Annotated in this window: 37 protein-coding genes and 2 pseudogenes; 10 read left to right on the plus strand and 29 right to left on the minus strand. The window is 70.9% G+C overall.

The annotated features are described in order from the left end of the window. Positions 1-237, minus strand: a 237-nt coding sequence (locus AADR41_RS23340; RefSeq protein WP_342283337.1) for a hypothetical protein, incomplete at its 3' end; no start/stop codon positions are given. Positions 238-288: 51 nt separating this feature from the next. On the opposite strand from AADR41_RS23340, the pseudogene AADR41_RS23345 reads away from it, so the two are divergent. Together AADR41_RS23345 and AADR41_RS23350 are read left to right on the plus strand one after the other, a co-directional pair. Continuing rightward, a pseudogene (locus AADR41_RS23345) lies at positions 289-411 on the plus strand (IS5/IS1182 family transposase); the annotation flags it as partial. 393 nt (positions 412-804) lie between these two features. Beyond that, entirely contained in the window at positions 805-1,092 is a 288-nt protein-coding gene (locus tag AADR41_RS23350; protein WP_342283338.1) for a DUF1905 domain-containing protein, read from the plus strand. A gap of 26 nt (positions 1,093-1,118) precedes the next feature. On the opposite strand, the gene AADR41_RS23355 is transcribed toward AADR41_RS23350, so the two are convergent. The 6 genes from AADR41_RS23355 to AADR41_RS23380 all read right to left on the minus strand — a co-directional run bounded on the left by AADR41_RS23355 (position 1,119) and on the right by AADR41_RS23380 (position 5,618). Next, positions 1,119-1,901: an alpha-ketoglutarate-dependent dioxygenase AlkB gene (locus AADR41_RS23355; protein ID WP_342283339.1), complete on the minus strand. Its 783-nt coding sequence runs from the start codon at positions 1,899-1,901 to the stop codon at positions 1,119-1,121. Continuing rightward, complete coding sequence (locus AADR41_RS23360; RefSeq protein ID WP_342283340.1) at positions 1,885-3,120, minus strand: hypothetical protein; 1,236 nt, start codon at positions 3,118-3,120, stop codon at positions 1,885-1,887. The genes AADR41_RS23355 and AADR41_RS23360 overlap by 17 nt, the downstream gene beginning before the upstream one ends. A gap of 65 nt (positions 3,121-3,185) precedes the next feature. Beyond that, complete coding sequence (locus tag AADR41_RS23365) at positions 3,186-3,431, minus strand: hypothetical protein (protein WP_342283341.1); 246 nt, start codon at positions 3,429-3,431, stop codon at positions 3,186-3,188. Beyond that, positions 3,428-4,381, minus strand: a complete 954-nt coding sequence (locus AADR41_RS23370; RefSeq protein ID WP_342283342.1) for a hypothetical protein — start codon at positions 4,379-4,381, stop codon at positions 3,428-3,430. The genes AADR41_RS23365 and AADR41_RS23370 overlap by 4 nt, the downstream gene beginning before the upstream one ends. 61 nt (positions 4,382-4,442) lie before the next feature. Then, entirely contained in the window at positions 4,443-4,919 is a 477-nt protein-coding gene (locus tag AADR41_RS23375) for a hypothetical protein (protein WP_342283343.1), read from the minus strand. 174 nt (positions 4,920-5,093) lie between these two features. Continuing rightward, on the minus strand, positions 5,094-5,618 hold the full coding sequence (locus AADR41_RS23380) for a hypothetical protein (protein WP_342283344.1): 525 nt from the start codon (positions 5,616-5,618) through the stop codon (positions 5,094-5,096). 331 nt (positions 5,619-5,949) lie between these two features. Here AADR41_RS23380 and AADR41_RS23385 point away from each other — a divergent pair, with 331 nt between their 5' ends. Beyond that, positions 5,950-6,579 carry a YceI family protein gene (locus AADR41_RS23385; RefSeq protein WP_342283345.1) on the plus strand — a complete coding sequence of 210 codons (630 nt, stop codon included), beginning with the start codon at positions 5,950-5,952 and terminating at the stop codon, positions 6,577-6,579. Between the two features lie 103 nt (positions 6,580-6,682). On the opposite strand, the gene AADR41_RS23390 is transcribed toward AADR41_RS23385, so the two are convergent. From AADR41_RS23390 to AADR41_RS23435, 10 genes are all read right to left on the minus strand, one after another. After that, on the minus strand, positions 6,683-7,693 hold the full coding sequence (locus tag AADR41_RS23390; RefSeq protein ID WP_446751104.1) for an NAD(P)/FAD-dependent oxidoreductase: 1,011 nt from the start codon (positions 7,691-7,693) through the stop codon (positions 6,683-6,685). A 112-nt stretch (positions 7,694-7,805) separates the two neighbouring features. Then, positions 7,806-10,439, minus strand: a complete 2,634-nt coding sequence (locus tag AADR41_RS23395) for a SpoIIE family protein phosphatase (protein ID WP_446751102.1) — start codon at positions 10,437-10,439, stop codon at positions 7,806-7,808. Between the two features lie 225 nt (positions 10,440-10,664). Then, a complete protein-coding gene (locus AADR41_RS23400; RefSeq protein WP_342283347.1) occupies positions 10,665-12,032 on the minus strand; it encodes a hypothetical protein in 1,368 nt (455 codons plus the stop codon). 53 nt (positions 12,033-12,085) lie between these two features. Then, the gene (locus AADR41_RS23405) at positions 12,086-13,510 is read right to left on the minus strand and encodes a GH1 family beta-glucosidase (RefSeq protein ID WP_342283348.1); all 1,425 of its coding nucleotides are present in this window, start codon (positions 13,508-13,510) and stop codon (positions 12,086-12,088) included. A 27-nt stretch (positions 13,511-13,537) separates the two neighbouring features. Continuing rightward, entirely contained in the window at positions 13,538-14,551 is a 1,014-nt protein-coding gene (locus AADR41_RS23410; RefSeq protein ID WP_342283349.1) for an ABC transporter ATP-binding protein, read from the minus strand. After that, positions 14,548-15,528: an ABC transporter permease gene (locus AADR41_RS23415; RefSeq protein WP_342283350.1), complete on the minus strand. Its 981-nt coding sequence runs from the start codon at positions 15,526-15,528 to the stop codon at positions 14,548-14,550. Before AADR41_RS23415 ends, AADR41_RS23410 begins: the two co-directional genes overlap by 4 nt. Before the next feature lie 3 nt (positions 15,529-15,531). After that, positions 15,532-16,512, minus strand: a complete 981-nt coding sequence (locus AADR41_RS23420) for an ABC transporter permease (protein WP_342283351.1) — start codon at positions 16,510-16,512, stop codon at positions 15,532-15,534. Next, positions 16,509-17,594, minus strand: coding sequence for an ABC transporter ATP-binding protein (locus AADR41_RS23425; protein ID WP_342283352.1), 1,086 nt, complete (start codon positions 17,592-17,594; stop codon positions 16,509-16,511). The genes AADR41_RS23420 and AADR41_RS23425 overlap by 4 nt, the downstream gene beginning before the upstream one ends. 31 nt (positions 17,595-17,625) lie before the next feature. Then, positions 17,626-19,299: an ABC transporter substrate-binding protein gene (locus AADR41_RS23430; protein WP_342283353.1), complete on the minus strand. Its 1,674-nt coding sequence runs from the start codon at positions 19,297-19,299 to the stop codon at positions 17,626-17,628. A 79-nt stretch (positions 19,300-19,378) separates the two neighbouring features. Next, positions 19,379-20,353 (minus strand): LacI family DNA-binding transcriptional regulator, encoded by a 975-nt coding sequence (locus tag AADR41_RS23435; protein WP_342283354.1) that lies wholly within the window; start codon positions 20,351-20,353, stop codon positions 19,379-19,381. A gap of 338 nt (positions 20,354-20,691) precedes the next feature. Here AADR41_RS23435 and AADR41_RS23440 point away from each other — a divergent pair, with 338 nt between their 5' ends. Continuing rightward, positions 20,692-21,270: a hypothetical protein gene (locus tag AADR41_RS23440; protein ID WP_342283355.1), complete on the plus strand. Its 579-nt coding sequence runs from the start codon at positions 20,692-20,694 to the stop codon at positions 21,268-21,270. Positions 21,271-21,317: 47 nt separating this feature from the next. Here AADR41_RS23440 and cimA read toward each other — a convergent pair whose 3' ends face one another. The 8 genes from cimA to AADR41_RS23480 all read right to left on the minus strand — a co-directional run bounded on the left by cimA (position 21,318) and on the right by AADR41_RS23480 (position 31,264). Next, complete coding sequence (gene cimA / locus AADR41_RS23445; RefSeq protein WP_342283356.1) at positions 21,318-22,925, minus strand: citramalate synthase; 1,608 nt, start codon at positions 22,923-22,925, stop codon at positions 21,318-21,320. A gap of 280 nt (positions 22,926-23,205) precedes the next feature. Then, positions 23,206-24,540, minus strand: coding sequence for an MFS transporter (locus tag AADR41_RS23450; RefSeq protein ID WP_342283357.1), 1,335 nt, complete (start codon positions 24,538-24,540; stop codon positions 23,206-23,208). A 98-nt stretch (positions 24,541-24,638) separates the two neighbouring features. Next, the gene (locus AADR41_RS23455; protein ID WP_342283358.1) at positions 24,639-25,244 is read right to left on the minus strand and encodes a TetR/AcrR family transcriptional regulator; all 606 of its coding nucleotides are present in this window, start codon (positions 25,242-25,244) and stop codon (positions 24,639-24,641) included. Between the two features lie 3 nt (positions 25,245-25,247). Then, a complete protein-coding gene (locus AADR41_RS23460) occupies positions 25,248-26,261 on the minus strand; it encodes an agmatine deiminase family protein (protein ID WP_342283359.1) in 1,014 nt (337 codons plus the stop codon). Positions 26,262-26,271: 10 nt separating this feature from the next. Then, positions 26,272-27,960: an urease subunit alpha gene (locus AADR41_RS23465; RefSeq protein ID WP_342283360.1), complete on the minus strand. Its 1,689-nt coding sequence runs from the start codon at positions 27,958-27,960 to the stop codon at positions 26,272-26,274. Then, positions 27,957-28,637 (minus strand): urease subunit gamma, encoded by a 681-nt coding sequence (ureA, locus tag AADR41_RS23470; RefSeq protein WP_342283361.1) that lies wholly within the window; start codon positions 28,635-28,637, stop codon positions 27,957-27,959. The genes AADR41_RS23465 and ureA overlap by 4 nt, the downstream gene beginning before the upstream one ends. Before the next feature lie 255 nt (positions 28,638-28,892). After that, on the minus strand, positions 28,893-29,981 hold the full coding sequence (locus AADR41_RS23475; protein WP_342283362.1) for a branched-chain amino acid aminotransferase: 1,089 nt from the start codon (positions 29,979-29,981) through the stop codon (positions 28,893-28,895). A gap of 239 nt (positions 29,982-30,220) precedes the next feature. Beyond that, on the minus strand, positions 30,221-31,264 hold the full coding sequence (locus tag AADR41_RS23480; protein WP_342283363.1) for a 3-isopropylmalate dehydrogenase: 1,044 nt from the start codon (positions 31,262-31,264) through the stop codon (positions 30,221-30,223). A 126-nt stretch (positions 31,265-31,390) separates the two neighbouring features. Here AADR41_RS23480 and AADR41_RS23485 point away from each other — a divergent pair. From AADR41_RS23485 to AADR41_RS23505, 5 genes and pseudogenes are all read left to right on the plus strand, one after another. Then, a pseudogene (locus tag AADR41_RS23485) lies at positions 31,391-32,267 on the plus strand (metallophosphoesterase); the annotation flags it as partial. A 1,010-nt stretch (positions 32,268-33,277) separates the two neighbouring features. Continuing rightward, positions 33,278-33,850 carry a CDP-alcohol phosphatidyltransferase family protein gene (locus AADR41_RS23490; protein ID WP_342283364.1) on the plus strand — a complete coding sequence of 191 codons (573 nt, stop codon included), beginning with the start codon at positions 33,278-33,280 and terminating at the stop codon, positions 33,848-33,850. Beyond that, complete coding sequence (locus AADR41_RS23495) at positions 33,847-34,707, plus strand: phosphatidate cytidylyltransferase (RefSeq protein ID WP_342283365.1); 861 nt, start codon at positions 33,847-33,849, stop codon at positions 34,705-34,707. Before AADR41_RS23490 ends, AADR41_RS23495 begins: the two co-directional genes overlap by 4 nt. After that, on the plus strand, positions 34,704-35,912 hold the full coding sequence (locus AADR41_RS23500; RefSeq protein ID WP_446751103.1) for a lysophospholipid acyltransferase family protein: 1,209 nt from the start codon (positions 34,704-34,706) through the stop codon (positions 35,910-35,912). Before AADR41_RS23495 ends, AADR41_RS23500 begins: the two co-directional genes overlap by 4 nt. Before the next feature lie 81 nt (positions 35,913-35,993). Beyond that, on the plus strand, positions 35,994-36,704 hold the full coding sequence (locus AADR41_RS23505) for a nitroreductase family protein (protein ID WP_342283366.1): 711 nt from the start codon (positions 35,994-35,996) through the stop codon (positions 36,702-36,704). Positions 36,705-36,816: 112 nt separating this feature from the next. Here the strand turns inward: AADR41_RS23505 and pruA are convergent, their stop codons facing one another. Together pruA and AADR41_RS23515 are read right to left on the minus strand one after the other, a co-directional pair. Further along, a complete protein-coding gene (gene pruA, locus AADR41_RS23510; protein WP_342283367.1) occupies positions 36,817-38,448 on the minus strand; it encodes an L-glutamate gamma-semialdehyde dehydrogenase in 1,632 nt (543 codons plus the stop codon). Positions 38,449-38,486: 38 nt separating this feature from the next. Next, positions 38,487-39,413 carry a proline dehydrogenase family protein gene (locus AADR41_RS23515; RefSeq protein ID WP_342283368.1) on the minus strand — a complete coding sequence of 309 codons (927 nt, stop codon included), beginning with the start codon at positions 39,411-39,413 and terminating at the stop codon, positions 38,487-38,489. Between the two features lie 179 nt (positions 39,414-39,592). Between AADR41_RS23515 and AADR41_RS23520 the strand changes: the two genes are divergently transcribed. After that, positions 39,593-40,735: a helix-turn-helix domain-containing protein gene (locus AADR41_RS23520; protein WP_342283369.1), complete on the plus strand. Its 1,143-nt coding sequence runs from the start codon at positions 39,593-39,595 to the stop codon at positions 40,733-40,735. A 15-nt stretch (positions 40,736-40,750) separates the two neighbouring features. Here AADR41_RS23520 and AADR41_RS23525 read toward each other — a convergent pair whose 3' ends face one another. Further along, positions 40,751-41,341 carry a TetR/AcrR family transcriptional regulator gene (locus AADR41_RS23525; protein WP_342283370.1) on the minus strand — a complete coding sequence of 197 codons (591 nt, stop codon included), beginning with the start codon at positions 41,339-41,341 and terminating at the stop codon, positions 40,751-40,753. Between the two features lie 80 nt (positions 41,342-41,421). Continuing rightward, positions 41,422-43,014 (minus strand): phosphoglycerate dehydrogenase, encoded by a 1,593-nt coding sequence (gene serA / locus AADR41_RS23530; protein ID WP_342283371.1) that lies wholly within the window; start codon positions 43,012-43,014, stop codon positions 41,422-41,424. Positions 43,015-43,296: the final 282 nt, after the last annotated feature.

Below are 43,296 nucleotides of genomic sequence, written 5' to 3' on the forward strand. Positions count from 1 at the left end.
CTCCCCGCCCACCAGCGGACCGTCGGGCACCCCTGCCGCCTTACCCCCCACGACCCACGCACGTACGGGCAGACTCGCCCCGTCGATCACGCCCGCAGCGACGCGCTCCAACGCGGCCAGATCCTCCGCGTCACTGGGCACACAGACATGCCCTGCCCCATGGGTGGGCAGCGGGCAGTGCAATTCGGGCGCGCGCCAGGCGTCGTTCAGACGGGCGCGCAGAGCGGAGGCGTCCATGCGGCCAAGTGAACAGCACGGCAGTGACATTGAGCCTCTTCAACCCACGTGCTACCCGGAGCCGTGCACGATCTGACCGCGGCCCGGACCCACGGCATTCCCGCCGCTCTCGCTGCTCATGACGTCAAGTGCTGGGCCGACAAGGCGTATCAGGGCGCAGGCCCTGCTGTCCGGGACGGTCGGGTCGTATTCGCGGGCGCCGATGTGGGTAAGGCCGGTAGACGCGTCGGCGGGCTTGCCCAGGAAGGCACGGGCCGTCTCGCCCGCAGCCACGGCACGGACCAAACCCACCCGTACAGATGGGCAGGCCGACGGAGTTGTAGTCGACTCCGACGATCTCCTTGCTGCGTGACGAATCCGCAACCACGACGGTCCGGGCGGGGCTCAGCCAGGTCGCCGGCACACGAGCTGCCGAACCTGAGCCACGGGGACCGGCAGCGGGCCTTCAACGAGCCGCGGAGTCCAGGAGCCGCCTCCCACGGGCAGGCGACCGCCACCTCCGGTGCCGAGTAGGCCCGCGTGTACGCTGCCCGGAATCCGGCGCCCCTCGATGAACGGATCGACCTCGTGCACGTTGAATTCACCGGCCGCGTCATCGAGTGGCGGGGGCCTTCGCCGTTCTACTTCGCCGCCGTTCCCGCCGAACAGGCCGCCGACATCCGCGAGGTGGCCGCGCTGGCCACGTACGGCTGGGGCGCGGTACCCGTGGACGCGCGCATCGGCGAGACCATCTTCACCACGTCGCTCTTTCCCAAGGACGGCGGTTATCTGCTGCCGCTGAAGAACGCGGTCCGCAAGCCGCAGGGGATCTCGGCCGGTGACGAGGTGACCGTGGCCATCACCGTTCAGCTGTAGCCGTCGCACGGCCCGCTCCCCCGAGGTCAGACGGGCGGCATCAGATCGCTCTCGCTGACGGTGTATGCCACCGGGGGGTAGACGAAGTCCGTTTCATGGTTCTCGCGGCGCCGCAGCCGGTAGAACTCGCGCCTTTGCTCATCGTCGGCCGACATGAGGCGCGCGCCCTGCGGGAGGTATGCGTGTCCGTCGCGGAACCGGAGGAAGGTCTTCGACGTCCGGAACGTCACGCCCAACCACTGGTTGTCCGGTGTCCCGACGGGCGCGTCCATCACGATCCTGTGCCGGAGTCGGCGATTCGATTCGACGGAGAACGCGACGATGCTGTTGTGGGCGAGGGGGATCTCGGACTTCTCCCCTTCGTGCTCCTTCGATTCGAAGATCAGTTTTCTCGGCGGGCCCGATTCGGGGTGCTGGTAGCAGGAGAAGACGGCGATGAACGACGGTTCGGCCAGATCGAGGGCCTGGTCCGAATGGCCGCCCATGGTTCTGTAGGCGTTTGTGTAGCTCTCGATGAGAGCGTTGTTGAAGCCGGCCGGAAGCGCCGCCCGTTCCTGGATCCGTTCCTGGATCCGTTGCGCCAACTGTTCGTGCACCGCCCGGAAACGCTGCGCCGGACTGCTGTACCGGCTGGTGGTACGTACGAGCGGCACACCGTCCGTCTCGTCGGCCCTGGTCAGTACGGCGCCTCGTCGGCCTTTTCCCATGTCTTCCAGACGGGCCGACGCGGACAGCTCCGCAAAGAAATTCTCCTCGGGCGGCAGGGCGTACGAGAGGATCTCGTCCGAGAGCCTAGACACGGGGGGCAACGTAGTCCCCCGAGTTCATGCTGAAGAGGAATTCGTCGCCGTAGTCGATGAAGGACGAGGTCCTGTTCTCCTCGGCGTACCGCCTGCGCAGCTCGTCCATGCCCTCAGGTGTGGGCGGCCCCAGCTTCACCGGATCTCCGTCCCCGGCCGCTTTGAGGTATGTCTGGCCGTCCTTGTGAACGGCTTCGGCGCTCGAACAGCGCACCACGTATCCCAGGCGGGTCGGAAGCAGTTCGGCGTCCAGCGACGAGGGCCGGATCTCGTGCGTGTACAGGCGGTTGGTGGACAGCGGCATGAAGAACACGGAGCCGGGGTGGAGAGTCAGGGTGAACTGCGCGGGCAGCGCGACCCCGTCGTGTTGCGCGGTCGCGTCCTTGAGACGGAAGTGGAGTCTGGTCAGCCCGCTGGCGCCCTTCACGCCGTAGTCGAAGGCGTCTTCGGCCAGGGGCCGCAGCCTGTCGAGCCGGTCGTAGAAGGTGCAGAAGGCCATGATGCCGTTGGCGGGCATGTCCTTGGTCTTGTCGGCATGGGCCGAGATCCTGGCCTTGGACTGCTTGCGCCCGGCCGTGGCGAGGGTGTTGTGGTAGATCTGCGCGAGAACGTGATTCAGCGGCGCCTGGTCCCGGAAGACGGCGGCGGCCTCGCGGTTCAGCTCCTCGACGATGCCCGTGTCGGTCGGGCCGAAGCTCTCGGTCGGCCCCGAGAGATTCGTGGAGCACCGGAGCAGGCGGAAATGCAGTTCGTCGCCGTTCTGTGTGACGGGCGTCAGATAGATCCCGCTGCGACGGGCCGTTCCGGGCTTGGTGGACTCCGTCAGGGACTGGAACTCGTGCTCCGCGCTGATCCGTCCGAAGTGATCGGCGCCGGGGCCGAAGAAACGGGGGTAGTACACGCCGACGCCGTGTACGCGGCGGGGAACCCGGCCGAGGTCCACGAGGGTCCAGGGGCTGCCGTCGTCCTCGTCGTAGCCGCGTGACAGCTCCCGGACCACGAACACCCGGTCCGCCGACCGCAGTTGACCGGCGCTGATCCCGGACGCGTCGCCGCACAGGTAGACGGTCCGCTGTGCGAGGTCGGTCGAACCTGAGGCAAGGTCCTCCGGCGTGATCGTGGACCCGAAGAAGTCCCTGACCGCCTCATGGTCCCGCAACGCCGAAGGCGCGACCAGGAGGTTGCCCGCATCCTCGATGCGGGCCTCCGCCGACTCCGTCGTGTACATCAACCCGCACCTTCCATTCGCACCGTTCGTATTCCGGGGCACGGACCCGCGGAGCAGCCCTCTCCTCAGCGCTCCCGCGTGTACGTCACGATCCACGCGACGGTGAGAACGACTCCGAGCACCCCCACGCCGAAGATGCCGGCGGACTTCCAGATCCCCTCCCCGGCCATCGCGGCGCGCACCCCGCCGGCGAGCCCGCCGACGGCCATGGCGACGCCGAGGACGAACGCCCGTGATCCCCGGGGGGTCAGCCAGTGCCACAGGCTGGGACGGCGGCGGCCGGGCGGCGGCGGGCCTGCGGAGTGCGTCACCGATACCTCACCTTTCCGGGTGCTGCCGGGGCTTCCACGTGGGTGTCACCGGGTTCCTTCTTCGACGGGGTGTAGTAGAAGTCGATTCCCGTCGCCACCACGGCGACGGGTGCACCGAATATCTTGCCGCCGAACTTGCCGATCGAGTTCATGAACGTGGGGCGGTGGTGCTTCCCCTTCACGTCGCTCAGGATCGACCCCTTCTCCAGATGCTTGCTGGCCTCGCCGGCGGCGTAGGCGGGTGTGCCGCCGATGAATCCCTGTATCGCGCCATTGACGTCGCCGTGCAGGAGCGCCTCGCCGCCGCCCATCCAGGACCGGTAACTGAGGAACTCGGCAATGGGCTTGATGGTGCCGCTGCCCCACTTCTTGGGGGGCTCGTACTCCGTCTTGTCCAGCTTCGTCCGCTGTTCCTGGACCATGCCCGTCTTCGCGTCCTTCAGCGAGCCGTAGTGCATGCTGCTGAACTCGTGCGGGTCCTTGGTGAGATCCCTCAGTCCCCAGGCGCAGAGCGCGTCGGCGTCGACCGCGCGCTGGAGAATGGCCTCCAGCCGATCGACGAGTGCGTCGACGTCACCCTGGGCCGCGCTGGAGCCCTCCGGGTGCGTGATGACGCCGTCCGGGTCGATCTTGAGGCCGTGCGGCGGGTTCTCGTAGATCGTTTCGAGATCGGCCTTGGCCCGCGTCAACTCACCGTAGGCGTCCTTGAGGATGTTGACGATGCTCTCGGCCTGGATCACCGCGTCGGTGAACTCGGCCGCCGTCCTCGTGACGAACGGCTTGGTGACGGAGGCGTTCTCGCCCTTCCAGGCCGTCCCTTGCGCATAGGTGCTCATGTCCCCCGCGTCCTTGGCGAGTTCCTTGAGTTTTTTGACCATGGCGACCCAGTCGTCGATCGCCGAATCGAGCGGCTTGGTCTTCAGGTTGAGAAGCTGCTGGAAAACCAGCACCGTGCACCTCGCCTGGGTGGGGAATGAAGGGCAGTGAGCAGGAGGGGAAGGAGGGGTGGGATCAGATGATGGGGCCCTCGGGCTTCGGGATCGAGGGCTTGGTGTCCTCTTCGGGGACGTCGTAGTAGTCGGCGATCCTGGACGCGCTCACCTGGGCGGCGACCCACTCGTCGTCCTTCTTCTTCGACGCCTTCGAGAAGTCGAGGTGGTTGGAGATGTGCGCGCAGGCGTCGGCCAGCGTCCCGACCTGCTTGTCCCAGGCCTTGGATGCGGCGGTCAGTGCCTTGCCCATCTCGAACCCGTCCGATGCCAGGCTCGTACCGGCGGCCTCGGTGGTGGTCCGGGCGTGCTTGCCGTCGGCCTTCAGGTTGTTGTGCAGGCGGTAGGCGAAATGGCCGATCTTGCCGAGCTCGTCGTCGTGGACGACGAGGTCCCCGCCGGACGGCCCCGCGCCCGGGCCCTCGTCCGGCACGCTGTTCAGCTGCATGCGGGCGGCCGCGTCCGCCTTGAGACCGGCCCACTCCTCTTCGAAGGACATGCACCCTCCTGGTGATCGCGACGGCTGGTCAGCCCGGTTCGTGGCCTCGGCAGTTGACCATGCTAATCCGTCACGCGTTCGGGTCGACGGGGTGCCCCCGTCCGCCGGAAAGCAGAGCGGGGTGCCCCGGTCCGGCGGACCGGGGCACCCCGTGCGGGCCGACGTGCGCGGAGGTCAGCAGCCGCCGCAGTTGTAGAACGTCACGTCCCAGTGGTTGCCCTCGTCGGCGTAGACATTGCCGGAGCCCGCCTGGTACTGGGGAGCGCCGTCACCGCGTACGCCGATGTAGGTGAAGACGTTGTGGACGTAGTTGGTGAGGCAGGTCGACTTGGCGAAGTCGAGCTTGTAGCCGTTCCAGTGCGAGTAGGTGCCGCTGGCGTGGCCGGTCTCGGTGCCGCCGGTGATGTTCAGTGCGCAGCCCGTGGCGCCCTTGAGGGTCTGGGCGCCCTGGGCGGTGGCCAGGTTGAGCTGGTCGAACGAGGTGCAGGTGGCGACGTTGCGGTTGGAGCAGCCGCCGGAGGACGACCAGGTGACTCCGGAGGAGCTGAACCGGGCGGTGGCCTCGGCGTGCGTGAGCTTGGTGGCGGCGTGGGCCTGGGGGGCGCCACCGCCGAGGACACCGACGCCCGGGGCGAAGAGAACACCCAGGACGAGGGCGAATGCGGTCAGGACGGGGCGCAGTCTCATTTGGGACAGCATGGGGGGACTCCTCCTGCTCATGACAAGTAAGGGTATGCAGATACTGCCCGAGTTCTACGCGCGTCCGCCAGAGGGGGACGGCAACGGTCGGCAGTAATTGAGCCGACGTTCGGTCTGCGTTCACGGCGCCCCTCGATGGACGCTCCCCCACCGACCCCTTCGACCGACGCCCCTGATCGGCACCGCCCATCGACGCCCCTCATCGGCGCCCTTCGAGCGACACCCTTCCAGTCAAATGTTGAATGTTGAACTAGATCGCGCTACAGTCATTCTCGTTGAAGGTTAAACAATCACTTCGACCCCGCTCGATCACGTCCCCCGAGGAGGAGCCATGGCTCTGTTCAACCGCAAGAACAACAACGCCCCGTCCGCCGCCACCGCGACCATCGCCCCCGCCGTGGACCCGGCCCTGGCCGCCCTCACCGGCGAGTACGCGATCGACCCGGCGCACAGCAGCATCGGCTTCACCGTGCGGCACGCGATGGTCACCAATGTGCGCGGCTCCTTCGGTGAGCACGAGGGCACACTGAAGCTGGACGGCGCCGACCCGGCGAACTCCACCGCGTCCATCGACGTCAGGATCGGCAGCATCGACACCGGCATCGCCGACCGCGACGGTCACCTGGTCAGCGGCGACTTCTTCGACGCCGAGAAGTTCCCGCTCATGACCTTCCGCTCCACGCACGCCGAGCAGCTCGGCGGCGACACGTACCGCGTCACCGGTGACCTCACCATCAAGGACGTCACGCGTCCGCTCTCCATCGACCTGGAGTTCAACGGCTCCGCCACCGACGTCTACGGCAACGAGCGGGTCGGTTTCGAGGGCAGCGCCGACATCCTGCGCTCCGACTGGGGCCTGACCTGGAACGCGGCGCTGGAGACCGGCGGCGTGATGGTCAGCGACAAGGTCAAGCTCAACTTCGACATCTCCGCGATCAAGTCCGCCGTGACCCAGGCCTGACGCCCTGCGCCGCCCCACGCCCGAACCCGAGCGCGCCCGCCCTCTCCTCCCCCGCCGGGGAGGGAGGCGGGCGCTCGGCGTTCCGGGGCGGGCCCGGCCGGCGTCAGGCGCGGCGGGCGGCGACCGCGCGGTTCACGTCGTCGGTGATCAGGTCCGCGTTGATCGCGGCGGCGGCCTGCACCCCGGCTGCGGCGGCGACCACGACCTTGCCCTTCGGATCGGCGACATTGCCGGCCACCCAGATGCCGGGCACCTCCGTCTCCCCGGCCGGATCGGCGGCGACGTACGTACCGATCACCTCGCCGCCCATCTTCAGTTCGGCCGCCCCCAGCCCCAGACCCGCCAGCACGTCCGCGCGGCAGATGAGGCCGGTCTGCACCACCACGGCCTCGCGCGGGACCACCCGGCCGTCGGCCAGCCGCACCCCGGTAAGCCGGTCGTCCGTCACTTCGAGGCCGGCCACCTCGCCGTCGACCACGGCGATGCCGCGGGCGGCCAGCTGCTCGTACTCTTCGTCCGTGGGCTCGGGCCCGGTGTGGCGGAAGAGAGTGATGTCCTCGCTCCACTGGCGCCACATCAGTGCCTGGTGCACGGCCAGCGGGCCGGTGGACAGGACGCCGATCGGGCGGGAGGCCACCTCCCAGCCGTGGCAGTACGGGCAGTGCAGGACCTCGCGCCCCCACCGTTCGGCCAGGCCCGGCACCTCGGGCAGTTCGTCGACCAGGCCGGTGGCCACCAGGAGCCTGCGCGCCACGACCGGGTCCCCGTCCTTCCGTTCGACCCGGAATCCCGCGCCGTCGGGCAGCCGCTCGGCGGCCACCACGGCATCCTGGACGACCTCTCCCCCGTAGCGGGTCACCTCGTCCCGGCCGATGGCCAGCAGCTCCGAGGGCGGGGTGCCGTCGTGCCCGAGGTAGCCGTGCATGTGCGAGGCGGGGGCGTTGCGCGGCTGTCCGGCGTCGATCACCAGCACCGAACGGCGCGCCCTGGCCAGGGTCACGGCTCCGCTCAGTCCGGCGGCGCCGCCGCCGATCACCACCACGTCGTAGGGGCGGTCCGTACCGCCGTTCACGCCCCGGCCACCTGCCGCCTTGCCGGTCGCATCGCTGGTCATGTCGCTCATGAGGAGTACCTCCCTTTCGCCTTCTTCCGAGAAGGGTCCGCAACCCGGCGCCATATCGGCAAATATCATTGCCGGAACGGCAAACAACGGAGGAGGGGCGACGTCAGAGGGCGTTCGGCTGCGGCTCGTCCGCCTCGGGCTCGCCGACCGTCTGCTCCGACCAGATGACCTTGCCCGTCTCGGTGTAACGGGTCCCCCAGCGTTCGGCGAACTGGGCGACGAGGAACAGGCCCCGGCCGCCCTCGTCGGTCGTCGCCGCGTAGCGCAGATGCGGGGAGGTGCTGCTGCTGTCGGAGACCTCGCAGATCAGGTTGCGGTCGTACAGCAGGCGGACCTCGATGGGCGCCGTGCCGTAGCGCACCGCGTTGGTGACCAGTTCGCTCAGGATCAGCTCGGTGGCGAACGCCTCCTCCTCCAGGCCCCGGTCGGTGAGCCACTGGGCGACGTTCTTGCGGACCCCGGCGACGGCCGCCGGGTCGGTGGCCACCGCCCACTGTGCGACCTGGTCGGGATCGAGCGTGCGGGTGCGGGCCACGAGCAGCGCGACATCGTCGTTCGGCCGGTCGTGCAGCAGCGCGTCGAGCACGTCGTCGCAGGTCTCCTCCGGTGTCCGGTCGCGGCCGGCGAGGGAGGCGCGCAGCAGGGCGAGGCCGGTGTCGATGTCCCGGTCCCGGCGCTCCACGAGCCCGTCCGTGTACAGGACCAGCCGGCTCCCCTCGGGTACGTGGAACTCGGCCGCTTCGAAGGGCATGCCGCCGATGCCGAGCGGGAGTCCGGTCGGCACCTCGGGGAACTCGACCGTGCCGTCGGGCAGGACCAGCACGGGCCCGGGGTGGCCGGCCCGGGCCACCGCGCAGTTCCCGGAGACCGCGTCGTAGATCGCGTACAGGCAGGTGGCTCCGGCGATCTCCGCGTCGGCGGCGGCCTCGTCCCGGTCGATCCGGCTGACCAGTTCGTCGAGATGCCCGAGGAGCTCGTCGGGGGCGGGATCCAGCGAGGAGAAGTTGTGGACGCTGGTGCGCAGCCGCCCCATGGTGGCCGCGGCGTGCAGCCCGTGCCCGACCACGTCACCGACGACCAGCGCCACCCGGGCGCCGGACAGCGGGATCACGTCGAACCAGTCGCCGCCCACCCCCTCGTACGCGGGCAGATAGCGGTAGGCGACATCGAGGGCGCTCTGCTCGGGCAGGCCGCGCGGCAGCAGACTGCGCTGCAGGGTCACGGCCATCGCGTGCTCCCGTGTGTAGCGGCGGGCGTTGTCCACGCCGACCGCGCCCCGGGCCACCAGCTCCTCCGCGAAGGACAGGTCGTCCTCGTCGAACGGCTCCGAATCGCCCGAGCGCCAGAAGTTGGCCATGCCCAGAACCGTGCCGCGGGCGTGCAGCGGCACCGACGCCAGCGAGTGGAAGCCCCGCTCCTTGATCCGCGCGGCCACGTCCGGATCCCAGTTCCGCCAGCCCAGCCGCACGAAATCGCTCTCCAGATCGGCATCGTCGCTGTGCACCCGCATCGCCCGGGTCCTGGTGGGGACGAAGCCCACCACATGGCCGACCGGGTACAGCGGATGGTCCGCGTCGACCGACGCGACGGCGGTGCGGCGCATCTCCAGCGTGCCGCCGTCCGGTGTCGTCGGTTCGTTCCCGCGCAGTACGGGGTCGGCGAGGTCGACCGACGCGGCGTCGGCGAACCCGGGGACCGCCACTTCCGCCAGTTCCTGGGCCGTGCGGGTCACATCGAGGGTGGTGCCGATCCGGGCGCCCGCCTCGTACAGGAGCAGCAGCCGTTCGGTGGCGTACTCCGCCTGTCCCGTGACCGCGCGGAGTTCGGTGGTGTCCCGCAGGGTCACCACCATGCCGGGCGGCCCGCCGTGCGTGTCGGTCGGGCGGAGGTTGACGGCCAGCAGCCGGTTGCCGGCCCGCAGCACCTCGTCCGTGACGGTCCGGCCGGAGACCAGCAGTTCCGCGGTGTCCGGGTCCAGCCCGAGGTCCGCCACCGCCCGGCCCTCGGCGTCCGGGGGCAGGTCGAGAAGCCTGCGGGCCTCGTCGTTGGCGAGGGTCAGCCGCCGGTCGGCCTCGACTATGAGGACGCCCTCGCGGACCGCGTGCAGCACCGCGTCGTGGTGCTCGTACATCCGGGTCATCTCGGCGGCCCCGAGGCCGTGGGTCTGGCGGTGCAGCCGCCTGCTCAGGAGCGCCGCGCCGCCCGCGGTGAGCGCCAGGGCGACCGCCGCGGCGGCCGTGGCGAGCGGGACGGAGCGGTCCGCCACGCTGTTCACGGACTCGACGGTGATCCCCACCGAGACAAGTCCGGCGATCGAGCCGTCCGCCCGGGGCACGGGCACGACCGAGTTGACCGAGGGCCCCAGGCTTCCGGTGAAGGTCTCGGTGAACCCGTGCCCGGCCAGTGCCTGTTTGTACGGGCCGATGAGGTGTTTGCCGATCAGCGCGGGGTCGGGGTGGGTGTACCGGATGCCCTGTCGGCCCGCCAGGACGATGTACTCGACATGGGTCAGCTTGCGGACCTCCTCGGCACGCGGCTGGAGGATCGCGGTGGGGTTCCTGCTGTCCAGTGCGGCGGCGGTTCCGGGCGCGTGGGCGAAGGTCTCGGCGACGCTCAGGGTGCGGGCGCGGGCGTCGGCCATGCTGTCGCGGCGGCCCTGCACCACCAGCGCGACGGCCCCCGCCGCGACGAGCAGCAGCACGAGACCGAGGACGAAGACGAAGACCTGGCCGGCCACGGTGTGCAGGTTGAACAGGGAGCGCAGTTCGCGACCGGGTGACCAGGGCGCCAGGCCCCGGCCCGACGACGCGGGCGCCTGTGGGCCCGGGCGTCCTCCATCGTGCCGATGTGATCGCCGGACGGAGCGTCGCAGCCGCGCCCGGAATCGGCCGATACCAGACATAACTTCAGGTCTAGCATGAATCGCACCTGCCCGAGCGGTCACCGGTCGCCGGTCGGCGGCTCAGAACCCGCCCCCGTCGAATCCGCCGCCGCCCCCGAAGTCGCCTCCCCCGCCGAAGCCTCCGCCGTCGAAGCCCGAGGAGTCGAAGTCGGCTCCGGAGAAGTCGCCGCCGCTCCAGTCCCCGCCGGAGCCGAAGTCGCCGCCGCCGTACTCCGCCGCGTACGCGGGGCTCGACAGCATGGAGCCGAGCAGCGTGCCGGCGAGCAGGCCGGGGAGCAGGCCGCCGCCGAAGTAGCCGCCCGCCCACGGACCGTAGGCCGGGCCCGCCTCCCAGTACGGGCGGCGGCCGTCGGGGGTGTCGACGGTGCGGCCCAGCGGTTCCTCGCCCGCGCGCAGCCGGACCTCGTCGGCCGCGCAGACCGGGACCTCGCGTGCCGTGCCGCCGGACGGGGACCAGCGGGCGTCGGCGACCGAGGGGCCGTGGCGCGGGTCGAAGAAGCAGGGCGGGCGGCGGGCCGGCAGTTCGCCGCCGGTCCGGCGGGCGTCGAGGACCGCGAGGGAGAAGCGGCCGTCCTCCAGGGCCTGGGTGACCCCGCGCACGTCGGACGGATGGCGGGCGGCCGCCATGCGGGACTTCGCGGTCTCGTACGAGTCGAGCGCCCGCTCGTAGTCCGCGCGCATGACGTCGTCGGCGCCCGCCTCGGCGGGATGGAAGTCGAGCCGGTCCAGGGTTTCGCCGTACGCGGTGATGTCCTCGTCCACGACGACCCGCAGCTTGTCGAGCGCGGCCCGTTCCTCGGCCTCCTTCCGCTTCCGGTTGCGGCGCACGATCGCGTAGGCCGTGCCGCCGCCCAGCACCAGGAGCGCGCCGACCGTGATCAGCCCGACGGCGGAGGACGATCCGCCGCCGGGCGAGCCGCCCCAGGAGGCGGGGGCGCTGCCCCGGGCCTGTTCCACTGCCCGGTCGACGAAGGTGTTGAGCTGGGTCGCGGCGTCGGTGTCCGCGCCGGGTGTCTTCACCGCGGCGGTGAGGTTGTGGACCGCCCGGGTGGACATCACCTGCGGGTCGGCGCCCGCGTCGAAGCCGTTGCCGAGGCGGACCGCGTAGACGCCGGTGATCCCGGTGTCGGTGCGCAGAGTGGTCAGCAGGGTCTTCGCGGGGAAGGCGGAGGTCTGCGGCAGCACGGCCACGAAGACGGGCTTGTCGGCGTCCTTGATCTTCTTCGTCAGGGCGGCGGCCTGGCCCGGTGACAGCCGGCCGGGCGCCGCCGGGTCGACGTACACCGGGCTCTTGCGCAGGGCCTGCGCGACGTCGTCGACGGTGGCTGCCCCGGTCGACGGCGTCGCGCCCGGGGCCGTGCCGAGGACGGCCGCCGCCAGGATCAGCAGCAGGCCGGCCAGCACCGTCGGGAACAGCCTGTTCCGCATACTTCGAAGCTAACCCGAACGGGTGGCGGGTGCGACAGCCCGGCCCGCCGCGCTCAGCCGCCCCGGGTGAGGCGGATGGTGTCGCGGTACCACTTGGCACTGTCCTTCAGCGTCCGTTCCTGCGTCCCGTAGTCGACGCGGACGATGCCGAACCGCTTGTCGTAGCCGTAGGACCACTCGAAGTTGTCCATCAGCGACCAGGCGAAGTAGCCCCGGACGTCGGCCCCGGCGGCGCGGGCCGCGGCGACGGCGGCGATGTGGTCGGCGAGATAGGCGGTGCGGTCGGCGTCGTGGACCTGTCCGTCCGCGCCGACGGTGTCGTCGAACGCGGCGCCGTTCTCGGTGATCACCGTCGGGAGGCCGTAGTCCCGCTCCAGGCCCACCAGCAGGTCGGTGAGGGCGGTGGGGGTGATCTCCCAGTCCATCGCGGTACGCGGCAGATCGCGCTCCACGCCACGGGTGACCGGCAGCCCTTCGGCGTCCACCGGGGAGCCGTCCTCCGTGACGCCGGAGAAGAGGGTGCCGCGGTAGAAGTTGACGCCGAGGACGTCGATCGGGGTGGCGATGGCGGCCAGGTCGCCCTCCTGGACCGGGAGCACGGCGTCGCGCAGCGCGAGGTCGGCGACGACGTCCTCGGGGTAGCCGCCTCCGGCCAGCGGGTCCAGATAGAGGCGGCGGCCCATTCCGTCGGCGCGGCGGCAGGCCTCGGCGTCCGCGGGGCTGTCGGTCTCGGGGGTGGCGGTGCCGAGGTTGAGCGTGATGCCGAGTTCGAGTTCGTTGCCCCGGTCCGCGGCCGCCCGGCGGATGTGCCGCGCGGCGAGGCCGTGGCCGAGGAGCAGATGGTGGACGGCCCTGATCGCGTCGCCGAAGTCCTGCCGCCCGGGTGCCTGGTTGCCGTACGCGTAGCCGAGCATGGCCGAGCACCACGGCTCGTTCAGCGTCGTCCAGTGCTTCACCCGGTCACCGAACGCGTCGTAGGCGAGCGCGGCGTACTCGGCGAAGCGGTGGGCGGTGTCACGGGCCGGCCAGCCGCCGGCGTCCTCCAGCTCCTGCGGGAGGTCCCAGTGGTAGAGGGTGACCCAGGGGGTGATGCCGGCGGCCTCCAGCTCGTCGAGCAGCCGCTTGTAGAAGTCCAGCCCCTTCGCGTTGGCCGGGCCGCGCCCGCCCGGCTGGATGCGCGGCCAGGCGAGCGAGAAGCGGTAGGTGTCGACGCCCAGGTCCGCGATCAGCCGCACGTCCTCGGGCATCCGGTGGTAGTGGTCGCAGGCCACGTCGCCGTTCTCGCCGCGGACGACCATGCCGGGCACCCTGCAGTAGGTGTCCCAGATGGACGGGGTCCGGCCGTCCTCGGCGGCGGCCCCCTCGATCTGGTACGCGGCGGTGGCGACGCCCCAGCGGAAATCGGCGGGCAGGCCGGGTACGGCACGGGCGGCGAGTTCGCGGGCCTGGGCGTGGGTCTGGGAGGTGACGGGGTTCATGGGTCTCCTGTGGTGGGCGTGGGATCGCTACGGGCGGGGCGCGGCGGTCGCCGGGGCCGGGCGGTGGAGCCAGCAGGCCACCGTGCGCGACGCGTCCCCGTCCGGTGCGGCGAGCACCGGGACGTGGCCGGCACAGGCGTCGAGCGCCTTGCCGCAGCGGGGGTGGAAGGCGCAGCCGGCCGGCATCGCGGACAGGTGCGGGGGCGAGCCGGGGATGCCGGTCAGTTCGCGGCGGGCGCCGTGCAGTGCGGGGAAGGAGTGCAGCAGCCCGTCGCTGTAGGGGTGGTGGGGGTCGCGGTAGATCGCGTCGGCCCGTGCCTCCTCGACGATCCGGCCGCCGTACATGATCGCGATCCGGTCCGAGAACTCGATCAGCAGCGAGATGTCATGGGTGATGAAGAGGACCGAGAACCCCAGCTCCTCGCGCAGTCTGACCAGTTGACCCAGGATCTGGCGCTGCATGACGACGTCCAGGGCCGTCGTGGGTTCGTCCATGATGACGATCTCGGGCTCCAGCGCGAGCGCCATCGCGATCATCACGCGCTGGCGCATCCCGCCGGAGAGCTGGTGCGGGTAGGCGGCGAGCCGGTCGGCGGAGATGCCGACGAGTGCCAGCAACTCCTTTGCCCGTGCCGTCCGTTCGGGCCGTCTCAGCCCCGGGCGGTGGGCCCGCAGTACGTCGGTGAGCTGGCTGTGGACCGTGTGCACCGGATTGAGCGAGTTCATCGCGCCCTGGAACACGATCGACAGCTCCTGCCAGCGGAAGGCCCTAAGCCCGGCGGCCGACAGGGCCAGCAGATCGAGCGCCTCGCCGCCCGGCCGGTGATAGTGGACCTCGCCGCCGGTGATCACCCCGGGCGGCGGGAGCAGCCGGGTGACGGCGTACGCGAGGGTCGACTTGCCGGACCCGGACTCGCCCGCCAGGCCCAGCACCTCGCCCCGGTGCAGGGTGAGGTCGATGTCGCGCAGCGCGTGCACGGCGTCGCCCCCTCTCCCGTAGTCCACGTTCAGCCCGCGGACGGTGAGGACGGGCTCGCTCATGGGCGGATCTCCTTCTCAGAGGTGCCGGGACGCGCCACCGGGGTGAAGCCGACCCGCATCCGGACCTTCCGGGACGCGCCGGTCTCCGTGCGCAGGCGCGGGTTGACGAACTCGTCGATGCCGAAGTTGATCAGGCCGAGCGACATGCCGAGCAGGGCGATGCAGAGTCCGGCCGGGACGAACCACCACCACGCGCCCTGTGCCAGGGCCTGGTTTGACTGCGCCCAGAACAGGACGGTCCCCCAGTTCCAGTCGGAGATGTCGGCGACTCCGATGAAGGCGAGGGTGATCTCGGAGAGGATCGCGAAGACGACGGTGCCGACGAAGCCGGAGGCGATGACCGCCGTCAGGTTCGGCAGCACCTCGAAGAAGATGATCCGCCAGGTCGATTCGCCGGTGGCGCGGGCCGCCTCGACGTAGTCCCGGCACCGCAGCGACAGCGTCTGGGCACGCAGCACGCGCGCGCCCCAGGCCCACGAGGTGAAGGCGATGACGGCGGCGATCAGGAGGTCTCCGGCGTCGGAGACCAGACTGGCGATGATGATGATCAGCGGCAGTCCCGGGATGACCAGGAAGACATTGGAGAGCAGCGAGAGCAGTTCGTCGGCCGTGCCGCCGAGGAAGCCCGCGCTGACGCCGATCAGTACGGACAGGACCGTCGCGAGAATTCCGGCGACGAAGCCGACGACCAGGACGCCCCGGGTGCCGACGAGGATCTGCGAGAGCACGTCCTGACCGGTGTGGGTGGTGCCGAACCAGTGGGCGCCGGAAGGCGGTTGGAGCAGCGCGTCGCTCATGGCGTCCGGGTCGTACGGGGCGATCCACGGCCCGATGACCGCGATCACGGCGAAGAAGGCGAGGATCCCGAGACCGACGACGGTCTTGCGGCCGCGCAGGAAGCGCAGCCGGCGCCGGCCGGGTGCCGGGGGCTCGGTCGCGTCGGTCACGGCGACCTCGGCGGCGGCGGTGACGGCCATCTCCTAGGCCTCCCTTCGGGTACGGGGATCGAGGGCCATGTAGATCACGTCGGCCAGGAGGTTCGCCGCGAGGACGGAGAGCGTGATGATCAGGAAGACGCCCTGCATCAGCGGGTAGTCCTTGGCGCCGACGGCCTGGAAGAGCTGTAGGCCGATGCCGGGATAGGAGAAGACCATCTCGACGAGGAGGGTGCCTCCGACGATGAAGCCGATGGAGAGGGCGAAGCCGGAGATGTTAGGCAGGATCGCGTTGCGTGCCGCGTATCCGAACATCACCCGGCGCTCGGAGAGACCCTTGGCCTGGGCGACCATGACGTAGTCCTCCGAGGACACCGTCACCATCATGTTCCGCATCCCGAGGATCCAGCCGGCCACCGCGCTGAGCACGATGGTGAGGCCGGGCAGCACCCCGTGGTAGAGCGCGCTGGAGATGAACGGCCAGTCGAAGGCCGGGACGAGCGAGTTGTCGTAGCCGCCCGATTCGGGGAAGAGCGGCCACTTCACGGCGAACAGCGCGATGGCGATGAGCCCCAGCCAGAAGTAGGGGATGGCCGAGATGAAGGTGGTGACGGGGAGCAGCCCGTCCAGCCAGGAGCCGCGCCGCCACCCGGTGAACACCCCGATGCCGGTGCCGAGCACGAAGCTGATCAGGGTGGTGAGGCCGACGAGGGCGAGCGTCCAGGGCAGTGACTGGGCGATCACCTCGCCGACCGGTGTCGGGAAGAAGGTGAAGGAGAGGCCCAGGTCGCCGTCGAGCAGATGCGACCAGTAGTCGGTGTACTGCTGCCAGAGCGACTGGTTCTTGTCGAGGCCGAAGAGCGCGGTGAGCGAATCGACGGCGCTGGTGTCGAGCCGGCCCTGGAAGCGGGCGAGCAGCGCCTGGACCGGGTCGCCCGGCATCATGCGCGGGATCAGGAAGTTGATGGTGATCGCGGCCCACGCGGTGACCAGGTAGAAGGCGAGCCGTTGCAGCAGATACTTCACTTCGCGGCTTCTTTCTGCGTGGGGTCCGCGGTGCCGTCGCCACCGCCGGTCACCCGGCCCGTGCCGCCGTCCGCGTACAGCCAGCAGGCCGCCCACTGCCCGCCTTCGAGGTCGAAGCGCGGCGGCGGTTCGGTGCGGCAGCGCTCCAGGGCCTTCGGGCAGCGGGGGTGGAAGCGGCAGCCTGCGGGCGGGTTGATCAGCGAGGGCGGTTCGCCGCTGCCGGTCTCCTCCTGTGCCGTCCCGGCGACCGCCCCGTCCGGGTCGGGCGCGGAGGCGATGAGGAGCTGGGTGTAGGGGTGGGCGGGGTGCTGGGTGACGGTCTCGCTGTCACCGCCCTCGACGATCCGGCCCGCGTACATCACCAGTGTGGTGTCGGCGAAGTAGCGGGCCGACGCGATGTCGTGGGTGATGTAGAGGATCGCGAGGCGCAGCCGGTCCTTGAGGTCCGTCAGCAGATTGAGCACGCCGAGCCGGATCGAGACGTCCAGCATGGAGACCGGTTCGTCGGCGAGCAGCACCTGGGGATCGGCGCCGAGCGCGCGGGCGATGGCCACGCGCTGGCGCTGTCCCCCGGACAGTTCGTGCGGGAACTTGTCCAGGTACTGCCGGGGCGGGGTCAGCCGGACCCGGTCCAGCAGGGCGGTCAGGCGCTCCTCCAGCTCCGCCCCGCCGCGGCCGGCCCGGCCGTGGATCCGCAGGGCCCGGGTGAGGTGGTAGCGCACGGTGTGCACCGGGTTCAGCGAGGCGAACGGGTCCTGGAAGACGATCTGGACCCGGCGTACGTAGGCGCGGAAGGACCGGCCCCGGCCGGCCTTCACCGCCGTGCCGTCCAGCCGGATCTCACCGCCGGTCAGCGGATACAGCTGGGCGAGCAGCCGGGCGACGGTGGACTTCCCGGATCCCGACTCCCCCACCAGCGCCGTTACGGTGCCCCGGCGCAGTTCCAGCGAGACGTCGTCGACGGCGTGGACGGTCCGGCGTGTGCCCGCGAGCAGATCGCGTCCGGTGCGCCGTACCGGGAAGTGTTTGGTGACTGAGCGTGCTTCGAGCACGACGTGGTTGTGTGCGGGCTGTTTCGACATGGCCGGTCCCTGTGTCCCGTGATCCCTGGCTCTACTTGGCGGGCTGGAGCTTCAGCACGATCTGCAGCGCGGACGGCTGGGTGTGCTGCGGCGGCGCGTACGGGTCGGCCTCGGTCGGCCAGCCCACCCAGTTCTTCGTGGAGTACTCGGCTCCGATCGGGGCGGCGGCCGTAGGGATCATCGGCGCCTGCTCGACCATGATCTTCTGGAGGGTGTTCATCGCCGCGGTGCGGGCGGAGTCCTCGGTCGCGTTGGCGAAGGCCTTGAGCGCGGCGGTGGCCTCGTCGTTCTTGAAGCGGCCGAAGTTGCCGAGCTGGGACGCCTTGCCGACGGGCTGGAGCAGCGCGCCGTCCATGATGTTCTGGTACATGTCGTAGGGGGTGGCGCCGCTGTTGGTCCAGTGCAGGGTGGCGTCGAAGTTCCCGTTGGCGACGTCCGCGCCCCAGGCCTCCGCGGTCTGCGTCTTGACCTGGGACTCGATGCCGAGCTGCTTGATGTTGTCCTTGATGATCGCGAGACCGGTGATGTAGTCGTTCCAGCCGGCCGGGTCGGTGAAGGTGAGCTTCACCGGCTTGCCGTCCGGGTCCTTCAGTACGCCGCCGCCGAGTTCGAAACCGGCGTCCGCGAGCACCTTCTTGGCGCCGGCCACGTCGGGGGCGGTGGTGGCGCTCTTGTACTCGGGGGCGAGGAAGGACTCGCCGGCGGGCAGCGGGATGCCGGTCGGGTTGGTGATCTCCGGGTAGAGCGTGGCCTCGGCCTGGGTGTAGATCGCCTTGCGGTCGACGACCATCGCCATGGCCCTGCGCAGCGCCGGATTGTCGAAGGGCTTGCGGGCGGTGTTGAACCAGAGTCCGTGGATGCCGAGCCCGGAGGGGAACCACAGCTTGTGGTTCTTCGGGTCCTTGGCGACGAACAGCCGCTTGTAGTCGGGCATGAAGACGAACGACCACTCGACCTTGCCGTTCGCCAGCGCCGTGGTCGCGGCGCTGTTGTCGTTGTAGGCGGTGTAGCGCAGCTCCTTGACCTTGGTCTCGCCCTTCCAGTAGGTGGGCGTGGCGGTCAGTGTGGTGGTCTGCGGGGTGAACGTCTTGAGCTTGTACGGGCCGGAGCCGACGGGCGTGCGGTTGGGCCAGGTCTCGGGGTTGTCGACGCCTTCCCAGATGTGCTTGGGCACGACGAACTGCTGGATGATCTTGTTCTGGTTGACGTACTGGGAGTCCTTGAAGGTCAGCTCGACCGTATTGCCGCGCACCGTGATCCCGTCGAACGGGATGCCGTTGCCGTTCAGCGCCGGGTGCTTCTTCAGCAGCTCGAAGGTGTATGCGACGTCGTCGGCGGTCAGCGGCTTGCCGTCGGCCCACTTGGCCTTGGGGTCCAGGGTGAAGGTGACCCTGGTGAAGTTGGCCTCCCACTTCCAGCCGGTCGCCAGCCACGGGGCGGCCTCGTCCGCGGGCCGGATCTGGTTCGTCATGGCCAGCGGCTCGTAGATCATGTAGCGGTAGCCGAGCGTGGCGCCCGCCGAGGTGCTGAGGAACGGGTTGCTGTTGTCGGTCTGCGGCCCGTCCGGCTTGCCCAGGGTCAGTACGCCGGCGGCGCCGCCCCCTTTGTTGGCACCCGAGTTGGCGGACGAGCAACCTGCGGCGAGCGCGACCACCGCGGTGGCGATCGAGAGCGCTCTCAACGTGGCACGACGTCGTACGGACATGGCGACTCCAAGAGGGACTGCGGCCGGAGGGATCCGGAGATGAGGAGGGGGCAGTCGGCCGTGGGCTCCGGCCGGACCGCTACGGCGCCGAGTGGCGCACGACCAGTTCGGTGGGCAGCACGACCGGTGCTTCGGGTACGGGCGTGCCGCCGAGGTGGGAGAGCAGCAGCCGTGCGGCCGTCTCGCCCATCCGCCGGGTGGGCTGGCGCACGGTGGTCAGGGGCGGTTCGGTGTGCTCGGCCATCGGGATGTCGTCGAAGCCGACCACGGCGATGTCGTCCGGCACGGTGCGCCCGGCGGCTCGCAGGGCCCGCAGCACACCCGCCGCGCTGATGTCGTTGTGCGCGAAGACCGAGTCGAACTCGGCGCCGGAGGCGAGGAGTTGTTCCACGGCCAGCCGTCCGCTGCGTTCGGTGAAGTCGCCGTGCACGACGAGGTCGGTGGGCAGGACCGTACGGAATCCGTCGAGCCGGTCGCGTACGCAGCCGAAGTGCTGGGGGCCGGTGACGACCAGGGGTCTGGTGCGCCCGGCGGCCAGCAGGTGCCGGGCCGCGGACGCGCCTCCTTCGCGGTTGGTGGTCACGACGGAGGGGAATTCGGGGTGGTGGCCGCGGTCGTCGATCAGCACGATCGGCAGGCCGCCGCGGTGCAGTGCGGTGAGGTGGTCGAGGGTGTTCTCGGGTTCGACCACCAGGAGTCCGTCGAAGGCGCGCGCCGAGACCTGGCCGGTGAAGCGCCGTACGGACTCGGCGCCGCGGTTGCAGGTGAAGAGCAGCAGCCCGTAGTCGGCGGCCTCGACGGTGTCCACGACGCCCTGGAGCACTTCGCCCATCCACGGCCAGGTGAGCGAGGGCACCAGCATGCCGACCGTACGGCTGCTGCCGCGGGCCAGTCCGACGGCGCCCGAGCTGGGTACGTAGCCGAGCAGTGCGATCACTTCACGAACGCGGGCGGCCGTGGAACCGTCCACCTCGCCCTTGGCGTTGACGACCCGTGACACGGTGGTCTTGCTGACGCCGGCCTCGCGGGCGACATCGGCGATGGTGACACGCATCGGGGCCTCCGGGACAAGGCATGGCGGACAGCTGGAACCGGTACCGCAACCGGTTCCGGAACCGGTACCGGCGTTGCGGCGTGAGTTAACCCCGCCCGAACAGTGCCGTCAATACTTCACGCCGACATTGGTCCGTACCCATCTCCCGTACGAACAGGGCGCGTTGTGCGTTCAGCTTGTGAACGCGGCCGTCGACCGTCGCGCAGCCGCCGTGCCCGTCACGGTGGCCTTCGGCCGGCGCCGGCCCATGATTCACATCACGCGCGGGGGCCAGAACCCCGGGCGCCGCGCCCGGCGTCCTCGATCCCGTCAACTGCGTTCGCCCGCAAAGGAGTCCCATGATTCGCCGTCGCGTCTGCGCCGCCGTACTGCTCGGTTCCGTCGTCATCGCGCTGACCACCGGCTGCGGACCGGAGGAGTCCGGCGCGGCGGCCACCGGCTCCGGCCCGGCCGCCCCGGCGGGTGACTCCGCGGCCGAGGCACCGGCCGGCTCCGCCACTGCCACCGCCGCCTCCGACACCGGTTCCCGGCCGGCCTCCGCGCCGGCCGCGGAAGGCACCACGGGCGGCGGGACCGGCTCCGGCAACAAGCCCTGCTACCACCCGGAGGGCTACGACCACTTCCTCGAACTGGCGTCCGCCGAGGTGTACCGGGGAGACACCCGGGTGAACTTCACCGAGGTCGGCTGCAGCTACGACCCGGCCGACGAGCAGCACGTCGAGTACACCGCCATCCGCAAGGGCTCGGCCCTGATCCACGCCGGCGCCGAGGTCCAGGTGGTCGGCGAGACCGGGAGCCCGCGCACCGTCCCGGCCGGATGGCTGGTGGACAACAAGCTGCCCAACACCCCGTACTTCTACTACCGGGCGGACGCCCAGGGCCGGATCACCGCGATGCAGGAGATCTACCACCCCTGACCGCGGCCCGGGGCCGGGTCTTCCCCGGCCCCGTCCGGCCGTGCCGGCTACTCCGTCGGCTCGACCCCCGCCCGCAGCAGCCCGTAGGTGTACGCGTCCTCCAGCGCCTGCCAGGACGCGGCGATGACGTTCTCCGCGACGCCTACCGTCGCCCAGTCACCGGTGCCGTCGCCGGTGGTGATGAGGACTCGGGTGGTGGACTCGGTGCCGGTGCGGCCTTCGAGGATGCGGACCTTGTAGTCGATCAGCTCCAGCTTGGCGAGCTGCGGGTAGATGCGCTCCAGGGCGACCCGCAGCGCCCGGTCGAGCGCGTTGACCGGGCCGTTGCCCTCGGCGGTGGCGACGATCCGCTCGCCCTTGGCCCAGAGCTTCACGGTGGCCTCGTTGGCGTGCGTGCCGTCGGGGCGGTCCTCGACGATGGCGCGCCAGGACTCGGTGCGGAAGTAGCGGCGCACCCGGCCCTCCGCCTCGGCGCGCAGCAGCAGTTCGAAGGAGGCGTCGGCGGCCTCGTACGTGTAGCCCTTGAGCTCGCGCTCCTTGACCCGCTCGACGACCCGGCCGACCAGCGCCCGGTCGCCGCCGAGGTCGATGCCGAGCTCCTTGCCCTTGAGCTCGATGGAGGCGCGGCCGGCCATGTCGGAGACCAGCATCCGCATGGTGTTGCCGACCAGGGCCGGGTCGATGTGCTGGTAGAGGTCGGGGTCGACCTTGATCGCGGAGGCGTGCAGTCCGGCCTTGTGGGCGAAGGCGGAAACACCCACATAGGGCTGGTGGGTGGAGGGTGTCAGGTTGACGACCTCGGCGATGGCGTGCGAGACCCGGGTCATGTCGGCGAGCGCGCCCTCGGGCAGGACAGTCTTGCCGTACTTGAGTTCCAGGGCGGCTACCACCGGGAAGAGGTTGGCGTTGCCGACGCGTTCGCCGTAGCCGTTGGCGGTGCACTGGACGTGGGTGGCGCCCGCGTCGACGGCGGCGAGGGTGTTGGCGACGGCGCAGCCGGTGTCGTCCTGGGCGTGGATGCCGAGCCGGGCGCCGGTGTCGGCGAGGACGGTGGCGACGACGGCCTGGACCTGGGCGGGGAGCATGCCGCCGTTGGTGTCGCAGAGGATGACGACATCGGCGCCGGCCTCGGAGGCGGCGCGCACGACGGCCTTGGCGTACTCGGGGTTGGCGCGGTAGCCGTCGAAGAAGTGCTCGCAGTCCACGAAGACCCGGCGGCCCTGCTCGCGAAGGTAGGAGACGGTGTCGACGACCATCTCCAGGTTCTCTTCGAGGGTGGTGCGCAGCGCGAGTTCCACGTGGCGGTCGTGGGACTTGGCGACCAGGGTGATCACCGGAGCGCCGGACTCCAGCAGCGCCTTGACCTGGGGGTCCTCGGCGGCCTTGCCCCCGGCCCGGCGGGTCGCGCCGAAGGCGACCAGCTCGGCGTTCTTGAACTCGATCTCCTGCTGCGCGCGGGCGAAGAACTCCGTGTCGCGGGGGTTGGCGCCGGGCCAGCCGCCCTCGATGAAGCCCACGCCGAAGTTGTCCAGGTGCCGGGCAATGGTGAGCTTGTCCGCGACCGTCAGGTTGATGCCTTCACGCTGGGCTCCGTCGCGCAGTGTGGTGTCGAAGACATGGAAACTGTCGTCGGTGGGCTTGGCCTTGGTGGTCATGCTGGTCTGACTCCTGTCGGATGAGTGGATCCGGACGATCTGGCTCCACTTGCCCCCATCATCCCGCGTGCGCCTCGCCCCGGCCGAGGTGAGGGCCGGAAAACGAAAAAACCCCTCGCGGGTGCGAGAGGTCTGCGCGCGGGTCTGGGGCACGATGGCCGTGCCGCACGTGGTGGTGCGGGACGGTCACTGCGGACCGGCGCGCCTGCTGCCGATAATCATGGCGTTCGAGGGCACGGAGGCAGTCTTGCACAGGGCCGCCTCCGTGCCCCGCCCCGTCTCAGGATGCGGGCGTGACGCTCGTCGCCCCGGACTGCTCCGCGCCCGCCCGGTCCGCGTCCTTGGCGCCGACCCGGCCCAGGTCGATGTCGCGGGTCTCGCGCATGGTCAGGTAGACGACCAGGGAGACCGCGGCGCAGCCCGCCACGTACCAGTAGAAGCCGGACTCGATGCCCGCCTTCTTGAACCAGAGCGCCACGTACTCGGCGGTGCCGCCGAAGAGCGCGTTGGCGATGGCGTACGGGAGGGCGACGCCCAGGGCGCGGATGCCGGTGGGGAAGAGTTCCGCCTTCACACAGGCGTTGATCGAGGTGTACCCGGTGACGACGACCAGGGCGAGCAGCGCCAGGCCGAACGCGGGCCAGAACGTGCCCGCGTGCTTGAGCATCGTCATGATCGGCACGGTCAGGAAGGTGGAGCCGACGGCGAAGGTGATCAGCAGCGGGCGGCGGCCGATCCGGTCGGAGAGCATCCCGGCCAGCGGCTGGATGCACATGAAGACGAACAGGGCGCAGAAGCTGACGAGCGAGGCGGTGGGCTTGTCCATGCCCGCGCTCTTGGACAGGAACTTGGAGAGGTAGGTCGTGTACGTGTAGTACGCGACGGTCCCGCCCATGGTCAGCGCCATCACCAGGAACGCCTCGCGCTTGTGCCGCCACAGCGCCTTCAGCGTGCCGCGGTCCTCCTGGTCGGCGGCGCCGGACTCCGCGTAGACCTCGGTCTCCAGCATCGAGCGGCGCAGGTAGAAGACGATCGCGGCGCCGAGCGCGCCGACGATGAACGGGATCCGCCAGCCCCAGCTGTGCAGGGCGGCCTCGGACATGTTGCGCTGGAGGACGATCTGGAGGCCGAGGCCGACCAGTTGTCCCGCGGTCATGGACACGTACTGGAAGCTGGAGGCGAAGCCGCGCCGGTCGGGTGCGGACGCCTCGGTGAGGTAGGTGGCACTGGCGGCGTACTCGCCGCCGACGGACAGCCCCTGGAGCAGCCGGGCCACCAGCAGGACGGCGACCCCGCCGTACCCGGCGACGTCGTACGTGGGTGCGGCGGCGATGAGGATCGCGGAGGCCGACATCAGCGTGACGGTGAGGGTGAGCGCCGCCTTGCGGCCCTTGCGGTCGCCGATCCGGCCGAGCAGCCAGCCGCCGACCGGCCGCATGAAGAAGCCGACGGCGAAGATGCCCATGGTGTTCATGAGATTGGCGGTCTCATTGCCTTCGGGGAAGAACGAATCCGCGAAGTAGACCGCGAAGGTCGCGTACACGAACCAGTCGAACCACTCGACCATGTTGCCGGCCGAACCGACCCAGATTTTCTTCCACTGCTCTCGTCCCATGGTCCGTCACCGTGCCCGAACAGACGGGACCGCAACAAGGGCGAAATGCGCAACGATCGCACGTACTTACGTGCGTTTCGTTCACGGCGCCGCGGCCGCTACCCGGCGACGAGCGAGTCCTCGACGAACTCCCGCACCTGTGCGAGGACCTGGGAACGTCCGGTGCCGGGAAGGCCGACCGCGACATGGACGCTGAAGCCGTCGAGCAGGGCGCGCAGCCGGGTGGCGAACCGCCCGGCGTCGACCGGCCGGAACTCCCCGGCCGCCGCGCCCCCCTCCAGCAGGGCCACCAGGTCGCGGTGCCAGGCGTCCTCGATGGCGGCCTGCCGGGCGCGGGCGTCGTCGTCCGCGTTCTGCGAGCGGTTCCACACCTCCAGCCAGAGCGTCCAGTGCGGATCGCGGGGGCCGTCGGGCAGGTACAGACCGATGTATCCGTCGAGCCGTTCGCGGGCCGTCGCGGACCCGGCCATCAGGGCGCCGCGCTCCGCGCCGAGCCGTCCCTCGCTCCATTCCAGGGTCTGGAGCAGCAGCTCGTCCTTGGTGCGGAAGTAGTAGAGGAGGTGTCCGCTGCTCATGCCGACCTCGCGGCCGAGTCCGGCCATGGTGAGGCCGTCGAGCCCCCGTTCGGCGATGGTGGCCATGGCGGCGGCCAGCAGTTCCTCACGGGGCGGGGCGGTGTTGCGACGGCGGGGCGCGGGGGGCACGGTTCAGACCTTCGGCTGCTGCTGCGTGATGCAGTGGATGCCTCCACCGCCGGCAAAGATCGTACGGGCGTCGACGAGTGTCACCGTACGGTCGGGGAAGAGTTCACCGAAGAGGGCCGCCGCCTCCTTGTCGCGCGGGTCGTCGAAGGCGCAGAGGACCACACCGCCGTTGCAGAGGTAGTGGTTGATGTAGGAGTAGTCGACCCACTCCCCGTCGGCCTTCAGCACGGTGGGCGCCGGGACCTCCACGACGTCCAGGGAGCGGCCCCTGGCGTCGGTGGCCTCGCGCAGGATGCGCACGGTCTCGCGGGTGATCTCGTGGTCGGGGTGGGCCGGGTCCGGCTGGACATGGGCGACGATGGTGCCGGGGCGGACGAACGCGGCGACGATGTCGACATGGCCGAGGGTGCCGTACGTGCCGTAGTCGCCGGACAGTCCGCGCGGCAGCCAGATGGCCTTCTCGGTGCCGAGCCGGGCGTGGACCTCGGACTCGACCTGCTCGCGGGTCCAGTCGGGGTTGCGCTCCTTGCCGAGCTGGACGGTCTCGGTGAGCAGTACGGTGCCCTCGCCGTCCACGTGGATGGCGCCGCCCTCGTTGACCAGCCGGGAGCTGTGCACGGGTACGTCGGCCAGCTCGGCGACGGCACGGGCGATGTGCTGGTCGTGCTCCCAGCGGGCCCAGCCCTGGGCGCCCCAGCCGTTGAACGTCCAGTCGACGGCGGCGAGCCGGTTCCCGTCGGTGACGAAGGTGGGGCCGATGTCCCGCATCCAGGCGTCGTCGAGGGGGCGGACGGCCAGCTCGACGTCCGGGCCCAGAAGCGCGCGGGCGCCGTCCTCCTGGCCGGGTCCGACCACCATCGTGACGGGTTCGAAGCGGCGCACGGCGCGGGCGACGGTGGCCCAGGCGGCGCGGGCCTCGTCCAGTTCGGCGTCGGTGCCGAAGGTCGGGTTCGGGCCCGGCCAGGCCATCCAGGTGCGTTCGTGCGGGGCCCACTCGGGCGGCATGCGGAAGGTCATCTGCGGGTCCTCAGAGGAAGTAGAGGCGGTTGAGGGAGACGGATTCGGCGGGCTCGGAGCGCAGCGGGTCGCCGTCCAGGGTGACCAGACCGCTGCGGGCGTCCACGGCGACCGCTCCGGTGCGGGAGTTGTGGATCAGGTCGCCGGGGCCGATGCCGCGGGTGCCGCGCACGCCGACGCGGCGGCGGCGGGTGGGCATCGAGTCGGCGCCGAGCTGGGTGGCCGCCTGCGAGACGAAGGCCACCGAGAGGTCGGCGGCGGTGGCCCCGTACGCCCCGAACTGCGGCCCCAGGACGAGGGGTTCGCAGGTGTCGGTGGCGGCGTTCGGGTCGCCCGTGACGCCGTACGCGGGGAAGCCGGACTTCAGCACGAGCTGCGGCTTGGCGCCGAAGAACTCGGGGCGCCACAGCACGATGTCGGCCATCTTGCCGGTCTCGATGGAGCCGATCTCGTGCGAGAGGCCGTGGGCGATGGCGGGGTTGATGGTGAGCTTGGCGATGTAGCGCAGCACCCGGGCGTTGTCGTCCGCGGGGCCGTCGCCCTCCATCGGGCCGAGCTCGGCCTTCATCTTCCCGGCCATCGCGAAGGTGCGGCGCACCGTCTCGCCGGCCCGCCCCATGCCCTGCGCGTCGGACGAGGTGATGCCGATGGCGCCCAGGTCGTGCAGGACGTCCTCGGCGCCCATCGTCCCGGCGCGGATCCGGTCCCGGGCCATGGCTGCGTCGCCCGGCAGGTCCGTCTTGAGGTCGTGGACGGAGACGATCATTCCGTAGTGCTCGGCGACGGCGTCCCGGCCGAAGGGCAGCGTCGGGTTGGTGGACGAGCCGATGACGTTCTCGACGCCCGCCATCTTCAGGACGTTGGGGACGTGTCCACCGCCGCAGCCCTCGATGTGGAAGGCGTGGATCGTGCGGCCCTCCAGCACCTTCAGGGTGTCCTCGACGGACAGGCATTCGTTCAGCCCGTCGCTGTGCAGGGCGACCTGGACGTCGTGCTCCTCGGCGACCCGCAGTGCGGTGTCCAGGGCCCGGGTGTGGGCGCCCATGTCCTCGTGGACCTTGAAGCCGCAGGCCCCGCCCTCGGCGAGCGCCTCGACCAGCGGGGCCTGGTGGGAGGAGGAACCGCGGCCCAGGAAGCCGATGTTGACCGGCCAGGCGTCGAAGGCGTTGAAGGCGTGGCGCAGCGCCCAGGGCGAGTTGACGCCGACGCCCCAGACCGGGCCGAACTCCTGGCCGATGATCGTGGTGACGCCGGATGCCAGGGACGCCTCCATGATCCGCGGCGAGAGCAGGTGGACATGGGTGTCGACGGCACCCGCCGTCGCGATCATCCCCTCGCCGGAGACGATGGTGGTGCCTGTGCCGACGACGACGTCGACGCCGTCCAGGGTGTCGGGGTTGCCGGCCCGGCCGATCGACGCGATCCGGCCCTCGCGGATGCCGATGGACACCTTGCGGATGCCCTGCACGGCGTCGATGACCAGCACATTGCTGATGACGACGTCACAGGTGTCGCGGACGGCGGCGGCCTTGAGGTGCAGTCCGTCGCGGGCGGTCTTGCCGAAGCCGGCGAGGAACTCCTCGCCGTACCGCTGTGCGTCGGACTCGACGCGGACGGTGAGACCGGAGTCGCCGAGCCGGACCCGGTCCCCGGCGCGCGGGCCGTGGACGGAGGCGTACTCGTACGGATCGATGCTCATCGCTCAGCTCCCAGATATCCACAGGCGGCGGCGCGCCGCAGGGCCTCTTCGCGTGCGCCGGGCGCGTCCAGCGGGCCGTCGACCAGGCCCGCGAAGCCGATCGCGATCCGCTCGCCGCCGATCGGCACGAGCCCCACCTCGACGGATTCGCCGGGTCCGAACCGGACGGAGGACCCGGCGGGGACGCAGAGCCGCATCCCGTAGGCCTCCGCGCGGTCGAAGTCGAGCCGGGGGTTGGCCTCGAAGAAGTGGAAGTGCGAGGTCACGGAGACCGGCACGGTCGCGGTGTTCTGGACGGTCAGCCGCACCGCGGGCTCCGGCTCGGGCGTGGCGGGCCCGGGGACGACGGCCCCGGGGGCGTCGTCGCCCAGCCCGTCGCCCAGCGGCCGGGAGACCACGGCGAGCCGGGAGCCGTCGTCGAAGACGGCCTCCACATGGACCTCGGTGACGACGTCGGCGACGCCCGGCAGTACGTCGTCGGGGCCGAGCACGGACCGCGCCGCCTCGATGGCCTCGGCGAGCCGGCGCCCGTCCCGGGCGGCCTCGCAGACCGTGTCCGCGATCAGCGCGGTCGCCTCGGGGACGTTGAGCTTCAGCCCCCGGGCGCGGCGGGCCCGGGCCAGTTCGGCGGCGCTGAACAGCAGCAGCCGGTCGCGTTCCGTCGGAGTCAGTCGCACGTCTCCACACCTCTCGGTTAGAGCAGCACTCTAACCCATGGTTAGAGTGCTGCTCTAAGAATGTGAGGGGTCGCACTCCGGGGAGCGGGGGAACATGTCCCGGGCATACGAAAGCCGCGCCCGGCAGGAGCTGGGCGCGGCTTTTCGTTCGTACGGGATCGGCCCGCGGGCCGGAGAGACCCCGGGGCCTCTTCTTCGGATCGTGCCGGGCTCGTGTGCCCCGGTGCCCGATCCGGCCTGAACCGGACGGAAGACCTAGCCGAGGGGGTGCATCCAGCCGTGGGTGTCCTCGGCGACGCCGCGCTGGATGTCCAGCAGGCGCTCGCGCAGCTTCATCGTGACCCGGCCGGGCGTGCCGTCGCCCTGGACCCACTCGCCGCCCTCGGACTTGACGGTGCCGACGGGGGTGATGACGGCGGCGGTGCCGCAGGCGAAGACCTCGGTGAGGCTGCCGCCGGCGGTGTCGTCGCGCCACTGGTCGATGGAGACGCGCCCCTCCTCCGACTCGTAGCCGAGGTCGCGGGCGACCTTGAGCAGCGAGTCACGGGTGACACCGGCGAGCAGCGAGCCGGTCAGGGCCGGGGTGACGATCTTGTCCCCGTACACGAAGTACAGGTTCATGCCGCCGAGCTCCTCGACCCACTTGTGCTCGACCGCGTCGAGGTAGGCGACCTGGTCGCAGCCCTTCTCGGCGGCCTCGGCCTGGGCGAGCAGCGACGCGGCGTAGTTGCCGCCGGTCTTGGCGTCGCCCATGCCGCCGGGGACGGCACGCACCCGGTTCTCGGAGAGCCAGATCGAGACCGGCTTCACACCGCCGGGGAAGTACGCGCCGGCGGGCGAGGCGATCACCAGGAACAGGTACTCGTTGGCGGGCCGCACGCCGAGACCGACCTCGGTCGCGATCATGAACGGGCGCAGGTAGAGGGACTCCTCGCCGCCGTGCGCCGGAACCCAGGCCGCGTCCTGCTTGACCAGCGCGTCGCAGGCCGCGATGAACGTCTCGACGGGCAGCTCCGGCATGGCCAGCCGGCGGGCGGAGGCCTGGAAGCGCTTGGCGTTGGCCTCGGGACGGAAGGTGGCGACCGAGCCGTCGGGCTGCCGGTAGGCCTTGAGGCCCTCGAAGATCTCCTGCCCGTAGTGCAGGGTCATGTTGGCGGGGTCGATCGAAAGCGGCGCGTAGGGCACGAGCTGGGCGTCGTGCCAGCCGCGGCCCTCGGTCCACCTGATCGTCACCATGTGATCGGTGAAGCGGCGGCCGAATCCGGGATTGACCATGCTCGCCTCGCGCTCCGCGTCGGACAGGGGGTTCGAGGAGGGCTTGAGCTCGATCGTGGGCGTCGTCATGAGTGCGTGTCCTTCACCGTTGTGTGGGTTGGACCGCGCTCACGCCGCTCCTGCCAGACAGGTGCTAGGACGTCCGAGTTTTGTTGCGAGCCACGGCCCCGTTCGATTATCGCTCCCGGGCGGCCGTGCACGAAACGACGCGTGTGCGGTCCAGTGGTCGATGGTGGCACCCGGGGCCGCACAAGGTGAAGCCGCCGGGTGCGGTGGTTGCCCGGCGGCTTCGAAACGGAGTCGTCGGGTCAGTTCGCTACGCGTACCGCGAGCGCGTCGCCGATCTGGTCGGTCGTACGGGCGGCCGTGCCGTCGCGCTCCGCGAGGTCGGCGGAGACGGCGTCCTCGATGCGCACGGCCTCGGACTCGTGGCCGAGGTGGCGCAGCAGGAGGGCGACGGAGAGGACCGTGGCCGTCGGGTCGGCCTTGCCCTGGCCCGCGATGTCGGGGGCGGAGCCGTGGACCGGCTCGAACATCGACGGGAAGGTGCCCGTCGGGTTGATGTTGCCGGAGGCGGCCAGGCCGATGCCGCCGGTCACGGCAGCGGCGAGGTCGGTGAGGATGTCGCCGAAGAGGTTGTCGGTGACGATGACGTCGAAGCGCTCCGGCTGGGTGACGAAGAAGATCGTCGCGGCGTCGACGTGCAGATAGTCGGTGGTGACCTCGGGGTACTCGGTCGCGACCCTGTCGAAGATGTTCTTCCACATGTGGCCGGCGTACACGAGGACGTTGTTCTTGTGCACCAGCGTCAGCTTCTTGCGCGGGCGGGCGTTCGCCCGCTCGAACGCGTCCCGGACGACGCGCTCGACGCCGTACGCGGTGTTGACGCTGACCTCGGTGGCGACCTCGGCCGGCGTACCGGTGCGCAGCGAGCCGCCGTTGCCGGTGTACGGGCCCTCGGTGCCCTCGCGGACGACGACGAAGTCGATGTCGGGGCGGCCGGCCAGCGGGGTCGCGGTGTTCGGGAACAGCTTCGACGGCCGCAGGTTGATGAAGTGGTCGAAGGCGAACCGCAGCTTCAGCAGAAGCCCGCGCTCCAGGACGCCCGACGGCACGGAGGGGTCGCCGATCGCGCCGAGCAGGATGGCGTCGTGCCCCTTGAGGGCTTCGAGCTCCGCGTCCGGGAGGGTTTCACCGGTGCGGTGCCACCGCTGGGCGCCAAGGTCGTACTCCTTGGTCTCCAGCTTCACGTCCTGCGGGAGAACAGCGCCTAGGACCTTGAGGCCCTGGGCCACGACCTCCCGGCCGATACCGTCACCGGGGATCACTGCGAGATTGATGCTGCGAGACATGCCTGCACCCTACTGCGCGTCCCACCCCATGACACGTCACGTCCACCATACGGACACATGGGGAGCTGTACGTGTACCGTTCACCTATCTGACGGTACGACGCCGGACGACGGGTGGATGTTCTGGTTCGACCCGTCCGGCTCCGGGCAGAGCACCGACACCTACGACGCCCGCACCTGGGACCAGTTCCTGGCGCAGACGGAGACCGTGTCGAAGACCGTGCCGTGGATGGTGACCACCGGCAACCACGACATGGAGGCCTGGTACTCGCCGGACGGCTACGGCGGCCAGAACGCCCGCTGGACGCTGCCCGGCAACGGCCCGGACCCGGTGAACCAGCCCGGTGCCTACTCGTTCGTGCACGGCAATGTGGGGGTCGTCGCCCTCGACGCCAATGACGTCTCGTACGAGATCCCGGCCAACTTCGGGATCAGCGAAGGCCGGCAGACCCGCTGGCTGGACCGGCGCCTCGGTGAGCTGCGGGCCCGTCACGACATCGACTTCGTCGTGGTCTTCTTCCACCACTGCGCCTTCTCCACCACCAACGCGCACGCCTCCGACGGCGGGGTGCGCGACGCGTGGGTGCCGCTCTTCGAGAAGCACCGGGTGGACCTGGTCATCAACGGCCACAACCACGTCTACGAGCGCACCGACGCGATCCTCAACAACGCCGTCCGGCGCAGGGTGCCGATCGGCGAGCGCACCGACCCGACGCGGGACGGCATCGTGTACGTCACCGCGGGCGGCGCGGGCAGGGCGCTGTACGACTTCCCGGTGCCGGACACCTACGAGGGCCATGTCGCGGACCGGGAGAGCGTGGACACGTACCACGTGGTCAAGGGCGGCGGGAAGGCTGCCGAGACCGTGGAGTGGTCCCGGGTGCGCTACACCGGGTTCTCGTTCCTGGCGGTGGAGGTGCGGCCCGGCCGGCACAAGCGGATGAAGGTCACCGCGCTCGCCGAGTCGGGCGAGCGCATCGACCGTCGAGATCGGCCGGGGCTGACCGTCCGTCGGGCCGGTCCGGTGACCGGCCCGCTCAGCCGGTCTCAGTGGCCCGTGGAGCCGCCGTTGTCCCTGCGGTCGAGGGCGCGCTGGAGGGCGGCGGCGGCATTGCGGCGCTCCGACTCGGTCGGGCGGGGGGTGTGACGGACACGGCGGGCAGTCGTCTGGACCATGATGGATCGACTCCTTGAGATCGCGAGGATTTCGAGATCGAAAAATCGTCAAGATGATTTCGAGATCGGGATTTCGAGGCGCCGGAAAGGGCGGGGAGCGGGCGCCGCAGGGGTTGCCTGCACAGGGGCGCGCACTCACGACCGCCAGTCGCTGGATCTAGCGTGACGTTCGGCTTCTACAAAGCTAGGGCAGCTCGGCCGGTCTGTCTCCACAATTACTCGGACTTCCTACTATCTGAGACGGAGGTTTACCCGCGGCCGTTCCCGGATTCCGGACGAGAGCCCGAACGACAGACCATCGCCCCTGCTCAGAGGGGGTGACACCACCCCCGGACCGCCTCGTCCGAGCGGGTGTCGCCCACGTCACGTCCCCGTCCCGCCGGTCGAGGACCGGCGCCCCGGAGCCGGTGGACGGCCCGCACCCGGCCGCGCCGCGGACACACTGCCGCCCTCCTCGCCCGGCAGCCGCTCCCCCTCCCCCGTACCGCGCCTGCACGGCGATCCGCCCCGGCCACACCCGCCGGCCGCGCCCGGCGTACAGCACGGCCCCCGGCGGCCGACGCGGACGGCGCGCCGAAGGCACAGCCCCGTCGGCGACCTCCTCCGGCTCGGCCGTGATCCGCCCGCCGGGCCCTGCCCGGCGGCGGGCCGCGCGGACCGCCACGGCCTCCACACCGCCGGTCCGGTACGAGCGCCCGGCCGACAGGCGTGTGCGGTGCGAAGGGTCGGCCCGGTCATGTCCCTCAGTACCTCAACCACTGCGGCCGCCGGATACTCAGTGGGCATCTGAGTACCTGCCACGTGTCGAAGAACTGTGCGTCGCAAGACAGTTGGACACATGAACGGCCTCTACGCTCTCAAGCCCTGGTACGCGGACCGGCTCTCCGGTGCCCGCGCCTCGCTGGTCCGCCGTGAGGTGTCGCCCGACACCCTCACCGCGGCCGGTGTGGTCTCGGCGGCCGGTGCCGCCGCCGCGCTGGCCTGGCTGCCCGCCGGCCTCGCCGCCCTGCCGGTCGCCGTGCTGCTCGCCGCCCGGCTCGCCTTCGCCAACCTGGACGGCGCGCTGGCCCGGGACACCGGCCGGACGACCCGGCGCGGCGCGGTGCTCAACGAGCTCGGCGACCGGGTGGCGGATCTGGTCGTGCTGGCCGGCTTCCTGGCACTCGCCCCGCTGTGGCTGGTGGCGGCGGCCGGGCTCGCGGCGACCCTGCCGTCCTGGGTGTCGCTGGCCGGGGCGGCGGCGGGCGCGCCCCGGCGCAACGGCGGCCCGGTCGGCAAGACCGAGCGCTGTCTGCTGGTCGTGGTCGCGGCGGCGAGCGGCTGGGCGGTACCCGTGCTGATCGTGATCGCCGCCGGTTCACTGCTCACCGCGGTGCTCCGGCTGGCGGGCCTGTGGCGGGAGCTGGCATGAGCGCGGTACTGATCGCGGAGGAAGCCGCGGCACGGGCCGTGCCGCTGGTCGCGGGGATGCTGGGGGCGGGCGGTGTCGCCGTCGCCGTACTGCCGTCGAAGGTCCGGATGCGGGCCGAGCTGCGCAGGCGGTGGCGCACCTGGGCGCTGGTGGCGCCGGTCTTCCTGGGGGCGTACTTCCTGGGCGGCGGCGGGACGTTCGCGCTGGCCGCGGGGCTCGGGGTGGTCGCGGCGGGCGAGTTCGCGCGGATGGCCGGGCTGCGCCGCGGCGACCTCGCGGTGCTCGTGACGGCCGCGGTGGCGCTTCCCGCGCTGGCGTGGCTGGCGCCCCAGCTCCTCGACGTCCGGGCGGCGGCGCTGCTGCTGGTCGCGGCCGCGCTCCCGCCGGTGCTCGGCGGGGACGACCGGACCGGCTTCACCCGCACCGCGCGCACCGCCTTCGGGCTGCTGTGGGTTCCGGTCGCGCTGACCGGTCTGGTGACGCTCGGGGACACGGGGGTCGCGGTGGGGCTGGCGGTGGCGCTCGGCGACGTCGGCGCCTGGTGCGGCGGCACGGCGCTGGGCCGCCGGGGCCCGCTCGCCCGGCCGCTGTCGCCGCTCTCCCCCAACAAGACCTGGGCGGGGGTGCTGGGCGCGGCGGTGGCCACGGCCCTGCCGCTGCTCGTACTCGGCGAGTTCACGCTCCCGCTGTGGGCCGCGGTGATCGGCGGCTGCGTCCTCGGTGACCTGCTCGAATCGATGGTCAAGCGCGAGTCGGGGGTGAAGGACGCGGGCAGCTGGCTGCCCGGCTTCGGCGGCCTCCTCGACCGGATCGACTCCCTGCTGGTGGCCCTTCTCCTGACGATGGTGATGACATGAGCCGCACCCTTGCGCGCATGCCCGGCCGGGTCGCGCTGCCCGCACGTTCCCGGTTCGCCGCCGCGCTCCGGCGCGGTCTGTGGTGGGGCGTCCTCAGCCTCACCGGCGGGGTGGAGCGGCGCGGCCGGCTGCCGCGCGGCGGCTGTGTCGTCGTCGCCAACCACTCCTCGCACGCCGACACGGCGGCGCTGCTCGCCGCGCTCGACGCCCGGCACACCCCGGCGATCGGCGCGGCGGCCGACTACTGGTTCGCCTCGCCGTGGCGGCGCCGGATCTGCCGCCGGCTCGCGGCCGGCTTCCCGGTCCGGCGCAGTGGCGGCGGCATGGACGACCTGCTGTCCATGGCGGACGAGCTCCGCTCCGGCCGGGCGGTCGTCCTGTTCCCGGAGGGAACCCGGGGCAAGGACGGCGAGCTGGGCTCCTTCCACCGCGGCGCGCTGGTGCTGGCCGAGCGGGCGGGCGTACCGGTGGTCCCGGTGGGGATCGCGGGCACGGACCGGCTGCTGCCCAAGCACGGCCGGCTGCGCTCGGCGCTGGTGCGGGTGTCGATCGGTGATCCGCTGCCGTCGACGGCCGGTCCGCGGGAGGCCCGCGACGCGGTGGTCGCGCTGCACGCGCGTACGGTCGCCGAGCCGCTGCGGGACTCCGCGACGCGGCGCCGGGTGGCGTCGGTCGTCACCTCGCGCGGGGGTGTCCCGCTGGCGTTCGGCTGGGCGCTGGCGGAGGCGCTGAGCTGGCCGCTGATGCCGGAACTGCTGCTGGGCGTGGTGTGTGTGGCGGTGCCGCGGGCGGCGCTGCGGATGTCGCTGGGCGCGCTCGCCGGCAGTCTGGCCGGTGGCCTGCTCGCCCTTCAGCTGGCCTCGGCCGGCGTGCATCTGCCCGCCCCGCTGACCACGGACCGGATGCGCGCCGAGGTCCGGGCCGGGCTGGCGCTGGAGGGCGCCTCGGCGGTGCGGCACCAGCCGTGGAACGGCATTCCGTTCAAGGTGTACGGGGCCGAGGCGGGCCGCGCCGGTGTGCCCGCGCTCGACTGGCTCACCGCTTCGGCGACGGCCCGGGGCTCCCGGACGCTCACCGTGGGGCTCGGCTTCGCCGCCTTCGGGCTGCTCATGCGCCGCCACCGCCGCCGGTACGGCCACTATCTGGTCCTGCTGGGCGGCGGGTTCACGGCGGGGCTGTCGGTGATCGTCGCGGGCTGGGGCTGAGCGGACACTGACCGACGCGCGCACCGCTTCTGTCCGAGGACGCTCTGGTCCGGACCAGTCGCCGCGCGCCACACTGCCGGGATGTCCGACACCACAGCCGTACCCAAGCAGTGGACGCCCATCCATGGCGCGCCCTACCAGCCGGTCCCCCACCGCCCCGAACGGATCGCGGCCGACGAGTCGCTCGCCCGTGCCGCCCGGCTGCGGGAGCGGATGGGCGCGCGCAGGACCGTGCGCCAGTTCTCGTCCGACCCCGTTCCCGAGCAGGTCGTGAAGGACGCGATCGCCTGTGCCGCGACCGCTCCGTCCGGCGCCCACCAGCAGCCGTGGACCTTCGTCCTGGTCAAGGACCCGCAGGTGCGCGGGCTCATCCGGGAGGCGGCCGAGCACGAGGAGCGGATCAGCTACGACGGCAGGCTCGGCGAGGAGTGGCTGGCGGCGCTGCGACCGCTGGGCACGGACGCCGTCAAGGCCCACATGACGGACGCCCCGGCCCTGGTCGTGGTCTTCCAGCAGCGGTACTGGGTGGGCGAGGACGGCACCCGGCACAAGCACTACTACGTCGACGAGTCGGTCGGGATCGCCGTCGGGATGCTGCTGTCGGCCCTGCACCTCTCGGGCCTGGCGGCGCTGATCCACACGCCGAGCCCGATGCGGTTCCTGCGCGAGGTGCTGGACCGGCCGGAGAACGAGAAGGCGTTCGCGGTGATTCCGATCGGGTATCCGGCCGACGACTGCCAGGTGCCCGGCCTGGTACGGAAGTCGCTGGACCAGGTGCTGGTGGAGATCTGAGCCCCGTCCCGTGGGGATCCGGGCCCCATGGAAACCGCCTCCCGGCCGGCAGGGGAACCGGGCGGGAGGCGGAATTCGCGGCGGGGCGCCAGGGGTGGGGCGCCCCGGGGGATCAGCCCTGGTGGGGGTAGGTGTAGTCGGTCGGCGGGACCAGCGTCTCCTTGATGGCCCGGGTCAGGGTCCAGCGCTGGAGGTTCTGCGGGGCGCCCGCCTTGTCGTTGGTGCCCGAGGCCCGGCCACCGCCGAAGGGCTGCTGGCCGACGACGGCACCGGTCGACTTGTCGTTGATGTAGAAGTTGCCCGCGGCGTAGCGCAGCTTCTCCATCGTGTACGCGGCCGCGGCGCGGTCGTTCGAGATGACGGAACCGGTCAGCGCGTAGTCGGAGACCGACTCCATCTGCTCCAGCATCGCGTCGTACTGGTCGTCCTCGTATACGTGCACGGCGAGGATCGGGCCGAAGTACTCGGTCGTGAAGACCTCGTTCGACGGGTCGCTGCACTCGATGACGGTCGGGCGGACGAAGTAGCCCACCGAGTCGTCGTAGGTGCCGCCCGCGACGATCGTGCAGGACTGGTCGGCCTTCGCACGGTCGATCGCGGCCTTGTTCTTGGCGAACGAGCGCTCGTCGATCACGGCGCCGATGAAGTTCGACAGGTCGGTGACGTCACCCATGGAGATGGAGTCGACCTCGGCGGCGAACTTCTCCTTGAAACCGGAGTTCCAGATGGAGGCCGGAATGTAGGCGCGGGAGGAGGCCGAGCACTTCTGGCCCTGGAACTCGAAGGAGCCGCGGGTCAGCGCGGTCTTCAGGACGGCGTGGTCGGCCGACGGGTGGGCGACGACGAAGTCCTTGCCACCGGTCTCGCCGACGAGCCGCGGGTAGGTGCGGTAGTTGGCGATGTTGTTGCCGACCGTCTTCCACAGGTGCTGGAAGGTGGGGGTCGAGCCGGTGAAGTGGATGCCGGCCAGGTCGCGGTGGTTCAGGGCCACCTCGGAGACGGCGATGCCGTCACCGGTCACCAGGTTGATGACGCCCTTGGGCAGACCGGCCTCTTCCAGCAGCTGCATCAGCAGCACGGCGGCGTGGGTCTGCGTCGGGGACGGCTTCCACACCACGACGTTGCCCATGAGGGCGGGGGCGGTGGGCAGGTTGCCCGCGATGGCCGTGAAGTTGAACGGCGTGATCGCGTAGACGAAGCCCTCCAGCGGGCGGTGGTCCATGCGGTTCCACACGCCCGGCGAGTTGGCCGGCGGCTGCTCGGCGAGGATCTGGCGCGCGTAGTGCACGTTGAAGCGCCAGAAGTCGACGAGCTCGCAGGGGGTGTCGATCTCGGCCTGCTGCGCGGTCTTGGACTGGCCGAGCATCGTGGAGGCGGCCAGCGTCTCGCGCCACGGGCCGGAGAGCAGCTCGGCGGCGCGCAGGATGATCGCGGCGCGGTCGTCGAAGGACATCGCGCGCCAGGCCGGGGCGGCGGCGAGCGCGGCGTCGATCGCGTCCTGCGCGTCCTGCTGCGTGGCGCCGGCGAAGGTACCGATGACGGCCTTGTGGTTGTGCGGCTGTACGACGTCGAAGCGCTCGCCGCCGCCCATCCGCTTCTCGCCACCGATGGTCATCGGAAGGTCGATCGGGTTCTGGCTAAGCTCCTTGAGCTTCACCTCCAGGCGGGCACGCTCCGGGGAGCCCGGCGCGTAGGAGTGGACCGGCTCGTTGACCGGCGCGGGGACCTGGGTGACAGCGTCCATGGGTTCCGTTGCTCCTTGGGTAGAGAGGTGGAGGGGGCTCAGCCCTTGGTGAGGATGGAGCGGCCGAAGAACAGCAGGTTCGCCGGCTTCTCGGCGAGGCGGCGCATGAAGTAGCCGTACCAGTCGGTGCCGTACGCGGTGTAGACACGCATCCGGTGTCCCTCGGCCGCGAGCCGGAGGTGCTCGTCGCTGCGGATGCCGTACAGCATCTGGAACTCGTACTCATCCAGTTTGCGCCCGGCCTTGCGTCCCAGCTCCTGGGCGATGGCTATCAGCCGCGGGTCGTGGGATCCGATCATCGGGTAGCCCGCGCCCTCCATGAGGATCCGCAGGATACGGACGTACGCCTTGTCGATCTCGGCCTTGTCCTGGTACGCGACGGAGGCGGGCTCCTTGTAGGCGCCCTTCACGATGCGCACGCGGCTGCCTGCGGCGGCCAGCCGGCGGGCGTCGTCCTCGGTGCGGAACAGGTAGGCCTGGATCACGCAGCCGGTCTGCGGGAAGTCCTTCCGCAGCTCCTCGTGGATGGCGAACATCGAGTCGAGGGTGGTGTGGTCCTCGGCGTCCAGCGTAACCGTGGTGCCGATCTCGGCGGCGGCCTCGACGACCGGGCGGACGTTGGCGAGCGCCAGCTCGTGGCCGCCGTCCAGCGCTTGGCCGAACATGGAGAGCTTGACGGACATCTCGGCCCTGGTGCCCAGGCCGAGGTCCTTGAGGCGCTCGATCAGTCCGAGGTAGGCGTCACGGGCGTCGGCCGCCTGCTCGGGGGTGGTGATGTCCTCGCCGACCACGTCGAGGGTGACTTCGAGTCCCTTGGCGGCGGCGTCCTCGATGATCGGGACGACCTGGTCGACGGACTCACCGGCGATGAACCGGTCGACGACCTGCTTGGTGCCAGGTGCGGCCGAGATGAAGCGGCGCATCTTGTCGCTGCGGGACGCGGCGAGAATCACGGGACCCAGCACGGGGCACCTCCACGGAAAGTACGAACGAAGGCCATACCGGCAGATGGGGAACAGACCGGTACAGCACGGAGAACCACCGTGAAATCTAAGGATCTCTCCGATCCTGTGCCATCGACAGCTGTCACGCATCCGTTCCCCGGTTCTCAGACATATGTCTGAAGGGGTGCGAGAATGGCCGGGTGAAGGGCGATTACCAGGAGCTGGTCGACGAGATCTCCGGGCTGCTCGGCGCCCCCGCGACGCTGGAGAACCGGGACTTCGGCCTGGTCGCCTTCGGCGCCCACGACAGCGACGACGACACCGCGATGGATCCGGTCCGTACCCGCTCGATCCTGACCCGCCGCTCCACGCCCGCCGTCCGCGCCTGGTTCGAGGGCTTCGGCATCACCCGCGCCACCGGTCCGGTCCGCATCCCCGCGGCCCCGGAGGCCGGGGTCTTCCGGGACCGGATCTGCCTGCCGGTACGCCATCGGGGGGCCGTGCTCGGCTACGTATGGCTGCTCGACGCCGACCCCGGACCGACCGACGAACAACTGAGGGCCGCGATGGACGTGGCGGCCCGGATCGGGGCCCTGCTCGCCGAGGAGTCACGGGCGGGCACCGCCCCGTCCCGGGAGTTCGGCGCGGTACTGACCGCCGGGCGGGGCTGGCAGCGCGACATGGCGGTGGCCGCGCTGCACGAGGCGCTGGGGCCGGACGCGCAGGGGCTGCACACGGTGGTGTGCGTGACCCCGTGGCCGGACGATCCGCCGTCGGTCCGTACGGTCCCGTCGGCGGCGGCGCTGTCCTCGGTGCCCGGGACCGGAGGGATCCCCTCGCTGGCCGCGCTGGTCCGGCTGCGCTCCACCGATGTCCTCGAACCGGCGCTCACCGCCGCGGACCGGCTGCGGTCGGCCGCGGGCCGGGAGACCACCGCCGGGATCGCGGTGCCCCGCCGGGGCCTCGCCGAGCCGGCCGCGGCCTGGCACGAAGCGGTGGCGGCCGCCCGCACGGCGGCGGCCGAGTCCCGGTTCGGCCCGGTGGCGCGGTGGTCGTCGATCGGGCCGTACCGGCTGCTGACCGCGCTGCCCGCGGAGGCGGACGCGGACCCGGTGGTCCGCGCCCTGCTCACCCCGCCGCACAAGGATCTGGCCCGCACCGCCGAGGTGTTCCTCGACTGCGCGGGCCAGGCGTCCCGGACGGCCGCGGCCCTCGGGGTCCACCGCCAGACGCTCTACTACCGGCTCTCCCGGATCCAGCAGCTCACCGGCCTCGACCTCAACGACGGCGAGGACCGGCTGCTGCTGCACATGGCACTCAAGAGCGCGCGGCTCGGGGGCTAGGGCCCTTCGTCCGGATCAGGCCGGATCCGTGCGGCCCTCCAGCACGACCTTCAGACCGTCCGTCAGATCCTGTGCGGACGGGGCGGATTCACTGTCCATCATCCACTGGACCATCACGCCCGCGAGCAGCGCCTGGCAGAACAGCCCGGCCACCCGCGCCCGCTCGGGATCCTTCTCCGGGTCGATGCCGAGCATGTTCTCGGCGAGCCCGTCGCGCCCCTCGCGCTGCGGGCCCATCAGGGCCTTCCGCAGCTCCGGGTCCTGGTCGATCCGGGAGACGACCTCCATCTGGAGCTGCCAGACGGACCGGGTCTCCGCGTAGCTGTCGATCACCCGCTGCCAGGTCTCACGGAACTGGTCCAGCGGATCCCGGGGCTCCGCGCTCCGCACGCCCCCGTCCGGCTTCTCGGTGAGCACATCGCCCCACTCCTCCGTCACCTTGAGGAAGGCGAGGTTGAGCAGCGCCTCCTTGGAGCCGTAGTGGTAGCCGATGGAGGCGAGGTTCGTACCGGAGGCGGCCACGATGTCGCGTGCCGTCGTCCGGGCGTACCCCTTCTCCAGCAGGCAGCGCTTGGCGCCTTCGAGCAGATCCTCACGGTGTCCCATGAAAGCAGCGTACCCGGCATGCAGACGTTTGTGTAAGACGCACGTCTAGATGCCGGGTACGCGGAGGGGCTCCGGAACCGTCAGTCGGTCAGGTTCACCGTGCGGGCCGAATTGGCGCCGATCTCGGTGGAGATCTCGGCGAGCACCGACGCCGGGACGTCGTCGTCGACGGTGAGCACGACCAGCGCCTCGCCGCCCGCGTCCGTCCGCGACACCTGCATGCCCGCGATGTTCAGACCGGCCTCGCCGAGGATCCGGCCGACCGTGCCGACGACACCGGGACGGTCCTCGTAACGCAGCACCACCATGTGGTCGGCCAGCGCCAGGTCCACGTCGTACTCGCCGACGGCGACGATCTTCTGGAGGTGCTTGGGCCCGGCCAGCGTGCCCGAGACCGAGACCTCCTCGCCGCCCGAGAGCGTGCCGCGGACGGTGACCACATTGCGGTGGTCGGGCGACTCGGAGCTGGTGGTGAGGCGGACCTCGACACCGCGCTCCTGCGCGAACAGCGGAGCGTTCACATACGACACGGTCTCGTCGACGACATCCTCGAACACGCCCTTGAGCGCGGAGAGTTCGAGCACCTTGACGTCGTGCTGGGTGATCTCGCCGTACACCTCGACGTCGAGGCGGACCGCGACCTCGCCCGCGAGCGCGGTGAAGATCCGGCCGAGCTTCTCGGCGAGCGGCAGACCCGGGCGCACGTCCTCGGCGATCACGCCGCCCTGGACGTTGACCGCGTCCGGCACCAGCTCACCGGCCAGCGCCAGGCGCACGGACTTGGCGACCGCGATGCCCGCCTTCTCCTGGGCCTCGTCGGTGGAGGCACCGAGGTGCGGGGTGCAGACGACCTGGTCGAACTCGAACAGCGGGGAGTCCGTGCAGGGCTCCTTCGCGTACACGTCGAGACCGGCGCCGGCGACGCGGCCCTCCTTGAGGGCGGAGGCGAGCGCCACCTCGTCGACGATGCCACCGCGCGCGGCGTTGACGATCCGGACCGAGGGCTTCACCTTGTGCAGCGCCTCGTCGCCGATCAGGCCGAGCGTCTCGGGGGTCTTGGGCAGGTGCACGGTGATGAAGTCCGCGACCTCCAGCAGCTCGTCGAGCGTGAGGAGCTTGACGCCCATCTGCGCGGCGCGCGCGGGCTGCACATAGGGGTCGTACGCGACGATCTTCATGCCGAAGGCCGACATGCGCTGCGCGACCAGGACGCCGATGCGGCCGAGGCCGACGACGCCGAGGGTCTTCTCGCTGAGCTCGACGCCGGTGTACTTGGAGCGCTTCCACTCGCCGTTCTTGAGGGCGCTGTTGGCCTGCGGGATGTTGCGCGCGGTGGCAACCAGCAGACCGCAGGCCAGCTCGGCGGCGGTGACGATGTTGGAGGTCGGCGCGTTCACGACCATCACGCCGGCCTTGGTGGCGGCGGAGACGTCGACGTTGTCCAGGCCGACGCCCGCACGGGCGACGACCTTCAGCTTCTTGGCGGCGGCGATGGCCTCGGCGTCGACCTTGGTGGCGGAACGCACCAGGATGGCATCGACATCGGCGATCGCGGGGAGGAGCTCGGCGCGGTCCGCGCCGTTGCAGTGCCGGATTTCGAAGTCCGGGCCCAGCGCGTCCACCGTGGCGGGCGACAGCTCTTCAGCGATGAGTACGACAGGTTTCGAGCTCACGTGAGTCCTCACAGGTCCAGTGCGGACGGCCGTCCCGACGGCCGCAGGCGGTGGAGGGGCTTGCCGCGTGGAAGACGCACGACACTGTGGGCCTGACGCGTGTATGTGTGGAGAAGTGTAGTCATGCGCCAGGACGCATACTGCGCCCCGTTGGAAGGATCACCCACACGGGGGTGGACGACTTGTACACACGTACGACGCCGCCTCTTCCAGCGGTGAAGAAGAAGATGCCCCGGGGGGCGGGCCGGCCGGCCCGCCCCCCGGGGCGTCGGTGTTACGCCT

It is taken from the genome of Streptomyces sp. CLV115 (genome assembly GCF_038448545.1).
Taxonomy (GTDB): domain Bacteria; phylum Actinomycetota; class Actinomycetes; order Streptomycetales; family Streptomycetaceae; genus Streptomyces; species Streptomyces sanglieri.

Coding starts and splice junctions, on each gene's coding strand:
- AADR41_RS23465 (WP_342283360.1), bottom strand. CDS start 27,960: ATGAGCATCGATCCGTACGAGTACGCCTCCGTCCACGGCCCGCGCGCC.
- cimA (WP_342283356.1), bottom strand. CDS start 22,925: ATGACCACCAAGGCCAAGCCCACCGACGACAGTTTCCATGTCTTCGAC.
- AADR41_RS23385 (WP_342283345.1), top strand. CDS start 5,950: ATGGCTCTGTTCAACCGCAAGAACAACAACGCCCCGTCCGCCGCCACC.
- AADR41_RS23360 (WP_342283340.1), bottom strand. CDS start 3,120: ATGTACACGACGGAGTCGGCGGAGGCCCGCATCGAGGATGCGGGCAAC.
- AADR41_RS23495 (WP_342283365.1), top strand. CDS start 33,847: ATGAGCGCGGTACTGATCGCGGAGGAAGCCGCGGCACGGGCCGTGCCG.
- AADR41_RS23375 (WP_342283343.1), bottom strand. CDS start 4,919: ATGTCCTTCGAAGAGGAGTGGGCCGGTCTCAAGGCGGACGCGGCCGCC.
- AADR41_RS23425 (WP_342283352.1), bottom strand. CDS start 17,594: ATGTCGAAACAGCCCGCACACAACCACGTCGTGCTCGAAGCACGCTCA.
- AADR41_RS23405 (WP_342283348.1), bottom strand. CDS start 13,510: ATGAACCCCGTCACCTCCCAGACCCACGCCCAGGCCCGCGAACTCGCC.
- AADR41_RS23400 (WP_342283347.1), bottom strand. CDS start 12,032: ATGCGGAACAGGCTGTTCCCGACGGTGCTGGCCGGCCTGCTGCTGATC.
- AADR41_RS23380 (WP_342283344.1), bottom strand. CDS start 5,618: ATGCTGTCCCAAATGAGACTGCGCCCCGTCCTGACCGCATTCGCCCTC.
- AADR41_RS23415 (WP_342283350.1), bottom strand. CDS start 15,528: ATGGCCGTCACCGCCGCCGCCGAGGTCGCCGTGACCGACGCGACCGAG.
- AADR41_RS23460 (WP_342283359.1), bottom strand. CDS start 26,261: ATGACCTTCCGCATGCCGCCCGAGTGGGCCCCGCACGAACGCACCTGG.
- pruA (WP_342283367.1), bottom strand. CDS start 38,448: ATGGACGCTGTCACCCAGGTCCCCGCGCCGGTCAACGAGCCGGTCCAC.
- AADR41_RS23440 (WP_342283355.1), top strand. CDS start 20,692: ATGATTCGCCGTCGCGTCTGCGCCGCCGTACTGCTCGGTTCCGTCGTC.
- AADR41_RS23480 (WP_342283363.1), bottom strand. CDS start 31,264: ATGTCTCGCAGCATCAATCTCGCAGTGATCCCCGGTGACGGTATCGGC.
- AADR41_RS23500 (WP_446751103.1), top strand. CDS start 34,704: ATGAGCCGCACCCTTGCGCGCATGCCCGGCCGGGTCGCGCTGCCCGCA.
- AADR41_RS23525 (WP_342283370.1), bottom strand. CDS start 41,341: ATGGGACACCGTGAGGATCTGCTCGAAGGCGCCAAGCGCTGCCTGCTG.
- AADR41_RS23430 (WP_342283353.1), bottom strand. CDS start 19,299: ATGTCCGTACGACGTCGTGCCACGTTGAGAGCGCTCTCGATCGCCACC.
- AADR41_RS23435 (WP_342283354.1), bottom strand. CDS start 20,353: ATGCGTGTCACCATCGCCGATGTCGCCCGCGAGGCCGGCGTCAGCAAG.
- AADR41_RS23410 (WP_342283349.1), bottom strand. CDS start 14,551: ATGAGCGAGCCCGTCCTCACCGTCCGCGGGCTGAACGTGGACTACGGG.
- AADR41_RS23450 (WP_342283357.1), bottom strand. CDS start 24,540: ATGGGACGAGAGCAGTGGAAGAAAATCTGGGTCGGTTCGGCCGGCAAC.
- AADR41_RS23390 (WP_446751104.1), bottom strand. CDS start 7,693: ATGACCAGCGATGCGACCGGCAAGGCGGCAGGTGGCCGGGGCGTGAAC.
- AADR41_RS23490 (WP_342283364.1), top strand. CDS start 33,278: ATGAACGGCCTCTACGCTCTCAAGCCCTGGTACGCGGACCGGCTCTCC.
- AADR41_RS23505 (WP_342283366.1), top strand. CDS start 35,994: ATGTCCGACACCACAGCCGTACCCAAGCAGTGGACGCCCATCCATGGC.
- AADR41_RS23475 (WP_342283362.1), bottom strand. CDS start 29,981: ATGACGACGCCCACGATCGAGCTCAAGCCCTCCTCGAACCCCCTGTCC.